Origin of the sequence: Mesorhizobium sp. L-8-3, assembly GCF_016756615.1 — a bacterium.
Taxonomy (GTDB): domain Bacteria; phylum Pseudomonadota; class Alphaproteobacteria; order Rhizobiales; family Rhizobiaceae.
In genome coordinates, this window is record NZ_AP023262.1 from 2,548,246 (window position 1) to 2,604,776 (window position 56,531).

The window sequence follows — 56,531 nt, forward strand, 5'->3', positions numbered from 1 at the left end:
CGGGACGCTCCTGCGGCTCGATTCCCTGCCGCGCGAGGACATGCAGGAAATGGCGCGCCGGCTCTGGCCGGGCACCGAGCCGCCGCCGGGTCTGATCGAGAAGGCGATCGATCGGGCCGACGGCGTTCCTTTCGTTCTCGAGCAGATCATCCTGTCGCTGGCGAGCGACGGCACCGCCGATGCGCGGCTCCTGCCGGAAAGCGTCGAATCCGTCATTCACGCCCGCCTCAACCGGCTGCCGGCGACGGCCAAGTCTGCAGCACAGGCGCTGAGCCTGCTCGGGGAGGAGGTCGAAACCGATCTCGCGCTGCGGACGCTGGGACTGGACGCCGGGACGTTTCGCAGCGCCCGATCCGAGCTAGAGCGGCTGGAGATCATCCACCCGTCGACCGGGGCATGGATCCGTTTCCGCCACGCGATCGTGGCCGAGGCATGCTCGGAGATGCTGCCGGGCAACCGACGCAGGGAAATCCATCGGGCAGCGCACGCGGCGCTCAGGTCGCTTCATGCCGATCCAGGCCCATATTACGAGCGTCTGGCCTTCCATGCCGAAGGGGCGCAGGACGACGGAACCGCGCTGGAATATCTGTGGCTGGCGGCATTGCAGGCGCGCCGCTCCTCGGCCGTCGGCTCGCTCTATCTCATCTTCGAGCGGGCCATGCGCTGCATCGAGCGCATCGGAGAACCGGCCGAGCCGCGCTTCGTCGACTTCACCCTCATGGTCTTCGCGCAGATGCTGCAGATCGGCGAGTTCGCCAGGATGAACGCCTATCTGCCGCGAACGATGGAACTGGCCGAGAAGCAGAACCGCCCCGACAAGGTCTGTGCCGCCCTGTGCCATATGGCGATGGTCTGCTGGTTCGAGGGCAGATATGCGGAGGCGCTCCGACACGGGGAAACGGCATCGGCGATGGCCCGGGCACAGGAGCACGTACCGCTGATCTTCGCGTCGCAGCTCATGGTCGCCAATGCGCTGCACGGGATGGGCGCGATCGAGCGCGCCATCGCACTGCTGGGCGAGTTGTGCGAGATGCTGACAGGCGAGCTCAGGACCGCCCGGCTCGGCGCGGCCGCCATACCAAGTTCCATGGCGCGCGGCTTCATGAGCTGGTTCGTCCTGGAGGTCGGCCGCTTCGCCCTCGGCCTCTCCTACGCCGAAGAAGCGCTCGATATCGCGGTTTCCGCCGGCGATGCCTATTCCGAGGTGCTGGCACGGCTTGCCCTCGGACGCTGCCTGATCATGCTCAAGCGCGACGAGGAAGCGCAGCAATGTCTCAGCGCGGCACTCGAAACGAGCGAGCGCAACGGCTACGACGCCATCAAGCCGAACCTTGTCGGCCATCTGGCAACCGCGCTTTCCCGCTGCGGCCGGGCGGAGGAGGCCGTGCGCATGGTGGAGGCGTGGCTTCGGCACGGCCACGAAAAGCGTACGGGGCGCCTCGAGCTATTCCATCTGGACGCGGGTTACGGGGAGGCACTGTTCCGCAGCGGGGCGACAGCATCGGGACTGGCCGCGATCGACCGCGCCGTCGAGGCCGTTCGCGCCATCGACAGTCCCTCTCGGATCGCCCAGGGTGTCGGCCTGCGCGCGCGTCTGCGCTCGCAGATCGAGCCGGACAGCCCGCTCGTCGCAAGCGACCTGGCCGAGGAGAGAGTGCTTTGCCGGCAGTTCGGTCTCGTCGCCTTGCGGTAGTCCGTGTCGGCAGGAGACCGCTACGGTTCCGGCCGTACCTTATCGAACCGCGCCGTCAGGCCGACGATCACGTTGAGCATCGTTTTCGGCTCGCCGGCCGGTCCCGCTACCCTCTGCAGGTTGTCGAGACGCCCTGCTGCCAGCAGACATCTCTGCAATAGATAAAGGGCGAGCCGGTCCCGCCCCCAGCACGTGCGATGGACCTTCTCATCGTCGCCGACGGCGCCAAACAGCAGAAAGTCCTCGAGCGGGCGGGGAGGTCCGGGAAGGTAGGGGTGGAGCGAAAACAGGAGCGGCTGCTCATGCTTGCGCGGATCCAGGTTCGCGGCTCCGATCAGCGAGGCAACCCATTCGTTCGGCTGCACCACGGCACCGCTGGGCAATGCATCGTCCTGCACGCAGCGGCGCATGAGGATCTCGAATATCGGGCGAAGCCGGGTCGTCTCATAGATGATCCGGTGGACGGCCTCGTCAGCGCTGTCCGCTGACTTCCGGCGCAAGAGCGCGAGCAGGTCGGCGAGATCGATCCCGAAGTCGAACAGGGCACCCATGATCGCCCCGAAAGCCATCGGAACGACGGCAATCGTCGTTCCCGTCAACTCCAGAAGAAGCATGCGGACGTCGGAATAGTAGTCCTTCTTCGTATAGTCATACTCCTCGACGAAATAGTCTGCCTTGTGGACGAAGGCGTGGACCAGATTTTGCGGTCGCGGCGGCGGAGACGATCTCGCTTTTTCAAGGATGAGGTCGATATGCGCGAGGAATTCGGTTCCGGCCTTGAGGGAGATCCCCTTGACTTCCTCCTGGAGGCGATGGTTTGCGACCAGGTCCAACAGAACCGCAACGGCCCAGACCTGCATGGTCTTGAGCCCCGGATTGTCCGGTCGCTGCGCGCCGAGCGCGGACAGCCACTCCGGACTGATCTCGCCGAAATGCCGCTTCGAGAAAGGCAGGGCGACGGCGAGTTCGGTAAGCCAATCAGGGCCCGGCACGCCGAACAAGTCGTCGATCACACCGTAGGCCGTTTCGGTTGCGAGGTCATGCACGAGATCGATGCGGCGCGAAGGTCCCGTGCGGCGAAGGGTCGAGAGGATCTGGCGATCCGCGATCCGGGCCAGCCGGCGACGTGCGCCCACAGCATCGTCGAGATCTTTCCAGCAAGTGTCGAGAATGCGCATCATGCGGCAGCGCGTCTCGGCAGTTTCCGAGCCCGGCTCGGTGCCGATCAGGATGTCGCCGTAACGACTGATACGCCGACCCGCATCGCGGTAGTGGGCCACCGAATGAATGATCTTCTCTTTTTTCTTCTTCTTGCCTTTCAGGCGCATTTTGAGGACCGTCTTCACATCCGCGTGGCGAGCGACGAAGACGACGGGCGAGGACGCGGGATCGCCAGGAGAGGGCGGACCCGGCGGTTCGACCCGAACCGCGGTTTTCTGCCCCGACAGGATCGCGCGTCCATAGGAGGCGAGCCGATCGCGGTCAAAAAGGTCGGGCGTTCTGGTATCCCCCATGCTGTAGCCCTTGAACGGTAAATCGCACGGATCGATGGGGAACTTGTTGCCGTTGGCGATGGCCTTGATTCCGGGCAGGCCGGGCGCGAAGAAGTAGTCGCCGCCGCGGGTCGTCACGAAGCGCGGCAGTCCGGTGATCGGGGCGACGGCATCCGCCTCCAGGAACATGTCGCCTGGCCGCCCGTGATTGGATCCGGCGATCGGACAGCGCGCCAACCCGGCCTGGCCGAGGAATTCGCCCTTGTTGATCCAGACGGCCTGGACCACTTCGAATTGCAGGTCGATGCGCGCATTGGCGGCGACGAACAGAAGACCGCGCTTGTTGCCGTCGCCAAGGGCGCCCTCCTTCAGGAAGGGGCCGCCATAGCTGATGGAACGCCGCAGGATGCGGTGGCGGCGGACGTTGTTCGACCCGCCGATGTCGCGTGGATTCGTTCTTCTTACATGCGCGGCCAGGGGGCACTTGCGGCCGTCCGGATCGTCGGCGGCGTAGAGGAAGTCGTTCATCTGGCCGTCCGGATCCCGCCCGAGTTCCAGGGGCGCGTCCGGCGACAGGACCAGGGGCGTGCCGTTCCTCCAGCGGCCCATGAACTGCGATACGAGCTTCTCCTGCGCCTCCTTGTCCTTCGGGCGCTGCCTGGCAAGGAAAATGCGAAGCCCGGCGACGTCCTGCTCGAGCTTGCGGAACACGAGATAGGTGGATCCGCGCCGCAACAGCGGATGAGCCGGCTGTTGATGAAGATTGCCGTCCTCGTCGGGCTCGTCGAGAAATATCTCGCCGGGCGCGACCGGGATCCAGGTGCGATTGCGCCCCGGCGTGCCACCGCCGCGCGCCGTATCGCCCAGGCGCATGTCCACAAAGGGCTGGCTTATGCCGTCGCGGAAGCCGAAATGTTCCCTGCGATAGGTCGGCCCGCTTGTGCCGTGGCAACCGTGCGCGTCATAGGGGTCCTCTCCGATCTCGATATGCAGCAGTTCCATGCCGATCAGCCTGAAGAACAGGTTCAGGATCAATCTCAGAAACCAGCCCCAGTCGCCCGATCGGGCATTGAAGGCGTGCGCATCGTCGCGCAGTGCCTGCCAAAGGGCGGGATCGGCCGGATTGCTCTCCTCCCCCACGAGATAGCCGCCCGTGACATATCCGTGCAGGCGTTTCAGTCCCAATGGACCTTCCCAGAATTCGGGCGCGCTCTGCCCGGTGTCGCCGAGACGTTCCGCACGAGCGGCCATGCCTTCCCTGAACGCGTCCGGGAAAGAGGCGAGCGTCGCCTGGTCAAGCTTGAGGGCTGCCAGCCCGGAGTGCGTGAAAGCGATGTTGATGGGGGCCGGGTCCCAGCGCCGATCGAACATTCCGGGCTTGGGCACATCGTCTTCGGCGCGCTCGCTTCGCGTTATGCCGACGAGTTTCCTGCCGTCGACGGTCAGATGGGCCGGCGCCAACTGGCGCAGCATTTCGTAAAGGCAGACCGACGGCAATCCGCCCGCCAGGGCATTCGCCCCCGCCGAAGCCGCATTGTGGCCAAACGCCAGGAAACCGCTTTCGAACGCTTCCCGATCCTGCAGGATACTCATGAAGGCGGCGACCATGGTCCTGAGCAGTTCAGGCAGAAGCCGTGACTTGACGGGCTGCCCGACGATCGCGCCCGCGACCGCCTGCAAGAGGGCGCGAACGGCTGCCGGATTGTCGCTCAGGGCGGGGAGCAACGCCGCTGCCAGTTGCTGGAGCCCTCCCGGCCGGTCGGCAAGGACCCCCAGCGTCTCGGCCAGTTCGGACGGGTTCCCGCCGACGGCGTTGTCCAGGATCTGTTCGATCAGGGTGTCCTGTTTGTCCCCTGCCGGCAAAGGATCCGCAACGGAGATCCCCGCGCAGCCAAGCAGCAGCTCAAACGTCCGGACAAGCCTGGTGGTGTCGGCTTCGGCAATCAGGTGAAGCCAGTCGAGGAAGAGCTGCGCCGGCATGTCGGGAGCGAGCGCGGCCTGCGCGCCTTCGCATTCTTCCTCATCCCGCGGGACGTTCCCCCTTTTGTCCCAATCGATCAACTCCTGCTCGACAACGCCGGCATTCATCAGGGCCGGATCGGCCAGGGACAAAGCGATCTCTTCGACGACGGCGGCGTTTGCGTCCAAATCGCCGGGTTTGATTTGCTTGAGGCGGCGGATGTCCTGACGGACTTCCGCCTGCGTCAGGATGCGGAAAAAGAAGAAGAAGGACCAGGTGCGGGTCTTGCCGTCCGCGAATCTCGACGCCCTGCCGATATGCGCCTGGACCGCATCGGCCAAGGATTCTGAAGCAGCAATGTGCGGATCATCCGCCATGATCGTTTCCCCGTCAGCAGTCTCCAGTCTCGTAAGTTCCTGCCGCCGTCGGGAAACCGCTGGCGTGCTGCTGATTCTCGCGCAGGAATTCGTCGAACAGCTCGTCCATCGAGGCCGTCCGCTTGCCGGTCGGCGTCCTCACCTTGGCGACGAAGGCGTCGAATCGCCGCTTGAACTCTTCAAGTTGCCTGATGCGCACAACCGACAGGTTCGGATAGCGGGTGTAGAACAGGTCGCACCGGATCTGGTAGCGCCGAACCCAGGCCCAGAATGCCTCGAAATTGTCCGTCGAGGGAAAGTCCTCGCAATTGCGAAAGACATTGTCGAATTCATTGTCGACGAATTCCGCTATTTCCCTGAAATAGACTTTCAGGTCGCCATCGAAAGCGACCAGGGTAAGCAGCCAGGAACGCAGTTCCAGCCTTTCAGGAGTCCGACTTAGCTCGGTTTCGAGATAGTCGTCGATCGGCTGCGGTATCTTGAACGACGAACTCGACGGAGCAGGCTCACCCGGACAGTCATTTTCATAGGCGATACCGGGAAGGTCGGAATAGACGAGATACTGTTCCGGCCTGATGATGATCAACCGGCCGAAGTGAATCGAGTGAACCCTGTCGAGTTCAATCGGAATCCCCTGTTCGACACGCTTCTGGATCGTCGAGATGACGAAGCGCAGGCGCTCTTCATAGGTGCGGCGCTCTCCAGGGATCCGCCCCCGGCGGATCGGGGCAAGTACGGCGATCTCGGTGACGCCGCCGAGAGTCTTGGAAGTCGCAAAGTCGAGAGGCTTGAGAGGCATGGCCCAGCCTTTGACTGCTTTTCTACAGCGTGTTGCGTGAAAACGGATTTGCCCAACATGCTGTAGGTCTTTGATTTGACGCATGTCTTTGTCCCGAAACCGGTACCCACATTCGGGAGACATGCTTTAGAAAGGTATACAGTAAGATTATACTTCGGTTTAAGCAATAAATAATAAGGATTGTATTTATCGAGTGGTGCGTGTGATTTCTGCGCGGCGAGAAGTGCGGTGTGCTTGGCGGCGGTCATCGCGACGGCTGAGACTTACAGCCTATCGCATGAAAAAGGAGAGGCGCGATAAGCTGCAGGCTCCTGGTTTGGCGCAGGTGCTTTTTCCCGAAGCCGCCGCTCGCTTCAGACAGATATGCTTTGTGCTCCGCCGGGCGGACCGTGGTGCCGGGGACCCGCCTATGCCAGCCAGTCGGGCAGGGAATCCAGGCCGATCAGCGCCTCATAGCCCGGGCGCGGGCGCACGACATGGAAACGGTCGCCGTCGACCAGCACTTCCGGCACCAGCAGCCTGGTATTGTAGGTGCCGGCCTGGACCGCGCCATAGGCGCCTGCGGTGCCGACAGCGATGAGGTCGCCCGGCGCCAGCCGCGGCAGGTCGCGGTCGTGGCCCAGATAGTCGCCGGTCTCGCAGACCGGGCCGACGATATCGACGGTCATGCGCGGCGTGTCGGCGGCCGGCAGCACCACGGGCCGGATTTCGTGGAAGGCGTCGTAGAGCGTCGGCCGGATCAGATCGTTCATCGCGGCGTCGACGATCAGAAAATTCTTCGCGTCGCCTTCCTTCACATAGATGACTTCCGAGACCAGGATGCCGGCATTGCCGACGATCAGGCGGCCGGGCTCGAAGATCACCTTCAGCCCGAGGCTGGTCACGTGCTTCCTGACGATCTCGGCATAGGCGTCGGGCAGCGGCGGCGGGCTGTTGTCGGTGCGGTAGGGGATGCCGAGGCCGCCGCCGAGATCGACATGTTCGATCGCGTGGCCGTCGGCGCGCAGCGTGTCGACGAGCTCGGCAAGCAGGGCGAAGGCGTCGTCGAAAGGCTGCAGCTCGGTGATCTGGCTGCCGATATGGGTATCTATGCCGGTGACCTTGATGCCGGGCAGTTCGGCCGCGCGGGCGTAGACGGCGCGGGCGCGCTGCCAGGCGATGCCGAACTTGTTCTCGGCCTTGCCGGTGGAGATCTTCTTGTGGGTCCTGGCGTCGACATCGGGGTTGATGCGCAGCGACACCGGCGCGGTCCTGCCCGCCGCCACGGCGCGGGCAGAGAGCAGTTCGAGCTCCGGTTCGGATTCCACATTGAAGCAGTGGATGCCGGCGGCAAGCGCGAAATCCATCTCGCGCGCGGTCTTGCCGACGCCCGAGAACATGATCTTCGAGGCAGGGATGCCGGCGGCGAGCGCCCGCCGCAACTCTCCTTCCGAGACCACGTCGGCCCCGGCGCCGAGCCTTGCCAGCGTCCTCAGCACCGCCTGGTTCGAATTGGCCTTCATGGCATAGCAGACGAGCGCGTCGAGACCGGCGAAGGCGCGCGAGAAGACCTGGTAGTGGCGGGTCAGCGTGGCCGTCGAATAGCAGTAGAAAGGCGGGCCGACGGCAGCGGCGATCGCCGGGATCGCCACATCCTCGGCGTGCAGCACGCCGTCACGATAGTCGAAATGGTTCACGGTCTTGGGCCTTGGGGAAGCGGGGATTTGCAGGTCGATGCGAGGCCACCCCCCTCTGGCCTGCCGGCCATCTCCCCCTCAAGGGGGGAGATTGGCAGCTCCGACGTTGGCCATGCCCTGCAAACGATGCCAGGATACGAACGTCGGCGATGCGAGGGAATCTCCCCCCTTGAGGGGGAGATGGCCGGCAGGCCAGAGGGGGGTCTCACGGTCGACACCTAGGCTAGGATACACTCAAAGCAGCGGATCGAGCACGAAAGGTTTGTTCAGGTTCGGTTTCTCCGGCGCGGGCGGCAGCGGCTCGCCGGCCCTTTCGGCATCCCTTCGCGCCTGCATTCCAGCCTCGTAGGGCGTGTCGAGCGGGGCCTTGCGGCCACAGCCGGCGACGCCGAGAGCCGCGATCAGCACAAGGCCGACAAAAATCCTGCTTCCGGTCATCAAGCGTCCGTCCCGATCCATCCGTTGCCTTTCTCTAGTGCATCGGCCCGAAAATCAAGTGACGGAGCGCAGTGCCTTCACAGGGAGGCGGAGCTGCTCCAGGGAGATTTTCCTGGCGATGCATTTCCCCCGGGTCAGGCGTTCTTCAGGCGCTTGCGCCAGTAGCGGACCTGTTTCCTGACCTCCTGGGGGGCGGTGCCGCCGAAGGATTTGCGGCTCTTCACCGAATTCTGCACCGACAGCACGGAATAGACGTCGTCGGTGATGCCGGCATGCAGCGCCTTGAGTTCCTCCAGCGGCAACTTCTCCAGGCCGATCCTGCGCGCCTCGGCCAGCGCCACGGCGCGGCCGGTGACGTGATGGGCCTCGCGGAACGGCAGGCCGGCCTCGCGCACCAGCCAGTCGGCGAGGTCGGTCGCGGTGGAGTAGCCGGCGCCGGCGGCGCGTTTCATGGCGGCCTCGTTGAGCGTCATGTCGCTCACCATGCCGGTCATCGCGGCGAGCGACAGTTCCAGCGTCTCGGCGGCGTCGAAGACGGCTTCCTTGTCCTCCTGCATGTCCTTGGAATAGGAGAGCGGCAGCCCCTTCATGACGGTGAGCAGGCCCATGAGATGGCCGTTGACGCGGCCGGTCTTGGCGCGGATCAGCTCGGCCGCGTCAGGGTTCTTCTTCTGCGGCATGATCGACGAGCCGGTCGAAAAACTGTCGGACAGCCGCACGAAGCCGAATTGCGGGGTCGACCAGATGACGATCTCCTCCGCCAGCCGCGACAGATGGGTCGACGCGATCGCCGCGATCGACAGGAACTCCAGCGCGAAGTCGCGGTCCGAGACGCTGTCCAGCGAGTTTCGCGTCGGCTCGCGGAAACCCAGCGCCCTGGCGGTGTGGTGACGGTCGATCGGGAAGCCGGTGCCGGCGAGTGCCGCTGCCCCCAGCGGGCTCTCGTCCATGCGCCCGATCGCGTCGCGCACGCGCGAAAGGTCGCGGCCGAACATCTCGACATAGGCCATGGCATGATGGCCGAAGGTGACGGGCTGCGCGGCCTGGAGATGGGTGAAGCCCGGCATCACCGTGGCCGCATGGGCCTCCGCCTTGTCGAGGAAGGCTGATATCAGCCGCTTCAGCGCCCCGGCCGTGCGCTGAAGCTCCTCCTTCACCCAGAGGCGGAAATCGACGGCCACCTGGTCGTTGCGCGAGCGGGCGGTGTGCAGCCGTCCGGCAGCCGGTCCGATCAGCTCGGCCAGCCGCGCCTCGACATTCATGTGGATGTCCTCGAGCCGTGTCGAAAACGTGAAGTCGCCGTCCTCGATCTCTTTCAGAATCGTGTTCAGCCCGTGAGCGATTTTCTGTTGATCTTCGGCCGAAATGATGCCGGTTTCGGCCAGCATCTCGGAATGCGCGAGCGAGCCGCGGATGTCCTGGGCGTAGAGCTTCCTGTCGAAGGAGATCGAGGCGTTGATCGCCTCCATGACGGCCGCCGGACCCGAGGCAAAACGTCCGCCCCACATCTGGTTGCTGGCCTTCTTGTCGTTCATCGTGATAACCCGCGCGCACGGAGAAAAAGAAAAATGTCAGACGGCAAAAAGCTCTTCCCGGCCACGCGCCTGATTTTGCTCGCCGTTGCCGCCGGCGCCATTGCCGGTGCCGTGGCGGTATACGTGAGCGAAACCCCATCTGGCAACAATGCGCAGCCGGCGGCGGCGAGCCTCGCCGCGACGGACGAGGACAAGGCCTGCGCGCTGAAGGCGGACAAGGCCAAGGCGCTCGCCAGCGCGGCGGTCGGCCAGGTCGCGGCCATGCTGCCGGCCGATCCGCCACAATCGCTGAAGGGCCTTTCCTTCAACGGGCCGGACGGCAAGCCGATGACGCTCGCCGATCGCGCCGGCAAGACGCTGCTGGTCAATCTGTGGGCGACCTGGTGCGCGCCCTGCCGCGCGGAGATGCCGGCGCTCGACGCGCTGCAGAAGGAGATGGGCAGCGACAGGTTCGAGGTCGTCGCCATCAACATCGATACCGGCGACGACACCAAGCCGAAGAAGTTCCTCGGCGAGACCGGCGTCACCGCGCTCGGCTACTATCGCGATGCGACCATGGGCGTGTTCGAGGACCTGAAGAAGCGTGCCCTGGCGCTCGGCCTGCCGGTGACGCTTCTCATCGACCCAGAAGGCTGCCTGCTGGCAAATATGAACGGCCCGGCTGAGTGGGCGAGCGATGATGCGAAGAGGTTGATTGGGACAGCAATTGGAGGATAGCGAGTAGCGAGTAGGAAGACAGCGAATAGCGAGTAGCGAATAGCGAATAGGGAAAAAGTAAAAACGTCTTGTAGCCGCTTCCGAAGAATCGAATTCTATTCGCTATTCGCTATTCGCTATTCGCTATTCGCTATTCGCATTTTCTATCTCGTCGGAACCGGATGCTCGCCGCGATAGTCGTAGAAGCCGCGGCCGGTCTTGCGGCCGAGCCAGCCTGCCTCGACATATTTCACCAGCAGCGGGCAGGGGCGGTATTTCGAATCCGAGAGACCGTCGTGGAGCACCTGCATGATCGACAGGCAGGTGTCGAGGCCGATGAAATCGGCGAGTTGCAGCGGTCCCATCGGATGGTTGGCGCCGAGCCGCATGGCGGTGTCGATCGCCTCGACCGAACCGACGCCCTCATAGAGCGTGTAGATCGCCTCGTTGATCATCGGCAGCAGGATGCGGTTGACGATGAAGGCCGGAAAATCCTCGGCGACGGTGATCGTCTTGTCGAGGCTTTGGACGAAAGTCTTGGCCGCCTCGAAGGTCGCGTCCTCGGTTGCGATGCCGCGCACCAGCTCGACCAGCTTCATGATCGGCACCGGGTTCATGAAATGAATGCCGATGAAGCGCTCCGGCCGGTCGGTCTGGGCGGCCAGCCGCGTGATGGAGATCGAAGAGGTGTTGGTGGCCAGCAGCGCCTCCGGATTGAGCACCGGACAAAGCTGGGCATAGATCTTGCGCTTGACGGTCTCGTCCTCGGTCGCGGCTTCGATCACCAGGTCGGCCGTAGCCAGGCCGTCTATCGCGGCCGGGGAAATGCGTGCCAGCGCCTGCTGGCGGTGGGCCTCGTCGAGCTTGCCGGAACCGACCTGGCGGGCCATGTTGCCGCTGATCGTGGCGATGCCCTTCTCGATCCGATCGGACGAGATGTCGTATAGCAGCACGTCGTAGCCGGCCAGCGCCGAGACATGGGCGATGCCGCCGCCCATCTGGCCAGCGCCGATGATGCCAATCGTCTTGATCTTGCTGCTCATTTTCGCCGATCCCCTGAAAAGGGCACGCCCTGCCCGAAATTTGTGCAGTGCGAAAAATAGATGGCCGGGGTAGTTTCGTCTACCCCGGCCACTACATTTAATACCAATCCCCGATGCATGCTATCGCATCCACCTTGCCTCGATCGCCGGCGCGGCCCTCCGGCCGCGTGGCTTGCGCGCCAACGGGCGCGACGCACGGTCTCGCGCTCCAACGGTCGATGTTATCGACCGTTCCCCGAAAGGCGTCAAAGCGCCTTTTGGAGCTCGGGCAGGATGGTGAAGAGGTCGCCGACGATGCCGTAGTCGGCAACCTGGAAGATCGGCGCTTCCTCGTCCTTGTTGATGGCGACGATGACCTTGCTGTCCTTCATGCCGGCCAGATGCTGGATCGCGCCGGAAATGCCGACCGCGATGTAGAGTTCCGGCGCCACCACCTTGCCGGTCTGGCCGACCTGCCAATCGTTCGGCGCATAGCCGGCGTCGACCGCGGCGCGGGAAGCGCCGACCGCGGCGCCCAGCTTGTCGGCGACCGGCAGGATGACCTCCTGGAACTTCTCCGACGAGCCCAGCGCGCGGCCGCCCGAGATGATGATCCGGGCCGAGGTCAGCTCCGGACGATCGCTCTCCGACAGCCTGTTCTCGACGAAGCTCGACAGGCCGGGATCGGTCGCCGCATTGGCCGTCTCGACCGCGGCCGAGCCGCCGTCGGGCGCGGCCTGGAACGAGGCCGTGCGCACGGTGATCACCCGCTTGGGCTCCGTCGTCTGCACCGTCTGGATGGCGTTGCCGGCATAGATCGGACGCTTGAAGGTGTCGGATGAAACAACCTCGATGATCTCCGACACCTGGGCGACGTCGAGCAGCGCGGCGATGCGCGGGGCGACGTTCTTGCCCGACGAGGTCGCCGGCGCCATGATCGTGTCGTAGGCGCCGGCCAGCGAAACCACCAGCGCGGCCAGCGGCTCGGCCAGCCGCTGCTCGAGCTCGGCCGCCTCGGCCAGAAGCACCTTCGACACGCCCGTCAGCCTGGCGGCGGCATCGGCGGCTGCCTTGGCGCCCTTGCCGGCCACCAGCACATGCACGTCCGCGCCGATCCTGGTCGCGGCCGTCAGCGCCTTGGCGGTCTGGTCCGACAGGGTGGCGTTGTCGTGTTCGGCAATCAGAAGAATAGCCATTTCCGTTTCCTTCTCTGGCGCGCCTTAGCGCCTGCTGCCTTGGGTGCGTCCTTCGAGGCTCGCCCGCCAAGGGAATTGTCCAATCGTCCAGCTCCTGCCGGGCTCGCTCCTCAGGATGAGGACCCTCGGTGCCTTGCCGGCATTCCCGGCTGGCCCTCGGCGCTCACGGTCCTCATCCTGAGGTGCGAGCCCGCAGCCCGTTGCAGGAAAGGTGCGTCCTTCGCAGGGCGAGCCTCGAAGGACGCACCGAGCCCTCAGAGCACGCCGGCTTCGTTCTTGAGCTTGTCGACCAGCTCGGCCACCGTCTTGACCTTGACGCCCGCCTTGCGGCCACCCGGCTCCTCGGTCTTCAACACCTTCAGCCTGGGCTTCACGTCGGCGCCGAAATCGGCCGGGCTCTTCTCGTCGAGCGGCTTCTTCTTGGCCTTCATGATGTTGGGCAAAGAGGCATAACGCGGCTGGTTCAGCCTGAGGTCCGTCGTCACGATCGCCGGCAGCTTCAGGTCGACCGTCTGCAGGCCGCCGTCGACCTCGCGCGTCACCGTTGCATGATCGCCCGCTATCTCGACCTTGGAGGCGAAGGTGCCCTGCGCCCAGCCCAGAAGGGCCGCCAGCATCTGGCCGGTCTGGTTGGCGTCGTCGTCGATCGCCTGCTTGCCGAGGATCACCAGTTCAGGCGTCTCGGCCTCGACCACGCCCTTCAGCACCTTGGCCACGCCCAGCGGCTCGACCGCCTCGTCGACCTTGACCAGGATCGCCCGGTCGGCGCCCATCGCCAGCGCCGTCCTGAGCGTCTCCTGCGCCTGCGCCGGGCCGATCGACACCACCACGATCTCCTCGACCTTGCCGGCCTCCTTCAGCCGGATCGCCTCCTCGACCGCGATCTCGTCGAACGGGTTCATCGACATCTTCACATTGGCCAGCTCGACGCCCGAGCCGTCCGACTTCACCCGGATCTTCACGTTGTAGTCGACCACCCGCTTCACGGGCACCAGAACTTTCATCGGAACAATCACCTCTCTGAATGAATTCTGCCGCGCCCTTTACCAGAGCGCTTCCCGATCCGTTTGCCGGATGCCGACATAACGGGCCGAAAAACGAAAATCGCTCCGCGCCCGCCTTGGCGTCAGGCTCAGGAGCGCGCGGGACCAACTCGCTCTAGTCACGCAGCGCGTGGGGGTCAATATGGATATGACGGCGCAAATCGGTTGAATAGGCCGAAGGTGAGTTTTATCCGGACTGGGTTCATTCGCCGCCTCGATGACACAAAGCCAATGCCGATGGGCGGTCAAAGCCCGTTTGCCGGGCAAAATTCCGCGACCGAACGGGTGAAGGGACAAAGCGGCGAGTTCAGACCCCGCGACCAGAACCCATGAACATGCCGGAATCCATGAATGTGAAAGCGATCCGGGCCCGCACGACGGTCTGACATATTCCTGCGGAGGCTGGGCATGCCTCAGCGATCCTGCATGGCCAAGCGGAGGCCCAGTGCACAGTAGATGCTTCCGACCACCTTGCCCTGCCATTTGAGCACTGCCGGATTGCGACGGAGGAAATTGCCGAGCCCTCCCGCTCCGATGGCGAAGGCAACCGTGCTGACCAGGCCCAACAGGACGAAGATCGCGCCCAGGAGCGCGAGCTGGATAACGGCCGATCCGTTCTCTGGCCGCAAGAATTGCGGAAGGAAAGCCAGGAAAAAGAGCGCGGTCTTGGGATTGAGAACTTCCGTCAGCACGGCCTGCCTGAATGCAGTGGCTGCGCTGATTGGAACCAGGCCGGACAGACCGTCCACCGGGGTCTTTTCGAGGATCGCGCGTAGCCCGAGATAAACGAGATACGCCGCCCCGGCATATTTGATGATGCTGAACAGCAGCGCCGAAGCGGCGATGATCGCCGAGATGCCGACGATCGCGGTGACGGTGTGGATGACGTCGCCGGCCGCGATGCCGGCCCCGGTAGCGATGCCGACCCTGGTTCCCGAGCTTGTCGCCCGCGCCACCGTGAGCAGGGTGGCCGGACCCGGGATGAACACGAAACCGAGCACGATCACGACGTAGGCAATCAAAGTGGTCAGGTCGATCATCGCTCAACCCCTCCCGGGTTGCGAAAGAAAAAGCCACCACCCGGGCAGAAAAGCAATGGCGACCGGTCTGATCCGAGCGGCTATTGCCGTCCCCAGCGCGGCGCCGGTTGCGCCGGAACCGGGCGCGGGGTCGCCGGTTCCTCGATCTCGACCGAGCGCGGCGGTACGATCTCGCGGTCGAACAGCGGCACGCTGCGCCGGCGCATGATCGGCACCAGCACCGCGCCGGCGATGATGCCGCCGACATGGGCGGCCCAGGAGATCTGGTCCTCGCCGCCGGCGGCCAGCATCACGAATTGGAAGATGATCCACAGGGCCAGCACGATGAAGGCGGGGATGCGCAGCGGAATGCGGGCGAAGGCGAGGATCCAGACTTTCACGCGCGGGTGAAGGATCAGATAGGCGGCGACGACGCCGGCAATCGCGCCCGAGGCGCCGATCAGCGGCGCGGTCGATTCCGGCGCGATCATGCCGTGCACGACAGCGCCGGCGGCCGAGCAGAGCAGATAGAAGACGAGGAAGCGGACATGGCCCAGCGCATCCTCGACATTGTCGCCGAACACCCACAGGAACAGCATGTTGCCGCCGAGGTGGAAAAGATCGGCGTGCAGGAAGGAATAGGTGACGTAGGTGGCGTAGTCGGGAACGATCACCAGATCGAGCGGCCGTTCGACCAAGTCGTAGATGGTGGAGGGGATGTAGCCGAGCCCGACGACGGCGGCGTTGGAGAAGTTCTCGCCGCCGAGCGAGGTGAAGAGATAGACGATCACATTGGCCGCGATCAGGCCGATCGTCACATATTGCAGCTTGATGTGCTTGAGGCTGTTGGCGTCGTGGAGCGGGATGAACATGAAGATCCTTCCACTTTTTGGCCTTCCGATCGGCCAGGCGCTGTCAGCGGTTTTTGCCGGGCACCCATAACACATCGGCATTTCCGTTGTCATTGACCGCGCGGGCGGCCACGAACAGGAAATCCGAGACCCGGTTGATGTATCTTATGCCTTCCGGGTTGACATGTTCGGCCGGGTTCTGGGCGAGCGCCACCATCAGCCGCTCGGCGCGGCGGGCAACGGTGCGAGCGAGATGAAGTGTGGCCGAGGCCGGCGAACCGCCCGGCAGCACGAAGGAACGCAGCGGTTTAAGGTTGGCGTTGACGGCGTCGATATCGGCCTCGATGCGCGTCACCTGGGACGCCACGATGCGCAGCGGCTCGTAGCCGAGCGGCTTGCCGTCATCGGGCGTGGCGAGATCGGCGCCAAGATCGAAGAGGTCGTTCTGGATGCGCGCCAGCATGGCATCGATGGCAGGATGGGAGGCGGCGGTGTGGAGCCGCGCAAGCCCGATCGCCGCATTGGCCTCGTCGACGGTGCCGTAGGCCTCGACGCGCAGGTCCGACTTCAGCCGCCGCGCGCCGGTTCCGAGCCCGGTGGTGCCGTCGTCGCCGGTGCGGGTGTAGATCTTGTTCAGCTTGACCATGATGCCTCAGTCGCGTGTGAAATAGACGGCGAGCAGGATGAGCACCAGCGCGATGAACTGGAGGAACACGCGCGCCTGCATCAGCTTGTTGGAGGTGTTGGCCGAACCGCCCCGCATCATGTTCACAAGTCCACGCAGAAGCACGATGACCACCGCCACCATGACGACGATGGCGAGAATGTTGAAGACGGTGGCCATGGGTGTTTCCTGTCTACTGGCTTGCGAATGATGTTCACGCCTGCCCCGCCAGGATCCTGTAGAAGAGGCGGGCGGGCAAGATGCGCTTGAGGACTGCGCCGGCCTTCGCCGGCACGGTGACCAGATAATGCGGTTTCGGCCGGGGCGACAGGAGGGCGTGGCGCAGCGCCGCATGAACGGCGTCAGGCTTGAGCTTCAGCCGCGATTTCGAGCCGCCGCCGCGCAGGCGCTTCAACTGTCCCTGATAGGCCTCGCGATGCACGGAGGCCTCGTGGTCGACATATTTCTCGAACCAGGCAAGCCCGTTGGGGGCGATGCGCGATTCGATCGGCCCCGGCTCGATCAGCGAGACATGGATGCCCGATCCTTCGAGTTCGGAGCGCAGGCACAGGGTCAGGCCTTCCAGGGCATGCTTGGAGGCGGCATAGGCGCCGCGGAACCTGACCGGGGTCAGCCCGAGGATGGAGGAGCAGTTGACGATGCGCCCGTGACCCTGCCGGCGCATGACGGGCACGATGCGGCGGGTCAGGTCGTGCCAGCCGAACAGGTTGACCTCGAACTGGTCGCGCAGCGCCGCCACGGGGAGATCCTCGACGGCGCCCGGCTGGGCATGGGCGCCGTTGTTGTAGAGGGCGTCGAGCGTGCCGCCCGTGCGTGCCAGCACCATATCGACCAGGACCTGGATCGAGGCGGGCTCGCTATAGTCGAGATAGAAGGCCTCGATGCCGTCGGCCTCGAGGGCCGCGATGTCCTCGGCCCTGCGCGCCGTGGCGAAGACTCGCCAGCCTTCGGCCTTCAGCGCCCGGGCGCAGTATGCGCCGATGCCGGAGGATGCGCCGGTGACGATGATTGTGCGCAACTCGGCCATCCGGCGCCGCTGCCCTTTCCCATGCTTGTCAATTGCCGCAAAGCCTTCACATATTCGCAGGCAGGATACAATCGGAGTGAGAATGCGAAGGATCGTCGCCCTGCGCCGCGTGCTGGCGGACGCGTTCGGGCATTTCAACGACGACGACGGCTGGGCGATGGCCAGCCATCTGGCGATCTCCTCCCTGATGGCGCTGTTCCCGTTCCTGATCTTCGCCACGACGCTGGCCAGCTTCCTCGGCGCCGAAGCATTCGCCGAGACGGCCGTGCATCTGATCTTCGACACCTGGCCCGATCAGATCGCCGCGCCGATCGCGAGGGAGGTGGTCACCGTGCTGACCGTGCCGCGCACCGACCTCCTGACCTTCGGCATCGTGCTGGCGGCGTATTTCGCCTCGAACGGCATCGAGGCGCTGCGCACCGCGCTCAATCGCGCCTATCGCGTCTTCGAAACGCGCTCCTTCGTGATGCGGCGCCTGCAGAGCCTCGCCTTCGTCGTGATCGCCACCGTCTGCTTCGTCGCGATCAGCGTGCTCCTGGTGTTCGCGCCGATCCTGGCGCGCATCGCCGAGGCCAATGTCGAGTGGATAAAGCCCTATATCGGCACCATCACGCTGTGGCGCTTCGTCGTCGCCTCGGCCGTCATCGTGCTCGGCCTGGTCGCCGTCCATCTCTGGCTGCCGTCAGGCCGGCGCTCCTTCGTGAGTATCCTGCCCGGCATCGCCTTCACGCTGGTCGGCTGGCTGATCGGCTCGACGATCTTCGCCAACTATCTCGACCGCTTCTCCTCCTATGTGACGACCTATGCGGGGCTGGCCTCGATCATGATCGCGGTGGTGTTCCTTTATATCGTCTCGGCGATCTTCATCCTGGGCGGCGAGCTCAACGCCGCCATCAGCCGCTATCGCGAAGCGCGGTCGCGGGTGGCGGGGTGAGGAACGGCCTGGCCTTGCCGCCGGCAAGCCTGCTCAGGCGCGGCGCGGCCGGGCGGTGGCGAGGGCGACGCCGATCGTCGCCACCGCCATGCCCGCGATCTGCACCAGGCTGAGCGCTTCGCCGAACAGCAGCCAGGCGATGACGGCGGTGACGGCCGGGACGAGATAGAACAGCGACGCGACCTTCGATATCTCGCCCTCGCGGATCATCGCCATCAGGAGGAAGATGGCGCCGATCGAAAGGACCAGGACCAGCCAGGCCATGGCGAAGATGAGCTCGCCATTGATGGTGACGGTGCGCGTCTCGAGGGCGAAGGAGGCGAGCGTCATCAGCAGCGCACCGCCGAGATACTGCCACAAGGTGCCGCCGACGAGATCGGATGCCGCGCCGAAGCGCTTCTGCCAGATCGTGCCGGCGCTCATGCCGATGACGGCGACGATCGAGGCGGCGAGCGTCGCGGCGGTGACGCCGCCGCCGAGCGCGCCGAGCTTCGGCCACAAGACGATGACGACGCCGGCGAAGCCGGTGGCGAGGCCGGCCCAATGACGCGGCAGGATCTTCTCGCCAAGGAACAGGCCCGCCATCACCGCGGTGATCAGCGGCTGCAGCCCGACGATCAGCGCCGAAATCCCGGCCGGCATGCCGCCATGGATCGCCCAGAACACGCCGCCGAGATAGACGCCATGCATCAGCGCGCCGGCGATCATGGCATGGAGCGCGCCGCGCCGGCCCGTCGGCCGCGCGCGCATCGCGATCAGCAGCAGGGCGAGCAGCATGGCGGCGATGACGAAACGGGCGGCCAGGAAGGTGAAGGGTTCCGCCCAGGGCATGGCATAGCGCGCGCCGATGAAGCCCGTGGCCCAGAGCACGACGAAGAGTGGAGGAATGGCGCGGGACGGGATGATCATGACACGTGGAAGCTCGAGCGGGCGGGCCCCGCTCTAGGCGGACTTTCGTTGGCAAGCCGACGAATCGCCTGCTTGGATTCTTGCTTCGCCGCATGTTCTGGCAGCAGAACCGCGGAACACCTTTGCGGAACCTGCTTAGCGCCGGCCCGCACAGGAGGCAAAGCGAAAGCATTGAATATTAGCCTCAATGCCGTTGATCCGTTGGGCCAGCGCCGCCGTGCCGTCGCCCATGGCCGTCACCCGATCCCGATCATCCGCCTGACTTCGGCGGCGGTTGCGCCGGATTCGCGCAGCACGCGAATGCCGCTGTCGCGCAGGCTCTTGGAGAGCTTGCGGCCGTCGGGACCATGCACCAGCCCGTGGTGGAAATAGACGGGCGCCTCGAGGCCGAACAGTTCCTGCAGCACGCGCTGAATGCCGGTGGCGAAATAGAGGTCGCGGCCGCGCACCACATGGGTGACGCCCTGCAGCGCATCGTCGGCCACGACCGACAGGTGATAGCTCGTCGGAACGTCCTTGCGCGCGATGACGACATCGCCCCAGTCCTCGGGGCTGGCGTCGATGCGCTCGGTCGCGGCCAGGCCCTCGTCCCGGGCTTCGCGCCAGAACAGCGGATGAGCGACCTCGCCGAGCGCGGCCTCCATGTCGAGCCGCCAGGCGAAGGCGTCGCCGCGATCGATGCGGCGGCGCCTTTCGCGTCTCGACAGCTGCTTGTCCACGCCGGGATAGAGCGGCGCCCCGTCGGGGTCGTGCGGCCAGTGCCGTCCAAGTGTCTCCTGGTCGGCGATATGGGCGCGGATCTCGCCGCGGCTCATGAAGGCCGGATAGACGAGCCCCGCCCGAATCAATCGCTCGAGCAGCGCGCCATATTCGGCGAAATGCTCCGACTGCCTCCGCACCGGCTCCTCCCATTCGAGACCGAGCCAGGCGAGGTCTCTATAGATCGCCGCCTCGAATTCGGGCGTGCAGCGCGTGGTGTCGATGTCCTCGATCCGCAGCAGGAACCGCCCGCCCGCCGCCGTTGCCAGCTTCGCGTTGAGCAGCGCCGAAAAAGCGTGGCCGAGATGCAATTCGCCGTTCGGGCTCGGGGCGAAGCGGAAAACGGATGTCATCGGTCTCCTGCCAGGTTCCGTCAGCAATGGTGTTGAACCGCGCGACAGGCGATTGCTACTTTGCCCCTGAGGCCGGAACAAGGTGAGGCCGGAACAAGGTGCGGCCCGAAAGAGGTGCTGGGGGCGGGATGCGCAAGATCATGGCAATGTCTGACATCGACGAGGGGCTCGACGCGCTCTGCCTCATCGACCCCCGGCTGACCGGGGTGCGCGGCGCCGCCGGCGCGGTGCCGTTGCGGCTTTCCGAGCCCGGCTTCTTCAGCCTCGTTTCCATCATCGTCTCGCAGCAAGTGTCGCGGGCGAGCGCCGATGCGATCTTCGGGCGGCTGACGGCGCTGGTCGATCCGCTGACGCCCGGAGCACTGCTCGCCGCCGGGGAAGAAGCCTACCGGACCGCGGGCCTGTCGCGGCCGAAGCAGCGCACGCTGACGGCGCTGGCCGAGGCGATGCTGCGCGACGGGCTCGACCTTCACGGCCTGTGTGCGCTCGACGCGCCCGAGGCGATCCGGCGCCTGACCGCAGTGCCGGGCATCGGGCCGTGGACGGCGGAGGTCTATCTTTTGTTCGCAGCCGGACATCCCGATATCTTTCCCGCGCGCGACGTGGCGCTGCAGAGCGCGGTCGGCCATGCGCTGGGGCTCGGGGAGCGGCCCGACGAGAAACGGCTGATCGCGATCGCCGAATCATGGCAGCCATGGCGGGGGGTAGCGTCCAGGCTTTTCTGGGCTTATTATCGGCAAATCAACGGCAAGGAGGGTGCTCCGCCTTCGCAACGCTTGAAAAGATCCGTGGAATTGTGAGCTTTCGCCGGCCTTCGCGGCATCCCGGCAGCTTCACATTGTTGACACCTCCCGCCTACAATATCGGCGCCGATCGCTTCGTGGATCAAGGAGGGAATCGGACGTGACGGTTGCGGTCTCACCCGACGGGCTTCCAGCTCTGGTGCTGAATGCGGACTACCGCCCGCTCAGCTACTACCCCCTGTCGTTGTGGTCATGGCAGGACGCGATCAAGGCGGTGTTCCTCGACCGCGTCAACATCGTCGCCGAATACGAACATGCCGTCTGCTCGCCCTCCTTCCAGATGAAGGTACCGAGCGTGGTGAGCCTGAAGACCTATGTGAAGCCGTCGCGCAATCCGGCCTTCACGCGCTTCAACGTGTTCCTGCGCGACCGCTTCCGGTGTCAATATTGCGGAACCCCAGACGACCTGACCTTCGACCACGTCATTCCGCGCCGCTGCGGCGGCGCCACGACCTGGGAGAACGTGGTCGCCGCGTGTTCGCCCTGCAACCTGAGGAAGGGCGGCATGCTGCCGGCACAGGCCAAGATGTGGCCGATGCAGAAGCCCTACCAGCCGACGGTGCACGACCTGCACAACAACGGCAAGCGCTTCCCGCCGAACTACCTGCACGAAAGCTGGATGGACTATCTCTACTGGGATGTCGAACTGGAGCCGTAGAGCCGGTGAATGGTGAAATAGTGAATGGTAGAAAGGTGATTTGACTGGCCGAGACGCGCCGCGTCCGCTCGTCACCATTCACCCTTCCCGAAGGCGCCGCGGAAGGCGATCGCGGCGAGGATCAGGCTCGCAATCACGTTCCACCCGGCGAAGGACAGGCCGAGCACACGCAGGGCAGCCGTGTCGCAGGCCGGCGGCACGAAGGTGTTCAGCGCGTCGAGCACGCCCTTGCCGCCGGTGTCGACGGGAGCGGCCACGGCGCCGCAGTCGGTGGGACCGGCCCACCAGCCCCATTCGACGCCGGCATGCTTGACCCCGAGGAACAGGCCCCAGGCCATCAGCAAACCGCCCACGACCAGCAGGCCGCGTGTCACCCAGGCCGGCCAGTGGAGCGTCGAGGACAGGGCGGCGAGCGCCATCAGCGGCACGCCTGCATAATAGGGGATGCGCTGCTCGAGGCACAGCTTGCAGGGGATGTAGCCGCCGATGTGCTCGAAGCCGAGGGCCGTTCCGACGACTGCCGCCATGGCGACGGTCAGGAACAGCGCGGTCAGCGTCTGCAGGCGTCCGGCTGGGGAGGCGATCGAGGTCATGAGGTCCGGTTCCTGATGGGGCTATGCGGCGCTCGGCCGCTCACAGCACGTATCTGACGACGATGTAGAGCAAAATCAGGGCAGCCGCAGCGAGCATGGCGAGCATGCCCAGCCGCTTCTCGATGAAATGCCGGATCGGCTCGCCATAGGTGCGCAGCAGCCAGGCAAGGAAGAAGAAGCGGGCGCCGCGCGCCACGATCGCCGACAGGATGAACAGCCAGATGTCGACATGCATGACACCCGACAGGATGGTGACCACCTTGATCGGCGGCAGGTGGGCGACACCCGACGTCACCAGCATCAAGAGGATGAAACCGATGCCGCTCGAGGTGCGCAGTGCCTCGAACTCGTCATACTTGCCGTAGAATTCGAGCACCGGCTTGGCGATGCTCTCATAGGCATAGTAGCCCAGATACCAGCCGGCGATGCCGCCGAGCACGGACGCGATGGTGGCGACCAGCGCGTAGCGATAGGCGCGATCCGGCCGCGCCAGCGCCATCGGCAGGTAGAGCACGTCGGCCGGCACCAGGAAGACGGAACTCTCGACGAAGGCGATGAAGGCCAGCCACCATTCGGCGGACTTGCGGGCGGCGAGCGACAGGGTCCAGTCGTAGAGTTTGCGAAGCATCAAAACCCCTCGGTTTGGCCCGGCCTGTCTAGAAAGATTTTTTGCTCTGCACAATGGCAGCCGGTGGGACCGGCACGGGCCCGTCTGCAAAGGAGGCGTGGCAAATGCGCGCCCCTTCGCTCCGGTGGCCCATACATCACGAAATCATGATCCCGGATGTCGGCGACCGCGCATCGGCAGTTGACGGCGGAGGGGCTCTGCGTATAGTCCGCTGCCGTTCGGCCCGGTTGCAGGGCAGGGCCCCTGTGGCGGAATTGGTAGACGCGGCAGACTCAAAATCTGTTGCCCTCACGGGCGTGCTGGTTCGATCCCGGCCAGGGGCACCATTTCTTGATCTCACGCGAGTTCGCTTTGCTCACCACTCCGATGGGGCGGCCTGACCGGCCGACGGGCGGTCGCCCTTGCGGACCCTTCTGGTTCGAGATGGCGCCGGAAAGAGCACCCCTTACGCCCTTTGGCTACTTGCGCATGTCTCCCGAAACCGGTTCCCCTTTCGGACGAGCGATCAAAGCCGTCAGTTTGCAGCGCGCCATTCGAAGGGAACGCGGCCAAGCACGTTTTCGGCTCGGCCGCCGCCGGCCACCTCTGGCAAGGCCGGTGACCGGTCAACCCGGATTCAGCACCGGGCGCCGGTTGCGCTCCACCAGGCCGAGGACGGTCACGGTCAGCATCGCAAGGAGCGCCGGCAGGATGGTCGTCAGGATGATGTCGCGCGCCGACCAGCCGAAAGACAGCATCGCCCCTCCCAGCGCCGGTCCGAGGATCGAACCGAGGCGTCCGCAGGCTGCGGCATAGCCGACCCCTGTCGCGCGCAGCGCCGGCGGATAGAAGGAGACGGCGAGCGCGCTTTGCCCGACGCAGCCGGTGATCAGGCCGGCGCCGACACCGGCGATGAGCGGCAGCACCATGCCGGCGGGGATCGGGGCCTTGCCGATCAACGCCACGCAGACGATGGCGAGCAGCATCGCGGCGAGGAGCACGCGTTTCATCCCGAGCCTGGAGACGATGGTCATCATCACCAGGTTTCCCGCGACGCCGCCCGCTCCGAATGCGGCAGCACCGATCGGCGTGTTCGCCGGCTCGAAGCCGAAGCTGACGAGCAGGGTCGGAATCCAGAAGCTCAGCGCGAATGCGGCGAGAAAGGTGAAGAAGGCGAAAAGCCACAACAGCGCGGTGAACGGCAGGAGGCCGTCCCGGAAGAGCGCCGCGACCGGGCTCGCCCGACCGCCTTTCTTCGTCGCGACCACATTTTCCAATCCCGAGCCAGCGACGACGTGGCTGAATGCGGGAACCAGAACGAGCGGCAGGATGCCCCCCATTATGAAGACCGAGGTCCAGCCGAAGGACTGCATCAAGGGGCCGCCGACGAGGCCGCCGACGACGCCGCCGGCAGAGAGGCCGGTCGCCACCAGCATGGCGACCGTTTCCTTGTGCTGCGGTGCCGCGACCTGCGCGGCCGCGGCCACTGCGATCGGTAGCACGCCGCCCAGACCGATGGCCGACACAAGGCGCAAGATGCTCAGGGAAACGATGTCGTAGGCGACCGCGGTCAGCAATGTGCCCAGCCCGAAGATCACCACGCTGCCGACGCCGATCGTCCTCGAACCAAACCGCTGGGCGAGCGGCCCGCAGGCGAGGTATCCGATCACCGCGCCAATGCTGGTCGCGATGAAGGCGGGCGTGAAGGCGGCTGCCGCTATGCCCCATTCGCGCGCCAGCACCGGCGCGACGAAGGCGATCGACGTCGTGTCGAGACCGTCGAGCAGCACGATCACGAAACAGATTGCGATCACCCAGTTCCGTGACATGCCCTCCGTGCCTTTCCATGACGGCCCAGCTGGAAGTTCGTTTTTCGGTGTCTTGTTCATCAGGTCGTCCTCCCCACGACGTTCGTTCACTGTCAGGCGGCCGCGGCCGCCTGGATAAAACTGTTGAAATGCTGGACAACGCGCCTGCTGCCGTGATCCGGCCAGGCGGGCAGGCCAGGACCTTCGGGTGTGCCGCTCCTGGCGAAGGCTGCCAGCGCGCCCTGGAAAACACGGCTGAGATCGGCGAGCTCGCGCATATCAGCTCCAGCGAGCATGGGTGCCTCGCGCCACGTGCCGAGATTGCCGAAGAGGAAAGGAAGCTCGATGCAGTGGCAGGCCTTGATATCAGGTGTCGGCGACTGCCAGTCGAAGCGGTAGACATATGGCGAGCGGCCTTCCTCCACCTGCGCGTGCGCGACGGCAAGGCTCGGTCCAGCGAACACGGCGTCCGTCATGAGGTCGCCGAGAAGCGAGAGCCCCGTGGCCGGCATCCGCCGGGCCCGTGCCTCGCGCATCGCTCGCTCGGCCTGGTCGCCGTAGTGCCGGCGGAAGGCCGCGACGGTGACCTCGTCGGCGACTTTCGCCAGACCCTCGTCGCCGTAGTGGAAGGCGGTCATCTCCTCCCGTGTGGTGCCGATCATCACTTCGGCATCCGCAGCGGCGCCACCGACCAGCGCTTCCAGCGGGTTGACCGGTACGAGCTCGCCATCGATGACGGGTAGAAAAGGAGGCGTCACGTCGCCGGGCGTCCCGGCCTTCGCCTTGAGCAGTTCGAGTTGCGCCGCGATCAGCCGCTCAATCGGCTGGGCCTCAATGCCGTCGCGATCGTCCGGCGCGAGCCGGAGCGCCGTCATGTAATCCTGGCCGAGGGGCTCGGACGCTTCCACCGAGGGCAGTTCCAGGCCGAGGGGCGCGCTCATCATGATCGACCGCTTGAACAGGGTGCGGTGCGCCGGGGTTGCCAGCAGCAGGGCGATCGAAAAGGCTCCCGCCGACTGGCCGGCAACCGTGATGTTCGCGGCGTCACCGCCCAAGGCGGGGGCGATTTCACGGATGAAGCGAAGTGCCGCGATCTGGTCGTGAAGGCCGAGGTTGGCCGGCGCCACGCCCTTTATGGGAAGAAATCCCAATGCACCGAGGCGATAGCTGACGTTCACGACGATCGTCGCGGTGTTCTTCGCGAGCAGCGCGCCGTCGTAACAGGGCAATGAGCCGCCCCCGGTCATGAAGGCGCCTCCATGAAGGAAGACGAAGACCGGCATTTCGGCGGATCCGTTCTCGGGCACCCAGATGTCGAGGTGGAGGCAATCCTCGTCCTGCAGCGCCGGATAGTCGCCCATGATCTTGGCGAGCCGGGACGGCAATTGCGGCGGCACCGGACCCTCGCGAGTGCAGTCCAGAGGTTCTTTCCACGGCCGGACGGGTTCGGGCAGGCGAAGGCGCAGTCGTCTGACCGGTGGCGAGGCGTAGGGAACCCGGCTGAAGCTGACGACGCCGTCCGATCGTGCACCGGTCAGGGCTCCGTAGGGGGTGTCAATGATACAGCCGGTCGTCGGCGTCCGTTCCGTCATGCTTTTCCTCCACTGTCCTGCCAACCGGAACGAGGTTAGCATTGGAGGAGGCCCGATCTTGTTCTAAATTCGGGACGATCTCGCGCCAAATCCGGAACGATGATGAAAGGTCTCGACGAGCTCTACACTTTCAAGATGGTGGTCGATTGCGGTGGTATATCGCCGGCCAGTCGCCGCCTGAACCTGCCCAAGTCGACGCTGGCGCGGCGGCTGAACGATCTGGAGAAGCGTCTCGGCGTACCGCTGTTCCATCGCGGGCCGCGACAGTTCGTGCTGACCAGCTTCGGGCGCGAATGCTACGGCCAGTGCAGCCGGGTGGTGCGCGAGACCGACAGGGTGTTCGAGATGGCCGACCGCGTTGCGCGCATGCCGGCCGGTTTCCTGCACGTGGTGTGTCCGCCCTTGCTCGGCACGCTGATTGTCGAGCAACTCGCGGCCGAGTTCGTCGACGCCGCCCCGAAGGTCAGGCTGCATCTGGAGGAAACGGCATGGCTCCTCGATCCGCGTCTGGTCTCGGCCGACCTCGTCATCCACGCAGCCTTCGAGCCGCTGCCTGATCTCGACGTCATCGCGCGACGCGTCGCCTCCACCCCCTATGTGCTCGTCGCCCATCCGTCGGTCCTCGCCGGTCGTAATGCTCCGGCCGAGCCGGACGACCTTGCGGAGTTCGACTGCATCGGCTTCGGACCGAAATCGACGGCCTGGGGATGGCGGCTGCGCAAAGGGAAAGAAACGTCCAGGGTCGAGTTCGAGCCGCGCTTCTCCACCACCCAGCTGACCGCACTCATGACGGCGGTGGGACGAGGCATCGGCATCGCGTCGGTGCCGATCACGCTGTGCGAGCAGGACATACGGAGCGGCGAACTCGTGCACGTGCTGAGCGAATGGAACCCGTCGCCCGCCGACATCTACGCCGTCTATCCGAGCCGAAGGGCCCTGACCGTGGCCGCCGAGCAGTTCCTGAGATTGATCGAGGACCGTCTTCCAAGACTGCTCGGGCATAACGAAGCGCGTCGGAACGGCACCATCGGGAAGCCTCGCCCTTCCGATTAGGTTGCGTCTCTGCGAATCCTTCGGATCCGATTCCTCTTCGGAAGGGAAGGACCTCAGCGAAGCTGAGCAACTAGGAATCTGGGCTGAACGTCTGGCATTTGGTCTCAGTGCGGATCGAACGACTCAAAGTCCGTGGAAGACCTGCTTTGGGCCGATCGGGTCAGGAGTCTCACCAGAGGGAAGGACCATCTACTTTCCTGACATCGCGGAGACCCCAGCAGCCGTTGTCCTTCATTTGCCGAACGTGCTCGCAGCACGACTCACCCGGTCTTGCAAGCCCGCTGGCGGCTGCACGCGCGCTCCTCGGCCTTGCGTTGGCAGCCATCGCCGTCGCGCGTGGCCGGGGGCGGGCGTTCGGACGGCAGCTTGTCGAGGATCTCGAAGCGCCTCGAGGCGCGCGGTCCTGGCACGGTGCGCTGATGAGGTAGCCGTCACGAGGCGTCAGACAGGTGCTTTGTGTCTCGCTCCAGCATCAGGCTCATGACCTCGATAATCTCTTTCAAAAGACGGCGGATTTCATCATGAGTCAGCTGCTCGACATGGTCGGCAGCATCCATGACGTCGACCAAGAGATCGACGCCGCGTTGATGAAGTTGCATGACACCGCTCCCTCGCTGACATTCCAGTCCGAGGCCTTAGCTAGTTACCGTCTCGTCAATGCTCAAGTGGAGCAGAAGCCGCTCACGTTGGTCAGGCTTCTTTTGATTCGACCGCCGCCAGACCGCGTTTTTTCCGCGGCACGGATGCAGCTGATTTTTCCGACAGATTGCGAAGAAAAATGCGGCCGGCAACGCTGTCTGAAACCCGGCCGACCGCAAGTGAGGCCGTTACCATGACCATCTCCTGCCGATATCAGGACCAGTCCCTCAGGACCTGGTCCATCGAAACGGCCTCGACCTGCTCGCTGAAGCGGGAACAATAAAGTTCCATGAGCGCGTCATGTGTGTGGTCCGTGGAACTGCATATGGCGTCGGTGACCAGTATGGTGCGGAAGCCGCGGTCGATTGCGCCAAGCACCGTGGCGAGCACACAGACATCGGTTTCGCAGCCGGTCACGACCAGGGTGTCCGTCCCAGTGTCGCGCAGGATCCGGTCCAGTTCGCCCTCGGTCCAGGGCGAATAGACACGTTTGTCGAGAAGCCTGGCAGGCGGAACGAAACGCGTGAGCGCCGGCGCCAGTTCGACCAGCCGTGAGTCGATGTTGCAAAGCGTTACTTCGGCCCACCGCCGATAGTAGGCAGCCCAGGTGCCGCGAGCGTCTTCGGCACGCTCGGCCGGAATGAAGCGCGTGAAAAGCGTTCGTTCCGGACGCTTGACGGCGAGTTCCTCGATCCATGAACGCAATTCGCGCCGAGGCGACCATGAACAAGACCGCGTGCCGCCATTTCCAAGCCCGCCAGACAGCTACAGCTTCTGCTGGCTTCTTCTTCCGGGAACCATCACGTGCACTTCAACTGTCGTGCCCCTGTTCAGTTCCTCGATTGGCATTCCGGGAGGGGAGGCAATGAAGGGCACGCCCATCGCGAGGCGGCCGGAACCGATGTCCCATACCCGCGTTTGGACACCTGCACGCCTGCACAGCGGAGGAAAAACCATGCCGGCCAAAACCGAGAAAAAACTCGCAGACCTGTTCCATGACGGTCTCAGGGATATCTACTACGCGGAACGCAAACTTCTCAAAGCGTTGCCGAAGATGGCGAGGGGCGCTGAGTCCCCCGACCTCAAAGCGGCGTTTGAAAAGCATCGGGATGAGACCGAAGGTCACGTCGACCGCCTCCAGCAGGTGTTCGAGATTTTCGGGAAGCGGGCGCAGGGCAAGAACTGCCCGGCAATCGACGGTATAGTCGAAGAGGGTGAGGAGATCCTCGACGAGTTCAAGGGTTCGCGAGCCCTGGATGCCGGATTGATCGCTGCAGCCCAAGCCGCCGAGCATTACGAGATCACGCGCTATGGGACGCTCAAGCGGTGGGCTCGGGAACTCGGCATGGACGATGCTGCCAGACTGCTCGACCAGACCTTGGGCGAGGAAGCGAAGACCGACGAGGCCCTGAGCCGATTGGCAGAGACGGCAGCAAATCAGAAAGCGGCATAGCCGGCGCCGTCCGGCGCCGCCTGTGTTCGCGTGGCCCGAAGTGGGAGAAATGGGGCAATGGGCACGTGATCATGTGATGTTGGTCCCGCTCCAGTTTCAGGCTCATGGCTTCTGAATCGTCCTTCTCCAAGCGATGGATGTCATCATGAGTCGGCTGCTCGACATGGCTGCAGGCGTCCACTACGTCGACCAGTAGGTCGACGCCACGATAATGAATATAGGCCCCCGGCTTGCGCCGGCGGGCCATCGCCGCTGCGTCAGGTGCAGGCCAACATCAACGCGCCCCGCTCCCAAGGCCGGTGCTTTGCACACAAGCCTATGGTGCGCTGCAGCGTTTTGTGGAAGGGTGCGACACAGGATGTTCTTGAAATGACCTCTTCGATCGTCGCCGATGTCCATAAAGGCTGGTATCCGTCACCTTACTCACTATCGCTATGACCGTCCGGTCACCCTCGGACCGCAGGTGATCCGCCTGCGGCCGGCGCCGCATAGCCGCACGCAGGTGATCTCTCATTCGCTCAAGGTGTTTCCGACCAATCACTTCGTGAACCACCAGCAGGACCCCTACGGCAACTGGATGGCGCGGTTCGTTTTTCCCGAACCGGTTCGCGAGTTGAGAATCGAGGTCGATCTCGTCGCCGACATGACGGTCTACAACCCGTTCGATTTCTTCGTCGAGGACAGCGCCGAGTACTGGCCGCTCGACTATCCCGAAGACGTCCGGCAGGATCTGTCGATCTACATGCAGCCCGAACCCGCAGGGCCGCACCTTCAGGCGTTCCTGGACGGCGTGCCGCGCGACAAGACACGCACGGTCGATTTCATCGTCAATCTCAACGCCCGCGTCGCCCGGGAGGTCGGCTACGTCATCCGTATGGAGCCGGGGGTGCAGACGCCGGAGGAGACCTTCGCGGGCGGAACGGGCTCGTGCCGGGATTCGAGCTGGCTTCTGGTTCAGGCGCTACGCCATCTCGGCATCGCCGCCCGCTTCGTCTCCGGCTATCTGATCCAGCTGAAGCCCGACATTGTCGCACTCGACGGACCAGCCGGCACCGACCATGACTTCACCGACCTGCACGCATGGTGCGAGGCCTATATTCCCGGCGCGGGCTGGATCGGGCTCGATCCAACCTCGGGCCTCCTGACTGGCGAAAGCCACATCCCGCTAGCGGCCACGCCTCACTACCGCAACGCCGCACCGATCTCGGGCCTGGCGAGCTACGCCGAGGTCGACTTCACCTTCGACATGACGGTGTCGCGCGTGGCCGAGCATCCGCGCATCACCAGGCCGTTTTCGGACGAGGCATGGTCCGCGCTCGATACTCTGGGCCGCAAGGTCGACGAAAAGCTCGCCGAGGGCGACGTGCGGCTCACCATGGGGGGCGAGCCGACCTTCGTCTCGATTGACGACTTCGAGAGCGGCGAATGGAACACCGATGCGGTCGGGCCGACCAAGCGCGCGCTGGCCGACCGTCTGATCCGCCGCCTGCGAGACCGTTTCGCGCCGGGCGGCTTCCTCCACTACGGGCAGGGCAAGTGGTATCCCGGCGAGAGCCTGCCGCGCTGGACCTTCTCGCTCTACTGGAGGCGCGATGGCAAGCCGATCTGGCAAGATGCGGGGCTGATCGCCGAGGAGGGCGACAAGACCGGGGCTGGTCCCTCGGAAGCGGAAGCGCTGCTCAAGGGGATTGCCGAGGAACTCGCGGTCGCGCCCGACCATGTCGTGCCAGCCTTTGAAGATCCGGCCGAATGGGTGATGAAGGAGGCCAACCTGCCGGAGAACGTCTCGCCCGAGAATTCCAAGCTGAAGGATCCGGAAGAGCGTGCCCGCATTGCCCGCGTGTTCGAGCGCGGGTTGACCGAACCTTCCGGCTACGTGCTGCCGATTCAGCGTTGGCAGGCGAAGGCGGCCGGTCGTCGCTGGCGCTCGGAAGCGTGGAAGCTGCGGCGCGGAAGGCTGTTCCTGGTGCCGGGCGACAGTCCGGTCGGCTTTCGCCTGCCGCTTGGTTCGCTGCCCTATGTCGCCCCTTCGCACTACCCTTATGTCCACCCCGCCGACCCGACCGAACCACGCGGCGAACTGCCCGATCTCGCTCCGCCAAGTCCGCCGCAGGCCGTGGCGAGCTTCACCGAGGCTAGCGCCGGCCAATCGCTGATCCAACAGGAACTGGGCGTGCCGGGCGAGGCGGTCCGCACCGCGCTCTCGGTCGAGCCGCGCGACGGCAGGCTGTGCGTGTTCATGCCGCCGGTCGAGCGCGTCGAGGACTATCTGGAACTGATCTCGGCGGCCGAGGCGGCGGCGAAGCGGCTTGGTCTTGCCGTCCATGTCGAAGGTTATTCGCCACCGCACGACCCACGTCTCAACGTCATCCGAGTCGCACCCGATCCGGGTGTGATCGAGGTGAACATCCACCCCAGCGCAAGTTGGGAAGAATGCGTTGCCACCACCGAAGCGATCTATGAGGAGGCGCGTCAGAGCCGGCTCGGCGCCGACAAGTTCATGATCGATGGCCGCCACACCGGCACGGGAGGCGGCAACCATGTGGTCGTCGGCGGCGCGACGCCGCTCGACAGCCCGTTCCTGCGCCGACCGGACCTGTTGCGCAGCCTCGTGCTTTACTGGCAGCGCCATCCGAGCCTGTCATACCTGTTCTCCGGCTTGTTCATCGGTCCCACCAGCCAGGCGCCGCGTATCGACGAGGCGCGGCACGACGCACTCTACGAGCTCGAGATAGCGCTTTCTCAAGTGCCGGATCCCGGTACCGGCGAGCTGCCGTTGCCGTGGCTGATCGACCGGCTTTTCCGCAACCTGCTGGTGGATGTCACCGGCAACACGCATCGCGCGGAAATCTGCATCGACAAGCTGTATTCGCCAGACGGTCCGACCGGCAGGCTCGGACTGGTGGAGTTCCGCGGCTTCGAGATGCCGCCCCATCCGCGCATGAGCCTGGCACAGCAGGTGCTGATCCGGTCGATCGTCGCGCGGCTGTGGCATGCGCCGGTGTCGGGGAAGCTCGCGCGCTGGGGCACGGCGCTGCACGATCGCTTCATGCTGCCTCACTTCATCTGGGCCGATTTCCTCGACGTGCTTGCCGACCTGTCGGCGCATGGGTTCGAGTTGCGGCCGGAATGGTTCGAAGCGCAGGCCGAGTTCCGGTTCCCCTTCTGCGGCGAGATCGAGCGTGAGGGCGTGCGTCTGGAGATCAGACAGGCGCTGGAACCGTGGCATGTGCTCGGCGAAACCGGCGCGATCGGCGGCACGGTGCGCTACACGGATTCGTCAGTCGAGCGGCTTCAGGCGAAGCTGACGGCGCAAAGCGATCCCGACCGCTATTCCGTCACCTGCAACAGGCGCAGGCTGCCCATGCAAAAGGTGGGCAACGGGACAAGCGTCGCCGGCGTGCGCTTCAAGGCATGGCAGCCCGCACTTGCCCTGCACCCGGTCGTTCCCGTGCATGCACCGCTGACCTTCGACATCTTCGATCATTGGACCGGCCGGGCGCTCGGCGGCTGCATCTACCATGTCGCACATCCCGGCGGGCGTAACTACGACAGCTTTCCGGTCAACGGCAACGAAGCCGAGGCGCGCAGGCTCGCCCGCTTCGAGCCCCACGGCCACAGCCCAGGTGCGTACGAGCCGGTTCCGGAGCGTCCCCATCCGGAGTTTCCGATGACGCTCGACCTGCGCCGCCCGGCGGAGCTGTAGGCCATGGCCGCCGAGCCGCGCCGGACATCGTCGCAGATGCCCGCTCTCCTCGGCGGCTATCGCCCGCTGGCCGGCGTTCCAGATGAGATGATGGACGCCGACGGTCGCGTCAAACCCGTCTGGCGGCGCTTCGTCGATCATTTTGCATCGTTCGATGCCGAGGAGATCGCGCAGCGCTTCGCGCGCGGTGACGAATATCTGCGGGATGCGGGCGTGTTCTTCCGCCAATACGGCCATGCGGAATCGCTGGAGCGCGACTGGCCGCTGAGCCATGTGCCGGTGCTGATCCACGAAAACGAATGGCGGGAACTGGCAGCGGGGCTGGTCCAGCGCGCGGACCTGCTGGAATCGGTGGTCACCGACCTCTATGGCCCGCAGAGGCTGATCTTGGACGGCCATTTGCCTGCCGCGCTTGTTGCCGCCAGCCCCGAATGGTTGCGGCCTCTCGTCGGTGTCAGGCCGGATTACTTCCTCCATTTCGTCGCCTTCGAGATCGGGCGCGGCCCGGATGGACGCTGGTGGGTGCTGGGCGACCGTACGCAGGCACCGTCGGGAGCGGGCTTCGCGCTCGAGAACAGGGTTGCCACCGCGCGGACCTTCTCGGACTTCTATGCCGATGAAAAAGTGCATCGTCTGGCGGGCTTCTTCCGTGCCTTCCGCGATGCACTGGACGGGCTCGCCGATGGGAAGACGGGCCATGCGGCGATCCTGACGCCGGGGCCTCTCAACGAAACATACTACGAGCATGCCTATATCGCTCGCTATCTCGGCATGATGCTTCTCGAGGGCGAGGACCTCGTCGTGGAGAATGGCCGCGTCATGGTGCGAACGATAGCGGGGTCAAGGCCGGTGAGCGTGCTCTGGCGGCGGCTCGACTCCTCCTGGGTCGATCCGCTGGAACTCGACGACGCCTCGACGCTGGGCACCGCCGGCCTCGTCGAGGCGGTGCGCCGCGGCAACCTTGCGATCGTCAACGGACTGGGCAGCGGGATCCTGGAAACACGCGCGCTGCTGGCCTTCCTGCCACGCATCTGCGAGGTGCTTCGCGGCGAGCAACTCGCCATTCCCAACATCGCGACCTGGTGGTGCGGAGACCCCGGGGCACGCGACCATGTGCTGGCCAATGCCCGCAACATGACGATCGGTCCGGCGCTTTCGACACGGCCTTCCCTCGAAGCCGGAGACGACGATGCCGGGGCCGGCTGGTTCCGTAGTCGAAACGATGCCTCCCTGGAGTGGCGCCTCGTCACAAATGGTGCCCTGCTCGTAGGTCAGGAAGCGATAAGGCTTTCGACCACCCCGACCTATGCAGGCAGGCAACTGAAACCCCGCCCTGCGACGCTGCGCGTGTTCCTGGCCCGGACGAGGGACGGCTGGCAGGTCATGCCGGGCGGCTATGCGAGGATCGGCCACAGCGACGATCCGTCGGCGCTTGCCATGCAGCGCGGCGGCTCGGTCGCGGATGTGTGGGTGGTCAGCGATCGACCGGTTGAAACCGACACGCTGCTGCCCGCCCGCAACGCTACCTACGTGCGCCCGGACCTCGGCGTATTGCCCAGCCGCGCGGCAGACAACCTCTATTGGCTCGGCCGCTATGTCGAACGCGCCGAAGGAACCATGCGGCTGCTGCGCGCCTGGCATATGCGTCTGGCCGAGGCGGCGCGGGCCGACACGCCGCTGCTGACCGATCTGCGTTTCTATCTGGACTGCTTGGGCATCGATCCGGAACAGCGCATTCCCGAGGCTGTGCAAACGACGCTGCGCTCGGCGATAGCAAGCGCGGGTCGTGTGCGCGACCGTTTCTCGATCGATGGTTGGGCGGCGCTCAACGACCTTGCCAAAACGGCGCGACGCATGTCGACCACCGTCGGCGAAGGCGCGGACGAGGCCCATGCCATGGGCGTGCTGCTGCGCAAGATCTCCGGCTTTTCCGGTCTCGTCCACGAAAACATGTATCGCTTCAATGGCTGGCGGTTCCTGACGATCGGACGCTCGCTCGAGCGCGCCGTCTCGATAGCGTCGCTGCTGGCGCATTTTGCCGATGAAGAAGCGCCTGCAGGCGCGCTCGACCTGGCGGTGGAAGTGGGCGACAGTTCGATGTCGCACCGCCGCCGCTACGCGATCACGACAACCCGTGAGACCGTGGTGGACCTTTTGGCGCTGGATACGATGAACCCGCGTTCGATCATCTATCACTTTGCCGAATTGGGCGAGCAGATCGGTCTTCTACCCATGAGCGACAGGAACGGCGCGCGCTCGCCGCTGGCGCGGGCCGTTCTGCAGCTGCATTCGGGGCTGGCAGTGAAGACGCCGGAGGAGCTTTCGACGGAATATTTCATCGATTGCGGCAAAGAGCTGGCGCATTTGTCGGACCTCCTGTCCGACGCCTATCTGCGATAGGCTCCGGCCATGCTCTACGAAGTGCGGATGACAACCACCTACGAATATGGCCGCCCGGCTGCGAATGGCCGCCATCTGCTGCGCCTGATGCCGGCCGAGATACCCGGATCGCAACGGATGATCGCCGGTTCGCTCGACATCAGCCCGCGCCCGCAAGAGCGCCACGACCAGGTGGATTTTTTCGGCAACCGCATGACCGGACTGGTCTTCGCGCAGGCGCATGACGAGATCGCCTTCACCGTGCGGGCTCGCATGGAGCGATGGGCCGTTGCCGATCAGCTCGACATCTCGCCGTCACTTGCGATCTTGCGCAGCGAAATCGAGGCGTTTCGCTCGCTGGCACCGCAGTCACCGCATCATTTCCTCGGCCCCTCGCCACGCATTGCTCCGGATTCAGCCGTCAGCGACTATGCGCTGGCCGTCACCCGCGGCTGCAACTCGGTGCTGGATGCGGTCGCCGCGATCAATCAGGCTCTCCATTCGGACATGCGCTACGATCCGGAGGCGACCACTGTCGAAACGACCATGGCCGACGCCTTCGCTGCCCGCCACGGCGTGTGCCAGGACTTTTCCCACATCATGATCGCGTGCCTGCGCGAGATCGGCGTGCCTGCCGGCTATGTCAGCGGTTTCCTTCGAACCGAGCCGCCGCAGGGGCAGCCGCGGCTGGAAGGTGCCGACGCCATGCATGCCTGGGTCGCCGCGTGGTGCGGAACGCAGACCGGCTGGGTGGAGTTCGATCCCACCAACGCGATCCGCGTTTCCTCCGATCACATCGTCGTGGCCCGGGGCCGCGACTATTCGGACGTTGCACCGGTCAAGGGCGTGCTGTGGACAGCGGGCTCGCAGACGACCAAGCAAGTCGTGGACGTCATTCCGCTCGGCTGAAACGCAACGGCGACCTGATCTGATACACGAGACAAAGGCAACACCCATTTTCGAACGTGTTTACCGGAACTCAGCCCAACAGGCGTCCAAGAACTGTCCCATTCCGGGAAAAATCATCTGGCACGCAGCTTGCAACGATGGGGTTGCCGGAGGATACCGGTCCTGACTTCTTGCCAAAGCCAGGGAAGTACGGCTCGCCGGGGAGGGGCCAGGGGCGAATACCCCGGCGAGTTCGCGACTTGGTCGAACGCTTGAGGGCGTTCCACGGTCTGAAACAGTCGCATCGTGCGTTCCGAAGCCGTTTCCGCTCTTCGGTTCGATGCGATGGAGGCGGTGTCTGCTTGCCGGGGGGTGGCAGGCGCCGTTCCCCGGGCGGGGGCGACCGTGTTCCAGCCAAGGCACCTGCCGTGTCGGCCCGACGATCTGAAGCAAAATGTCGGGCCGACGCGCAGATCTCCGCAACGAGGAGACGCTCGCGGACTCCGGATCTGCGCTGTCCCATTTCAGGACGTCCATTTCGGGACGCCTCGATCCGTCCAGCGCGGCGCCTCGCGGCTCGAGCATGTCTCCCCAAAGCGCGCAGCGGTTTCGGGAACAAGACATGCGCGAAATCAAGACCTGCAGCGTGCCGCGTCAATCCTTTGTCACGCGACCCGCTGCGGAAGCGCCGCCGTCGGACTATTCCTGCTCCGGCAGCAGCTTCCACTGCCCGCCGGTCAACTGCACGAGCACGCGCGACCGCTCGTCCACGCCGTAGCGGCTGTCCGGGGTGAAGTTGTAGACGGCATGGGTGCCGACCAGTTCCTTCGTCGACGTCATGGCGTCGTGAAGCGCTGTGCGAAACTCCGGCGTTCCGGGTTTGGCTGTCGGCAAGGCCCGCTTGGCCGCGTCGGCGAAGAGCAGCCAGGCGTCGTAGCTGTAGGCGGCAAACGCATTCGGCTTGTCCTCGCCATTGGCCTTTTCATAGTCGGCCCCGAACTGCGCTGCGACGGCCTTGATCGGGTTCGAATCCGCCAGCTGGTCGGCAACGACCACCGGGCCGCTCGGCGCGATGACACCGTCCACCGCGGATCCGCCGACCCGAACGAAATCGGGATTGATGATGGCGTGGGTGCCGTATTGCGGCCCGCTGTAGCCACGTTCGGCCAGCGCGAGGTGGGGCAGGGCGCCGGGGGTGCCCGAACCGCCGGTGATCACGGCGTCGGGGGCTGTGGCGACGATCTTCAATGCCTGCGCCGTGGCCGAGGTGTCGGCGCGCGCATATCGCTCGTTGGTGACGACTTCCATTTCGGTCCCGGCCGTCGTCTCCTGCAGTGCGCCGTAGACGAGGTCGCCCCACGCGTCGCTGAAGCCGATATAGGCGACTTTCTTGACGCCGTTCGCCTGCATGTGCCTGGTGACGGCGCCCACCATCAAGGGCGCCGGCTGGGGTATGGTGACGGTCCACGCGCCGGCTTCGCCCTGAGGATTGGCGTTGGCGATGGAGATAAGAGGCACCTTGAGCTCCGCGGCCACGGCGGCCATCGCCAATGCGGCGGGCGAGCCCGCGCTGCCGATCAGTATGTCGACCTTCTCCTCTTCCACCAGCTTGCGGGCGTTGCGCGCCGCGGCGCTCGGATCCGACGCGTCGTCGAGTTGAATGAGCTTGACGGGATTCCCGTCGATCTCAGAAATCGCGGCGGCGCCCGCCGCGATGCCCTTGGCGTAGGGGATGCCAAGGGACGAGACCGGACCGGACATCGACGTCACGAAACCGACCTTGATCTCTTCGGCATTGGCCAGCGCAGCCGAGCCGAACACGAAAACGGCCGCCGTGGATACGAGTAGTGCGCGTCTATTCATGAAACTCTCCCATTTCATCGCGGACCCTCCCCGCGATTAAAATGAAAATGTGCCACAAACTTGCGCCTTTGCAAGTAAATTTTTATGGTCTCATCGCGCCGATCGCTCCGCGGTTGCCCGCCGCGATGTTGCTGGCCTGATCGTAGATTCCGATCATCACATGCAGCATGGTGGTCGCTTCGTCGATCGCCTCGGTCATGCCCGCGATACGATCCGTCAGGCGCATCAGCGTATCCCGACGCAATTTGAGGTAGGCCTCGACCAGTTCCTCGCCGCGCTTGGATGTCGTGTAGGTCACCGTCTTCTTGGCGGCCTTGGGGTCGCTTTTGACCAGGTATCCCTGCGACAGCAGCTTTTTCACGCCGTATTGAAGGTTCGCGATGTCGTCGCGATGCAGCAGCCGGCTGATCTCGGCCAGCCCCTTGGGCGTGCCGTTCAGATGGACGATGTGCAGTATCGATGCCTCGGCGCCGCTCAGCGATGCATCCGGCAGGCAGGCGAGGCAGTCCCTGCGCCAGCGCGCGAAGGCCGAGCCGAGATGCCAGACCGCATATTCGAAGGCGTTGATCGCCTGTTCGTGGCGCAGCGCCGCGTCGTCGCCCTGCGCGATGGCCGGGGTGGTGGCGTTCATGCCGTTTCCAGATTCTTTTTCCATCATTTTGCCCTTGAAAGGTGGCGTTTTATATGTGAATTTTGCTTAAAAATGGGGAGCGAAATTCGCATGTCCATAGAGACTATGCTGATTCTTGCGGTGGACGGTATTGCCAACGGTGCAATTTACGTTCTCGTCGCCCTCGGCATCGTGCTGATTTTTTCGGTAACGCGCGTCATTTTCGTTCCCTTCGGCGACATCGCGGCCTTTACGGCCCTGTCCCTGGCGGCGATCCAGGCGCATCAGGTGCCCGGCACGGTGTGGCTGGTCGCCGTCCTGGCGGCGGCGGCCGTGCTGATCGAGGCGGTCCGGCTCGTCCGGGCAGGGCAGCCCGGCAAGATCCTGCCTTTCGCCGCGGTCTATTTCGTCCTGCCCGTCCTGCCTGCCGCCTTCGTCTTTTTCTTCGCCGGCGTCGACTGGCCGCCGGTCATCGAGATCGCCCTGGCGTTTTTCCTGGTCTTGCCGCTCGGGCCGCTGCTTTACCGCCTGGCGTTCCGGCCGATCGCGAACGCGCCGGTGCTGGTGCTGCTGATCGTGGCGGTGGCGCTGCATTTCGCGCTGGCCGGCCTGGGATTGCTGTTCTTCGGGCCGGAAGGATTTCGCACGGAGCCCTTCACGAGGGAGTTCCTCAATCTCGGCGGCGTCATCGTTTCGGTGCAGGCGATCCTCGTCGTCCTGGCGTCCGTTCTCTTCAGCATCCTGCTCTTCGTCTTCTTCGACCGGACACTGACGGGCAAGGCGCTGCGGGCGACGGCTGTCAACCAGATCGGCGCCAGGATCGTCGGCATCCGGCCCTCCAGAACAAGCGGTATCGCCTTCCTGCTGGCGTCCGGCCTCGGCGCGGTCGCCGGCATACTGATCGGCCCGATCACCTCGATCTACTACGATTCCGGCTTCCTGTTCGGCCTCAAGGCCTTCGTCGGCGCCATTGTCGGCGGCCTGGTCAGCTATCCGCTCACGGCCGCGGGCGCCATCCTGGTAGGGCTCCTCGAGAGTTACGCGTCGTTCTGGAACAGCGCCTTCAAGGAAGTGGTGATCTTCGGCGTGCTCATTCCCGTCCTTGTCTGGCGCTCGCTGGGCAGTCCCGACGAGGATGATCTCGAAGAGGACGAGTAGGAGCCATGGTCAACATCCGTCTTGTCGCCAGCCTGGCTGCTGCTCTCGCGCTGATCCTCATGCCGTTCTTCGCGGGGACGTTCACCGTCACGCTGATGAACTATATCGGCGTCTATGCCGTGGCCGTGCTCGGCCTGGTGATCCTGACGGGCATCGGCGGCGTGACGTCCTTCGGCCAGGCGTCCTTCGTGGGCATCAGCGCCTATGCCAGCGCCTGGCTGACCGCCACGCAGGGTTTTTCGCCGTGGCTGGGGCTGCTGGTCGCCTGCGTGATCACGGGCGGCTCCGCCTTCGTCATCGGCGGCGTGACCCTGCGGCTCAAGGGCCATTTCCTGCCGCTGAGCACGATCGCCTGGGGCATCGCCATCTTCTATCTCTTCGGCAACCTGGAGGCGCTCGGTCGCTTCGGCGGGCTTTCGGGCGTGCCGCCGATAGCCCTCGGCCCTGTTTCCTTCGCTTCCAACGGCGCGATGTACTACCTCATCTGGATCACGCTGGGGCTTTGCATGCTCCTGTGCTCCAATCTTCTGCGGGCGCGCGAGGGCCGGGCCATCCGCAGCCTGCGCGGCGGCAAGCAGATGAGCGAAAGCCTCGGGATCAACACGTTCCGCATCCGCCTGGTCACCTTCGTGGTCGCGGCGCTGCTGGCGGCGATCTCGGGCTGGCTATATGCGCATATGAGCCGCTTCGTCAGCCCCGCGCCATTCGACGTGCGCGCCAGCATCGAATATCTGTTCATGGCGATCGCCGGCGGCCAGGGCTACATCGTCGGCGCGGTCGTCGGCGCCGCTGCGATCACGCTCGCCAAGAACTATCTGCAGGACATCCTGCCCGCCTTCACCCAGCATTCCGAGCAGATGGAGGTCGTGGTCTTCAGCGTGCTCTTCATCGTGCTGCTGCACCATGCGCGCGGCGGCATCGTCTCGCTGGTGCGGCGGTGGCTCCCCCGCCGCAAGCCGGCGCCGCCGGCCGCCGCCTCCGATATGGAGCGGCGCGAGATGCCGAAGGCGGGCACGCCGCTGCTCGAGGTCGAGGGGCTCACCAAGCGCTTCGGCGGCCTGGTCGCGGTCAACAACATGGGCTTCTCGATCCGTGCGGGCGAAATCCTCGCGCTGATCGGTCCGAACGGTGCCGGCAAGAGCACGATGTTCAACCTTATCGCCGGGGCCCTGCACGCCGACGAGGGAAAGATCACGCTTTTCGGCGAGGACATCAGCAAGGCGCCGTCGCGCAGGATCGCCGCCCTCGGACTCGCCCGCACGTTCCAGCACGTCAAGCTGCGGCCCAACATGTCATTGATCGACAATGTCGTCCTGGGCACCTATCAGCGCACCAAGGCAGGGTTCGTCTCAGGCGCCCTTGCGCTCGACAGGAACGAGGAGCGCATCGCCTATCACGAAGCCTATCGGCAGTTGAAGCGCGTCGGCCTGGGCGACAATCCGCATGAACTGGCGGGGAACCTCTCGCTCGGCGCGCAACGCATCCTCGAGGTGGCGCGCGCGCTCGCCGCCGACCCGGCGCTGCTGATCCTCGATGAGCCGGCCGCCGGCCTGCGCCGCATGGAGAAGCAGGCGCTGGCCGAACTCCTGCGCGCCCTGCGGGCGGAAGGCGTGACCATACTTTTGGTCGAACACGATATGGAATTCGTCATGAACCTCGTCGACCGGATCGTCGTCATGGTGTTCGGCTCGAAGCTGACGGAGGGAGCACCGGCCGCAGTGCGCGCCGACAGCCAGGTTCAGGAAGCGTATCTGGGTGGCGTCGCATGACAATCCTGCTCGACATCAACGACCTGCATATTTCCTACGGGCGCGTCGAAGCCGTGCGCGGCGTTTCCCTGGCCATGCAGCAGGGGCAGACCGTGACGGTCATCGGGCCCAACGGCGCGGGCAAGACCACACTGCTTGCCGCCATCGCCGGCCTGCTGCCCTCGCGCGGTGCAATGACCTATCGCGGCCGCGACCTGCAACGGCTCGAGGTCGAGGCGAGGCTCGAACAGGGCCTCTGCCTGGTGCCCGAAAAGCGTGAACTGTTCGGCGACATGACGGTGGCGGACAATCTCGTGCTCGGCGGCTACTGGCGCCGGAACGAGAAGGAGGCGATCAAGCGGGATCTCGATGCCGTCTATGCACGCTTCCCGCGGCTGGCGGAGCGCCGCGCCCAGCAGGCCAACACGCTGTCGGGCGGCGAGCGGCAGATGCTGGCGCTCGGTCGCGCTTTGATGGCCAAGCCCAGACTGCTCCTGCTCGACGAGCCGAGCCTCGGTCTCGCGCCGCTGATCGTGCGCGAGATCTTCGAGATCATCGCCTCGCTGCGCTCGACCGGCGTCTCGGTGCTGCTGGTCGAGCAGAATGCTCGCGCCGCGCTCGAAACGGCGGACTACGGCTATGTGCTGGAGACCGGCTCCATCGTCCATTCCGGCCCCGCGTCGGAACTCCTGCACGACCCGCGCGTTGCCGCGACCTATCTGGGTGGGCACTCGTGACCGACGATTTGACGACAACCTCTCCCGCCGCGGGCTATGACGACGTCGTTCTGGCGGCGCCCGTCAGCATTCCCTATCAACGCTATTCGATCAAAAGCGCGCATTGGTTTCTCGGGAAGGTGATGGCCGAGCTGCTTCGGCAGAGCGGCCTGCCGAAGTCGCGCCTCGACGGTCTGTGCGTGGCGAGCTTCACCATGGCGCCGGACACGGCCGTCGGCCTGACGCAGCAACTCGGCGTCACGCTGCGCTGGCTGGACCATATTCCGATGGGCGGCGCCAGTGCCCTCGTCTCCTTGCGCCGGGCGGCGCGCGCCGTCCAGTGCGGCGATGCCCGCATCGTGGCGTGCATCGCGGGCGACACCAATCAGGTCGATACGTTCCGCCAGAGCACGGCCAGCTTCAGCCGGGCCGCGCAGGATGCCGTCTATCCCTATGGCGGCGGCGGTCCGAATGTCAGCTTTGCTTTCCTGACCGCCTATTACATGCGCATGTTCGGCGCCAGGCCGGAAGACTTCGGCAAGCTGTGCGTGGCGCAGCGCGACAATGCGCTGCGGTTCCCATATGCGCTGTTCAGGAAACCGCTGACGCTCGACGAATATCTCTCCTCGCGCATCATCGCCGACCCCATCCGTCTCTTCGATTGCGTGATGCCATGCGCCGGCGCCGAGGGATTTCTCGTCATGCGGCGCGCCGAGGCCGAACGCGCGGGCCTGCCCTATGCCCGCCTGCTCGGCGCCGTGGAACGGCACAATCCCTTCCCCGACGATCCCATCCAGTATCGCGGCGGCTGGGCGCTCGATCGGGACGCGCTTTACCGGCAGGCTTCCATCGGCCCCGAGGACGTGGATGTCGTGGAGACCTATGACGACTACCCCGTGATCAACATGATCCAGTTCGAGGATCTCGGCTTCTGCAAGAAGGGAGAAGCTCCGGAATTCGTCCGGCGAAACACGTTCCATGGCGGCGGCTCGTTCCCGTTCAACACGTCGGGGGGCCAATTGTCGGTCGGGCAGGCCGGCGCGGCGGGCGGCTTCCTCGGCCTGGTCGAGGGGATTCGCCAGGTGACCGGCGCCCGGCTGGGCGCCCTGGTGGACGACGTCCAGCATGCTCTGATCAGCGGCTTCGGCATGATGAATTATGACAGAGGCCTGTGCAGCGGCGCGGCCATCCTGGGTGCGAAATGACCGTCAAAGCCAAGCGAAAGAATCCGATCCTGCGCACCCGCCAGGCGACGTTGCCGCCCATCGCGCGCAGCCGCGTCGCGCTCGGCATGACGGCGGGAGCGGCTGTCGGCACGCTCGAGCTGCAGGTGTGCGACGCATGCGGCGCCGTGCAATATCCCGCCACCGAGATCTGTCGCCAGTGCCTCGGCGACCAACTCACATGGCGCCGCCAGAACGGCGCGGGAGAGCTGATCAGCGAGACGCTGTCGCATGCCTCGCAGGAACTCTATTACCGCGAGCGCTCGCCCTGGCGGCTGGGGATGGTGAAGCTCGAAGCCGGCCCGACCGTCATGACGCATGTCGAGGCGAGCTGCCCTGCGGCGCCGACCCTCGTCCGCGTATCCGCCGCGCTCGATCGTGCCGGTCAGGCCACCCTGATCGCCAGCCCTCGCGAGGTCGCGCCCGACCTCGGCAGCGATCCGCGCCTGCGCGAGATGACCTGCGATCCCAAGGGCCGCAAGATCCTGGTGACCGACGGCAAGAGCCAGACGGGCCAGGCCGTGGTCCGCGCCTTGTCGGTCGCCGGGGCGGAACTGATCTGGGTCGGCAATGCCGAGCCCTGGAAGAACCCGCCGGGCTTTGCCGGCCTGAAGGATCTGCCGCAGGTCACGTTTGTGCCGCTCGACGTCACGGACAGCAGATCCGTGATGGAGCTTGCCGGCAAGATCGGCGGCAAGGTCGATATCGTCATCAACACGGCGGACCATCACCGGACCTTCGGCATTGCCGGGCGCGCCGGCGTGGAGAACGCGCAGTCCGAGATGGATGTCAATTATCTCGGCCTGTTGCGGCTCGCCCAGGCATTCGGGCCGGCCTTGCGCGGGCGCGCCGCCGACGGACGCGACAATGCCGTGGCATGGGTCAACCTTCTGTCGATCTTCGCGCTCTCCAGCTTCCCGCCGCAGGGCACCTATTCGGCGTCGCATGCGGCAGCGCTTTCACTGGCGCAGTGCCTGCGCGCCGATATGCGGCCGGCGGGCATCCGGGTGATCAACGTATTTTCCGGCCCCGTCGACGACGAATGGGCGCAGTTGATGCTGCCGCCGAAGGTCGCGCCGTCGGCGCTTGCCAATGCGGTGGTCGGCGCGTTGAAAGGCGCGGTCGAAGACGTCTATGCGGACCCGATCGCCAGGGATTGGCATGCGCGCTGGCGCGACGATCCGAAAACCCTCGAACGAGAACTGATGGTTGCGACGCCATCGAGCGCGGGCTGACACCGATGTTGCTTTCAGATCTTGCAGCGGCGATCGCACGGCGACAGATTCAGGTCGTCGACCTGACGCTGACGCTGACGCCGGATTTTCCAAGCATTTCGCTGCCCCCGGAAATGGGGATGAGCCGGCCGTTCCGGATCGAAGAGATTTCGCACTACGACGAACGCGGGCCGAGCTGGTACTGGAACAACATCTCCTTCGGCGAACATACGGGCACGCATTTCGACGCGCCGATCCATTGGATCACGGGGCGATATGTGCCCGATGGCGCGACGGACACGATTCCGCCCGAGAATTTCATCGCGCCGGCCTGCGTCATCGATTGCTCCGGACAGGCCGCGGCGGATCCTGACTATCTGCTGACCGTCGAGGCGATCACCGAATGGGAGCAGCGGCATGGCCGCATCCCTGCCGGCAGCTGGGTGCTGATGCGGACGGACTGGTCGAAGCGCACCGATCCCGTGGCTTACCAGAACTACGACGAGGAAGGGCAGCACACGCCCGGGCCCGACGTGGCCGCGGTCAGGTTCCTCGTGGACGAACGCGACGTGATCGGCTTCGGCACCGAAACCATCGGCACGGACGCCGGCCAGGCTGCGCATCTGACCCCGCCCTACCCATGCCACAGCTATATGCACGGCGCCGGCAAATACGGTCTGCAATGCCTCGCAAATCTCGACCTGCTGCCGCCGACGGGCGCCCTGATCGTGGCTGCTCCGCTCAAGATCGAACGGGGCAGCGGCAGCCCGCTGCGCGTCCTCGCCCTGGTCGAAAGGGAGGTTTGAGATGAGCCGCGCATCCCAGGCCTTCATGCCCAGCGAGCGAACGCTTCAGACGATGCTGGACCGGCAGGCGGCGCGGTACGGTAGCCGGCCCCTGGTCGTCACCGATGAAGGAAGCTGGACCTTTTCGCAGACACTGGAGGCGGCCGCCAGGGCCGGCGCGGCACTGGCCGCGGCCGGCGTTACCCGGGGCGATCGCGTCGCGATCCTGAGCGGCAACCGGCTAGGCTTCCTCGAGCTCGTCCTGGGCTGCGCCTGGCTCGGCGCCGTCTACGTGCCGATCAATACCGCGTCCAAGGGCCCTCAGATCCAGTACATCCTCGGCAATTGCGGCGCGAAGCTTCTGGTCATCGAGCCCGACCTTCTGCCGGCCCTCAATGCCGCGGATCTCTCGGCCCTGCCCCTCGAGACGGTCCTGCTCATCGGCGAGGGCACGGGCGATGCCGCAATACAGGGACGGCCATGCCGCGCCTACATCAGCGGCGACCAGGCGATCGATGCCATGCCGGTACGGCCCGGCGACACGATGGCGATCCTCTATACGTCGGGAACGACCGGCCCCTCCAAGGGTGTCTGCTGCCCCCATGCGCAATATTTCTGGTGGAGCGCGCATTCGGCCGAGGCGCTCGGCGTCACGGAAGCCGACGTGCTGTTCACGACGCTTCCGCTGTTTCACATCAATGCGCTGAACACGTTCGGCCAGGCGCTGCTCACCGGCGCGACCTATGTCCTTGAGACCCGGTTTTCGGCGTCCGCCTTCTGGGCCACGGCAATCAGGCACAAGGCGACCGTGGCATATCTGCTTGGCGCAATGGTGCCGATCCTGATGGCACGGGACCCCAGCCCCGCGGAGCGCGAACACGCGATCCGCATCGCGCTCGGGCCGGGCGTGCCGGCGACCATGCAGGAGCCGTTCAGGGACCGCACCGGCATCTCCCTGCTCGAAGCCTACGGCTCGACCGAAACCAATTTCGTCCTCGGCCGAGGCCTGGACGACCAGAAGCCGGGAACCATGGGCCGGCTGCGCGACGGCTTTTCGGCGCGCGTCGTCGACGAGGACGACAATGAGGTCGAAGACGGCAAGGTCGGCGAGCTCGTCCTCAGGGCCGACGAGCCGTTTGCTTTCGCAACCGGCTATTTCGGCATGGACGACAAGACCGTCGAGGCCTGGCGCAATCTCTGGTTCCACACGGGCGACCGCGTGGTGCGGGACGCCGAAGGCTATTTCAAGTTCGTCGACCGCCTGAAGGAAGCCATCCGGAGGCGCGGCGAGAACATCTCTTCCTACGAGGTCGAGCAGGTGCTGCTCAGCCATCCGCAGGTCGAGGCGGCGGCGGTCTATCCCGTTCAATCCGAGCTGGCCGAAGACGAGGTCATGACCGCGATCGTCCGCCGGCCCGGCGCGACGTTCGACACGATCGACCTGATGAAGTTCTGCGAGACGCGCCTCCCTTACTTCGCCGTACCCCGCTACGTGACTTTCCTGCCGGACCTGCCGCGCACCGAAAACGGCAAGGTCCAGAAGTTCAAGCTTCGCGAAGACGGCGTCACCGCGCTGACCTGGGATCGCGAGGCGCACGGTTACCGCATCGAACGGCGCAGATGAGGTCAGTCATGGATCGGCAAACGGCATTCATTACCGGCGCGGCGCAGGGCCTGGGCGCCGATATCGCAAGGGCGCTCGTCGCATCCGGCCGCAACGTCGTCCTTTGCGACGTCAGCCCCTCGGTCACCGAGACGGCGCAGCAGATCGACCCAAGCGGCGCCCGTGCGGCGGCCATCCAGTTCGACGTTCAGGACGAGCAGGCGTTCCAGCAGGCATTCGATTCAGCGGTCGCGAAATTCGGCTCCGTCGAAGTGATGGTCAACAACGCCGCGCGAACCGCCATGCGCTCCATCTGGGATATTTCCGCGGAGGAATGGGACAGCGTGCTGGCCGTCAATCTGCGGGGGACCTTTTTCGGCTGCCGGATCGCCGGCCGGCATATGCGCCAACGCGGCTATGGCCGCATCATCAACATGTCGTCGATCGCCGGCCAGCAGGCCAGCCCCGCGACCGGCGCGCACTACGCGGCTTCCAAGGCCGGCATTCTCATCCTGACCAAGGCCTTTGCGACGGAATTGGCGCCGCATGCCATCACCGTCAACGCGATCACGCCTTCCGCCATCTCCAGCCCGGCGGTCGCCAGCGCTCCGCCGGAAAAGATCGCCGCCGTCGTCAAGACGATCCCGGCCGGGCGATTGGGGCAGCCCGGGGAAGTCAGCTCCGCGGTCGTCTATCTGGCGTCGGAGGCGGCCGGCTACATCACCGGCGCCACGCTCGACGTCAATGGCGGCCGGCTGATGCGGTGACACGCAGCAGGTTCTTGATTTAGCGCATGTCTTTTCCCGAGACCGCCGCATAGTTTCGGAAGACATGCCTGGCTCATCTGAAAGAGGAATGGGAACAGGCCATGAGTGAAGCAAAACCGATCCGGACGCTCTTCTGCATCGCGGTGCATCAGAATTTCTTCGATCTCCCCTTCGACCAGATCGGCATGGTGTGGAAGGGTTTCGAGGCCATGATGAAGGGCATCGCGGCGCTGCCGGGAGTCACCGTGCTCGGGACGCTCGACGACGACGAGACGATGGTTGGAACGTCGCCGACAGGCTTCCCCTGGACCTGCTACATCATGGCCGATTGCCCCGACCGCGAAACGGTCAAGGCAGCCTGCAACCTGTTTCGCACGATCGAAGTGGGCGAGCACCGCCTGTGGCGCTACATGCGCGTCGAAGCACGCATGGGCCGCGCGCTCCAGATCCCGGAGCTTTGATCAGGAGGCGGGAAGCGGCCGGCCGTCGCTTCCCGCCACCATCGGATGGTACTTGCGGTCGAACCAGATCAAGGTCTCTGCCGGCCCGTCGGCAAGCAGGACCGATTCCACCCGGGCGTAGAAGACCGAGTGGCTGCCGATGGCGCGTCTTTCGACGATGCGGCAATCGAAGGCGGCAACGGCGTCGGCGAGAACCGGAGCGCCGGTAGCGAGCCTGATCCACTCGCCTGCGGCGAAGCGATCCTCTCCCTCCCGCCCTGCAAAGGCATCGGAAAGGCGGGTATGGCGCCCCGCAAGCACGTTCACGCACAGGTTTCCATTGCCGTTGAAGACGTCATGGGACCGGTTGTCGCGATTGACGCAGACAAGCAGAGTCGGGGGCGTGTCCGTGATCGAACAGACCGCCGAGGCCGTCATGCCGTGACGCCCTTCCGGCCCTTCCGACGTGATGATGTTGACGGCTGCGCCGAGACGGCTCATGCCCTGTCGAAATCGAAGCGCGCTCTCGTTGTTCATGATCGTTCTCCTCCCGGGAGCATTGCCGCTTTCCCCGATCCGCGGGAATGCTCCATTTCCTTGATCCTGTGCGATTCCGGAACCGCTGCACGCCCTTTGCCGCAGGCGCGTCAGGGATAGCCGGCCGGCGTCGGCTGCGCCAACATTCCGGCCCCCGCGGATGTCCAGGTCCCGGTCCCGAGGAATGCGTGCTGCGCGACGGAGGCTGCATCGATCATGCAACGCGCCAGCACATGGCCGCGCTGGATGGCGCTGCTGCCGCCCATGAAGAACGCCATCTGGGCCACTGCCGCACCCTCCTGCGCGGCCTGCGTTGCCGCCAACCGGAGCATGACGCGCTCCTGATGGCCGATCTCGTCTCCGGCGAGAACGCGCTGCCAGCTGTTGTCGATCGTTTCGTAGAAGAACGCCCGCGCGCTGCGCAGCCGGGCTTCCGCCTTGCCGAGCTCGGCCTGGATATAGGGGCGCGCGCCAATGGTCGGAGCGCCGGTGATCGAGGGCTTCTCGAGCGCCTCGCGATGCAGCCAGTCGAGCGCCTCGCGCGCCGTGCCGAGGCCGACGACGGCCAGCACCTGCGCTGCCAGCGCCATGGACGGGAAACGGAAGATCGCATGGTCGAGCTGCGGTTTCGACCCGCGCACGAATGTCCAGCTTTCGGGAACGACGACGCCGTCGGCCACGATGTCGTGACTGCCGGTGGCGACGAGGCCGACCGTTTCCCATGTGTGGCGGATCGAGATGCTCTGGCGCGGCATCAGCGCCATGCGGGGCAGGCCTGAAGGCTTGCCTTCGTCCTCGATGCTGATGCCGGCGCCGATCAGCGATGCGCCCATGCAGCCGGAGCAGTAGGGCCAGCGGCCCGAGACCTTGAAGCCGCCGGTCACCCTTTCGGCGCGCTGCGGCGGAAAGATCGCGCCGGCGAAGACCGTATCGGGATCCTTGCGATAGATCTCGTTAAAGACATCCGGCGGCAGCGCCGCCAGATAGATGGTCGACACGCCGAAGCTCGCGACCCATCCCGTGGACGCGTCGGCGGTCGACAGCAGTTCGATCGTCTCGAGAAATTCGCCCGGCGAGAGCTCGTCGCCGCCGAGTTTCCTGGGAACGAAGGCGCGATAGATGCCGGCAGACTGGAGCTTCCGCACGATGTCCGGGGGGACATAGGTCAGTTTCTCGAATTCGTCCCGGCGCTCCCGGATCTCGTCGAGCAACGGAATGATCGTCGGATTCTTCAGATGCGGCGCCGTCGATCCGTGAAGCATGCTGTTTCCTCCTGGGCAGCAATCAGAACCGGTAGTCCTCAAATTGCGGTAATTTTCACGTAAAGTTGCAGTGACGTCAAGTCGCGATTAGAGGAATTTTACTGTATTGGGAGGCTTCTAGTGTCATCTGCGAGTGGGGTGAAGATCGCCGTCGAAACGGCTGCGCCCGACCAAATCACCGGGGCCGATCGGCTGCCGGTCCGACACGTTGACCGTCTTCCGGCTTCATGCCAGAGGTGCCGGCCTACAGCATGCCGCGTGAAAAAGGATTCATGCGGCATGCTGTAGATTCTTGATTTTGCGCATGTCTTTATCCCGCGGGCGGATGTCTGGATGCAGGACGAAAAGAAGAACACCCGGTCTTTTCCGCCGATGCGCGACTGGCCCTACTATTGGATCAGCCGGGTCAATGCCCAGTATGCACTTGTCCTGGAACAGCAGCTCAAGCCGCAAGGCATCAACCTGTCGCGCTGGCGCGTCCTGTCGTCACTCTACGAATATGGCAGCCTTGGCGTATCCGAAATCGCGGATTTTGCCATTCTCCGCCTGAACACCACCACCAAGGTCGTCCAGAAGATGGCGGCTGAAGGACTGGTCAAGACGCAGGTCAGCGCGAGCGATGCGCGTATCACCCAGGTGAGCCTCACGGAAGAAGGCCGCCGCCAGGCGGTGTTCGCGAGAGCCGTTGCCCAGAAGATACTCGAGGCGTCATTCAGCGACGTATCGAAAGCCGATCGCGAGCGGCTCAACAAGACACTGGATCGCGTCGCTATGAGGCTGACGGCGATGTCGGACGGTGGCCCCGAACCGGACGATGCCGGATAAGACGGGACATCGGGACGGCCCTGCCGTCCGAAGCCTTTTTCCGTTCCGGGAGCGCGCAACGCTGTCGAAATCCCTCCGGGCGCTTTCGGCGGCTATTTCCGTCGCCGAAGCGGAACTGCCGGCAGCCGGCCCGCGAGGGCTCGGCGGATTCGCTCGTTCCCACATACCATGCTTCGGCTGCAACGCTCCGCCGCACCGGCGGGGGCATTTGATGCGGATCAAGGCGACCGCCGGCGGGATGGCCGAAAGCAAGGCGCGGATTTCGAACCCGCTACGAACAGGAGAAGACGAATGATACTGCCGAACGATGCGACCGTTGCCGTAGCCGACGGAGAGAGGCTGCGCCTGTTCCGCAACAAGGCGGCCGAGCCGCATGTCAGGCTGGTTGCCGTCGAGACGCCGGAGCTGGCGGCCGTCAATGCCGGATCCGGGCTGCGTCACAGGAGCAGCGCCGCCAATCCCGACGACACGCGCCAGAGCGAGGACGGCTTTGCCGCAGCCGCAACCGACCATCTCAACCAGCAGGTGCTGGCAGGAGCCGTCGGGCCGCTCTTCGTGATCGCCGATCCGAGGACGCTCGGCGAAATGCGCCGGCACTATCATGCCGAGCTCAGGTCGCGGCTGGTCGGCGAGCTCGCCAAGGACCTCGCCGGTCATGGCGTCGAAGCGATCGAAGCCACGCTGACCAAGGCTTGAACCGGCGCCCGTTCGGGTCCGATGGGGGAGGGCGACCTGAGCGGGACGCCGCGGCCGTATGGCCACCCGTGGCCTTGGAGATGGTTACAGCGTCTGGCAGTGCCCGGTGCGGCTATCGGTAACGGCCGTGCCGCTGCAACACCTCGATCTGATAGCCGTCGGGGTCGGCGACGAAGAAGAAGCGGGCAAGCAGAACGCCGTCCCGGTCAAGTTCGACCACCTTGCGCGGGGCCAGGCCGGCCTCGGTGAAACGGGCGTGTTCGGCGTCGAGATCGTCGGTACAGAAGGCGATGTGCCCGTCGCCGTCGCCTAGCGAATAGGGCTCGGTGCGCCCCTTGTTGATGGTGAGTTCAATCTCGAAGTCGGCCTCGGCGTTGCTGAGATAGACGAGGGTGAAACTGTCGAACTCAAAACGTGCCGCGACCGACAGCCCGAAGGCGCGTTCGTAGAAATCGAGTGACCGCTTTTCGTCGAGCACCCGGATCATGCTGTGTATTGCCTTGGCCATGTTTTCCTCTTCGGGCGTTTCGGGCAGAGCCCGGATCATGCCCGGGCCGGGGTCGGCTGGGTGGTATCCCGCTACCGGCCGCTCATCGGACGTGCTTGTAGACGGTGGTACGGGAGAGGCCAAGCAGCCGGGCGGTCTTCGAGACGTTCGCGCCCGAGGCGCGAAACGTGCTTCTGATCTCGCGACACCGGTGTCGGCTCATGGGATGGTCGCGGCAATCGTCGCAACTGTCGTGGGGCACCTCCTCGCAGTCCGCAAATGACGCCTCGTCGACAAATTCGAGGTGTCGCCGCACCAGCGCGCGCTGCAGGACCGAATGAAGCTCGCGGATGTTGCCCGGCCAGTTGCGCTGCGACAGCCGCGCGATCGCGGCATCGGTGATCGCCTTGCCCGGCGCGATCTTCTGCATGAGATGCTGGACGATCATGGCGAAGTCCGATCTGGAGCGCAGCGGCGGCAGGCGAACTGTGTAAGCGTTGAGCCGGTAGAGCAGATCGGCACGGAATTCTCGCGCCGCAACCATCTCCTCGAGGTTCCGGTTGGTTGCAGAGACAATCTGCACATCGACCTTGTGCGTCTTCTGTCCGCCGACCGCGCGCACCTCCATGCTGTCCAGGAAACGCAGGAGAGCCGTTTGCGCGGCCGGTGGAATGTCGGCGACCTCGTCGAGAAACAGCGTGCCACGATCGGCAGCGCGGGCGAGCCCTGGCGCACCCTCGGCGCGCGCATTGGTGTAGGCGCCGCGCTCATGGCCGAATATCTCGGCGATGAAAAGCGCTTCGGGCACCGCGCCGCAATTGAGCGCCACGAATTCGCCCTTGCGGCCGCTGAGCCCGTGGACATGGCGAGCCATCAATTCCTTGCCGGTGCCGGTCTCGCCCGTGATGTGAACCGGCATGCGCAGGGCCGTGGCTTCGGCGAGATCGGCCATCTGCCGCTTGAGGAGGGGATCGTCGCAAACGAAGTCCGGTGCGTCGGGCGATCCAATCAGTGCCGGCTGCGCGCCCGCCGGATGCCGTGTTTCGGCGATGCTGCGTCGGCCGATCTGGCGACAGACCATGAACACCCCGCTGCCGGCGCGATCGCGTATGCGGATGACGCCGCCATTGAGAAGCCCGTCCATCGTCGAGCCGAAGCCGGCGTCGAAGAGCGCGTCGAAATGGACCCCGAGCGCAGTCGGCAGCCCGGCCAGCAGATTGGCCCCCTGGCGGTTGAGCGACAGGACCTCGCCGTCCCGGGAGACGGCAACGAGACCGGCTGACAGCGTGTCGAGAAATTCCATACGCGGATGGAAGGCGAAGATGAAATTCCGGGAGCGCTCCTGGAAGATCAGGCCGTTCTCGATCTGCGCGGCTGCCATCCTGACCAGCGCATGGGTGTGCTGCTGACGGGCCTCCTCGGAGCAGGAAGCGTCGAGCAGTCCCAGTGTCCGGCCGGCGGCATCGAGGATCGGTGCGGCCATGCAGCTCAGGTGACCGTGGCAGGAGAAATAGTGTTCCCGACCGTAGATGGCGGTTGGCTCGCGCCGCAAGGCGGCGAGGCCGAGTGCGTTGGTGCCGCGTTCGCTCTCGTTCCAGACGCTGCCGGGAATGATGGAGCGGCCTGCCGCACTTTCCGCGAAACGCTGGTCGCTGATCGTGTCGAGCACCACGCCGTCGGCATCACCGAGTGCGATCATGAAGTTCGAACCCGCGATCTGCGTGTGCAAGAGCTGCATTTCGGCGAGCGCCAGACGGCGGAGCGCGGCATTGGCTTGCCGCCGGCGGTTGACGTCGGCGAACGCGATCACGCTGCCCTGCGGCGTGGCGCGTGGATCAAGGCCGAGGTCGCGGCAGCGCTGCCAGCTTTCGGCGACGGCCGGCGACAGTGCGCCGGCTGGAACGCGGTCGCCGCGTTCCAGCGCTGCTCGGGCTCGATCAATTCCGGACGGGTGCTGCATGGTTCCTCCCAAGCGCGTTTGCGGGCCGAAAAACCCGGCCAGGACAATGGATCCGCGATAGCCACAAACTGAACAGTTCTTTCGCGCGACCGTTCAGCCGCCGAACAGGCGCCTGTCGGTCCGTATCAATCAAATGTTTGATTCTATTAATTTTCTTTGGTTGGCACGTGGCTTGCGAAACAATGGGATGAAGGCCGGATCGAGGCCCCCGGCCGCAAGGGAGAGAGCAATGAAAGCGCAGGTTCTGACCAGCTACGACGACAGCCTGAAGGCCGACCAATGGGTGTCGCTCCAGGATGTGCCCGACCCGAAGATCACCAAGTCGACCGACGTCATTGTGCGCATCGGCGGCGCCGGCGTGTGTCGCACGGACCTGCATATCATCGAGGGCGTCTGGCGCCCGCATATGGACCCGAACGGCAACGGATTGCTGCCGCTGATCATGGGGCATGAAAATGCCGGCTGGGTCGAAGCCGTGGGCAAGGAGGTCGAAGGCATCAAGGTCGGCGATCCGGTCATAGTCCATCCCAAGATCTCGGGCGGCACGTGCTTGGCCTGCCGCCGCGGCTTCGACATGCATGGCCCAGGCACGTTCCCCGGGCTCGACTGCAACGGTGGATATGCCGAGTATCTGTGCACCTCCGAACGCAACATCGTACCGCTGCCCAGGACGCTGGCGCCCAAGGAAGTCGCGCCCTATGCCGATGCCGGCCTGACAGCCTATCGCGCAGTCAAGAAGGCGACGCGCCACCTCTTGCCGGGCGAGAGCTGCGTCGTCATCGGCGCCGGCGGCCTCGGCCACATCGCCGTCCAGTGTCTCAAGGCGATGTGCGCGGCCGACGTCATCGTCGTCGACAAGTCCGAAGCTTCGCTGGCGCTCGCAGCCAAGATCGGGGCGGACAGTCGGGTCATGGCCGACGGCAACGAGGTCGAGGCGGTACTGTCGCTGACCGACGGCCAGGGCGCGGAAGCGGTGATAGACTTCGTCGGCGAGCGTGGCACCACCGCCAAGGGCCTCGCCATGACGCGGCCGATGGGCAGCTACTATGTCGTCGGCTATGGCGAGGACATCCGCGTGCCGACCGTGGACATGGTGATCACCGAGAAGAACATCATCGGCAACCTGGTCGGCACATGGGCCGAACTGGTCGAACTGATGGCGCTCGCCGATCGCGGCCTGGTCGACCTGACGACGGTCGAATACCGGCTCGCCGACGCCAACCGGGCGCTGCACGATCTCAACAACGGAAGGATCCACGGCCGCGCCGTGCTTGTTCCCTAGGCGCGCGCCCCAGCGAGGCCGACAGCCTCGCTGGGTGTCGAGCCGTCTCGCTGGCGGCGGCTCCGGCGGCGGGTCGACGTTGCAACAGCGTCTGGCGACGGGTGCCGCGGGGGCGTTTGGAGACGAGAACCCGGGAGGATGACGCAGATGGGAGGGACGGATATGTGCCGCGTCTTGGCGACACAGGACCCGCGGCGGTTCCAGCCGGTGAGTCGCTCGCTTCGGATCGCCGGTCATTCCACCAGCATCCGGCTGGAATCCGCATTCTGGAGCGTGCTCGACGAGATCGCCCGCGGCGAAGGCCTGTCGACCTCCAAGTTCATCTCGGCATTGCATGACGAGGCGATCGAATTGCATAACGGCGTGTCGAACCTCGCTTCCATGTTGCGGACGGTCTGCCTGCTCCATCAGTCGGAGCGGGCCGGGCGGCAGGCTCCGGCTTGAGCCCGCCGCAATATCGCTGCATCGGCTAGTTCGACCTGGCCTCGCCAATCCGGTTTTCGGCGATCCAGCGCGCGGCCAATACCAGCGCACCCATGCTGAAATCCTTGCCATGCTTGGCCACCATCTGCTCGGACAGCTTTGCGAGTTGCTGGAAGAACTCGTCCTTGCTCTGTTCTTCGGCGGTGAGTTGCGTCTGCATTGTCTCCTCCTGACTGCGGGCTACTTGAATATTTGCGGCGGGAAGGTGACGATCGCGGCAGTGCCGCC

Annotated in this window: 53 protein-coding genes and 1 tRNA gene (2 of these 54 only partly in view); 24 read left to right on the top strand and 30 right to left on the bottom strand. The window is 65.1% G+C overall.

Annotation, left to right across the window (positions count from 1 at the left end):
• On the top strand, positions 1-1,693 hold the 3' portion of the coding sequence (locus JN302_RS12050) for an ATP-binding protein (RefSeq protein ID WP_202312386.1). The gene continues 1,256 nt to the left of window position 1, outside the view; the window shows 1,693 of its 2,949 coding nt (coding positions 1,257-2,949); its start codon lies beyond the left edge, outside the window; its stop codon occupies positions 1,691-1,693.
• Between the two features lie 20 nt (positions 1,694-1,713).
• Here JN302_RS12050 and JN302_RS12055 read toward each other — a convergent pair whose 3' ends face one another.
• From JN302_RS12055 to argH, 5 genes are all read right to left on the bottom strand, one after another.
• Complete coding sequence (locus JN302_RS12055; protein WP_202333006.1) at positions 1,714-5,523, bottom strand: Dyp-type peroxidase domain-containing protein; 3,810 nt, start codon at positions 5,521-5,523, stop codon at positions 1,714-1,716.
• A gap of 13 nt (positions 5,524-5,536) precedes the next feature.
• Positions 5,537-6,322, bottom strand: coding sequence for a hypothetical protein (locus JN302_RS12060; protein WP_202333007.1), 786 nt, complete (start codon positions 6,320-6,322; stop codon positions 5,537-5,539).
• Positions 6,323-6,729: 407 nt separating this feature from the next.
• The gene (gene lysA / locus JN302_RS12065; protein WP_202333008.1) at positions 6,730-7,998 is read right to left on the bottom strand and encodes a diaminopimelate decarboxylase; all 1,269 of its coding nucleotides are present in this window, start codon (positions 7,996-7,998) and stop codon (positions 6,730-6,732) included.
• A gap of 234 nt (positions 7,999-8,232) precedes the next feature.
• Entirely contained in the window at positions 8,233-8,436 is a 204-nt protein-coding gene (lptM, locus tag JN302_RS12070; RefSeq protein ID WP_202312391.1) for an LPS translocon maturation chaperone LptM, read from the bottom strand.
• Positions 8,437-8,570: 134 nt separating this feature from the next.
• Positions 8,571-9,971, bottom strand: a complete 1,401-nt coding sequence (argH, locus tag JN302_RS12075; protein WP_202333009.1) for an argininosuccinate lyase — start codon at positions 9,969-9,971, stop codon at positions 8,571-8,573.
• 33 nt (positions 9,972-10,004) lie between these two features.
• Between argH and tlpA the strand changes: the two genes are divergently transcribed.
• Positions 10,005-10,688, top strand: coding sequence for a thiol:disulfide interchange protein TlpA (gene tlpA / locus JN302_RS12080; protein ID WP_202333010.1), 684 nt, complete (start codon positions 10,005-10,007; stop codon positions 10,686-10,688).
• Positions 10,689-10,831: 143 nt separating this feature from the next.
• On the opposite strand, the gene JN302_RS12085 is transcribed toward tlpA, so the two are convergent.
• The 8 genes from JN302_RS12085 to JN302_RS12120 form a co-directional block, all read right to left on the bottom strand.
• Positions 10,832-11,710 carry a 3-hydroxybutyryl-CoA dehydrogenase gene (locus JN302_RS12085; RefSeq protein WP_202312394.1) on the bottom strand — a complete coding sequence of 293 codons (879 nt, stop codon included), beginning with the start codon at positions 11,708-11,710 and terminating at the stop codon, positions 10,832-10,834.
• A 245-nt stretch (positions 11,711-11,955) separates the two neighbouring features.
• Positions 11,956-12,885 (bottom strand): electron transfer flavoprotein subunit alpha/FixB family protein, encoded by a 930-nt coding sequence (locus tag JN302_RS12090; RefSeq protein ID WP_202333011.1) that lies wholly within the window; start codon positions 12,883-12,885, stop codon positions 11,956-11,958.
• 254 nt (positions 12,886-13,139) lie between these two features.
• On the bottom strand, positions 13,140-13,889 hold the full coding sequence (locus JN302_RS12095) for an electron transfer flavoprotein subunit beta/FixA family protein (RefSeq protein ID WP_202333012.1): 750 nt from the start codon (positions 13,887-13,889) through the stop codon (positions 13,140-13,142).
• 452 nt (positions 13,890-14,341) lie between these two features.
• On the bottom strand, positions 14,342-14,968 hold the full coding sequence (locus JN302_RS12100; RefSeq protein WP_202333013.1) for a LysE family translocator: 627 nt from the start codon (positions 14,966-14,968) through the stop codon (positions 14,342-14,344).
• Positions 14,969-15,048: 80 nt separating this feature from the next.
• The gene (locus JN302_RS12105) at positions 15,049-15,819 is read right to left on the bottom strand and encodes a rhomboid family intramembrane serine protease (RefSeq protein WP_202333014.1); all 771 of its coding nucleotides are present in this window, start codon (positions 15,817-15,819) and stop codon (positions 15,049-15,051) included.
• Between the two features lie 43 nt (positions 15,820-15,862).
• Entirely contained in the window at positions 15,863-16,444 is a 582-nt protein-coding gene (locus JN302_RS12110; RefSeq protein ID WP_202333015.1) for a cob(I)yrinic acid a,c-diamide adenosyltransferase, read from the bottom strand.
• A 6-nt stretch (positions 16,445-16,450) separates the two neighbouring features.
• A complete protein-coding gene (locus tag JN302_RS12115; protein ID WP_202312405.1) occupies positions 16,451-16,642 on the bottom strand; it encodes a twin transmembrane helix small protein in 192 nt (63 codons plus the stop codon).
• A gap of 34 nt (positions 16,643-16,676) precedes the next feature.
• The gene (locus tag JN302_RS12120; protein WP_202333016.1) at positions 16,677-17,510 is read right to left on the bottom strand and encodes an SDR family oxidoreductase; all 834 of its coding nucleotides are present in this window, start codon (positions 17,508-17,510) and stop codon (positions 16,677-16,679) included.
• 82 nt (positions 17,511-17,592) lie between these two features.
• Here JN302_RS12120 and JN302_RS12125 point away from each other — a divergent pair, with 82 nt between their 5' ends.
• A complete protein-coding gene (locus JN302_RS12125; RefSeq protein ID WP_202312407.1) occupies positions 17,593-18,444 on the top strand; it encodes a YihY/virulence factor BrkB family protein in 852 nt (283 codons plus the stop codon).
• Between the two features lie 33 nt (positions 18,445-18,477).
• On the opposite strand, the gene JN302_RS12130 is transcribed toward JN302_RS12125, so the two are convergent.
• Together JN302_RS12130 and gluQRS are read right to left on the bottom strand one after the other, a co-directional pair.
• Positions 18,478-19,353: a DMT family transporter gene (locus JN302_RS12130; RefSeq protein WP_202333017.1), complete on the bottom strand. Its 876-nt coding sequence runs from the start codon at positions 19,351-19,353 to the stop codon at positions 18,478-18,480.
• A 236-nt stretch (positions 19,354-19,589) separates the two neighbouring features.
• The gene (gene gluQRS, locus JN302_RS12135) at positions 19,590-20,465 is read right to left on the bottom strand and encodes a tRNA glutamyl-Q(34) synthetase GluQRS (RefSeq protein WP_202333018.1); all 876 of its coding nucleotides are present in this window, start codon (positions 20,463-20,465) and stop codon (positions 19,590-19,592) included.
• Positions 20,466-20,593: 128 nt separating this feature from the next.
• On the opposite strand from gluQRS, the gene JN302_RS12140 reads away from it, so the two are divergent.
• Complete coding sequence (locus JN302_RS12140; protein WP_202333019.1) at positions 20,594-21,265, top strand: DNA-3-methyladenine glycosylase family protein; 672 nt, start codon at positions 20,594-20,596, stop codon at positions 21,263-21,265.
• Between the two features lie 103 nt (positions 21,266-21,368).
• Positions 21,369-21,926, top strand: coding sequence for an HNH endonuclease (locus JN302_RS12145; RefSeq protein ID WP_202312411.1), 558 nt, complete (start codon positions 21,369-21,371; stop codon positions 21,924-21,926).
• Positions 21,927-21,997: 71 nt separating this feature from the next.
• Here the strand turns inward: JN302_RS12145 and JN302_RS12150 are convergent, their stop codons facing one another.
• A complete protein-coding gene (locus tag JN302_RS12150) occupies positions 21,998-22,519 on the bottom strand; it encodes a disulfide bond formation protein B (protein ID WP_202333020.1) in 522 nt (173 codons plus the stop codon).
• Positions 22,520-22,559: 40 nt separating this feature from the next.
• Positions 22,560-23,147: a YqaA family protein gene (locus tag JN302_RS12155; protein WP_202312414.1), complete on the bottom strand. Its 588-nt coding sequence runs from the start codon at positions 23,145-23,147 to the stop codon at positions 22,560-22,562.
• A 239-nt stretch (positions 23,148-23,386) separates the two neighbouring features.
• On the opposite strand from JN302_RS12155, the gene JN302_RS12160 reads away from it, so the two are divergent.
• Positions 23,387-23,473, top strand: a tRNA-Leu gene (locus JN302_RS12160).
• A 279-nt stretch (positions 23,474-23,752) separates the two neighbouring features.
• Here JN302_RS12160 and JN302_RS12165 read toward each other — a convergent pair.
• Both JN302_RS12165 and JN302_RS12170 read right to left on the bottom strand, forming a co-directional pair.
• The gene (locus tag JN302_RS12165) at positions 23,753-25,015 is read right to left on the bottom strand and encodes an MFS transporter (protein WP_202333021.1); all 1,263 of its coding nucleotides are present in this window, start codon (positions 25,013-25,015) and stop codon (positions 23,753-23,755) included.
• 32 nt (positions 25,016-25,047) lie between these two features.
• The gene (locus JN302_RS12170; RefSeq protein ID WP_202333022.1) at positions 25,048-26,526 is read right to left on the bottom strand and encodes a carboxylesterase/lipase family protein; all 1,479 of its coding nucleotides are present in this window, start codon (positions 26,524-26,526) and stop codon (positions 25,048-25,050) included.
• Between the two features lie 102 nt (positions 26,527-26,628).
• Between JN302_RS12170 and JN302_RS12175 the strand changes: the two genes are divergently transcribed.
• Entirely contained in the window at positions 26,629-27,579 is a 951-nt protein-coding gene (locus JN302_RS12175) for a LysR substrate-binding domain-containing protein (protein ID WP_202312419.1), read from the top strand.
• Between the two features lie 431 nt (positions 27,580-28,010).
• On the opposite strand, the gene JN302_RS12180 is transcribed toward JN302_RS12175, so the two are convergent.
• The 3 genes from JN302_RS12180 to JN302_RS12190 all read right to left on the bottom strand — a co-directional run bounded on the left by JN302_RS12180 (position 28,011) and on the right by JN302_RS12190 (position 28,923).
• Positions 28,011-28,178, bottom strand: a complete 168-nt coding sequence (locus JN302_RS12180) for a hypothetical protein (protein WP_202312420.1) — start codon at positions 28,176-28,178, stop codon at positions 28,011-28,013.
• A 91-nt stretch (positions 28,179-28,269) separates the two neighbouring features.
• The gene (locus JN302_RS12185; RefSeq protein ID WP_202312421.1) at positions 28,270-28,413 is read right to left on the bottom strand and encodes a hypothetical protein; all 144 of its coding nucleotides are present in this window, start codon (positions 28,411-28,413) and stop codon (positions 28,270-28,272) included.
• A gap of 18 nt (positions 28,414-28,431) precedes the next feature.
• Positions 28,432-28,923, bottom strand: coding sequence for an isochorismatase family cysteine hydrolase (locus tag JN302_RS12190; RefSeq protein ID WP_244846301.1), 492 nt, complete (start codon positions 28,921-28,923; stop codon positions 28,432-28,434).
• A gap of 250 nt (positions 28,924-29,173) precedes the next feature.
• Between JN302_RS12190 and JN302_RS12195 the strand changes: the two genes are divergently transcribed.
• The 4 genes from JN302_RS12195 (at position 29,174) to JN302_RS12210 (ending at position 36,665) form a co-directional block, all read left to right on the top strand.
• Entirely contained in the window at positions 29,174-29,671 is a 498-nt protein-coding gene (locus tag JN302_RS12195) for a YciE/YciF ferroxidase family protein (protein WP_202312423.1), read from the top strand.
• A 391-nt stretch (positions 29,672-30,062) separates the two neighbouring features.
• Positions 30,063-33,377, top strand: coding sequence for a transglutaminase family protein (locus JN302_RS12200; protein ID WP_202333024.1), 3,315 nt, complete (start codon positions 30,063-30,065; stop codon positions 33,375-33,377).
• Between the two features lie 3 nt (positions 33,378-33,380).
• Positions 33,381-35,777 carry a circularly permuted type 2 ATP-grasp protein gene (locus JN302_RS12205; protein WP_202333025.1) on the top strand — a complete coding sequence of 799 codons (2,397 nt, stop codon included), beginning with the start codon at positions 33,381-33,383 and terminating at the stop codon, positions 35,775-35,777.
• A 9-nt stretch (positions 35,778-35,786) separates the two neighbouring features.
• Positions 35,787-36,665, top strand: coding sequence for a transglutaminase family protein (locus JN302_RS12210; protein ID WP_202333026.1), 879 nt, complete (start codon positions 35,787-35,789; stop codon positions 36,663-36,665).
• A gap of 678 nt (positions 36,666-37,343) precedes the next feature.
• Here JN302_RS12210 and JN302_RS12215 read toward each other — a convergent pair.
• Together JN302_RS12215 and JN302_RS12220 are read right to left on the bottom strand one after the other, a co-directional pair.
• A complete protein-coding gene (locus JN302_RS12215; RefSeq protein ID WP_202333027.1) occupies positions 37,344-38,507 on the bottom strand; it encodes an ABC transporter substrate-binding protein in 1,164 nt (387 codons plus the stop codon).
• Positions 38,508-38,589: 82 nt separating this feature from the next.
• The gene (locus JN302_RS12220; RefSeq protein ID WP_202312431.1) at positions 38,590-39,138 is read right to left on the bottom strand and encodes a winged helix DNA-binding protein; all 549 of its coding nucleotides are present in this window, start codon (positions 39,136-39,138) and stop codon (positions 38,590-38,592) included.
• Between the two features lie 90 nt (positions 39,139-39,228).
• Between JN302_RS12220 and JN302_RS12225 the strand changes: the two genes are divergently transcribed.
• The 9 genes from JN302_RS12225 to JN302_RS12265 all read left to right on the top strand — a co-directional run bounded on the left by JN302_RS12225 (position 39,229) and on the right by JN302_RS12265 (position 48,792).
• Entirely contained in the window at positions 39,229-40,275 is a 1,047-nt protein-coding gene (locus JN302_RS12225; RefSeq protein WP_202333028.1) for a branched-chain amino acid ABC transporter permease, read from the top strand.
• 5 nt (positions 40,276-40,280) lie between these two features.
• On the top strand, positions 40,281-42,044 hold the full coding sequence (locus tag JN302_RS12230; RefSeq protein ID WP_202333029.1) for a branched-chain amino acid ABC transporter ATP-binding protein/permease: 1,764 nt from the start codon (positions 40,281-40,283) through the stop codon (positions 42,042-42,044).
• On the top strand, positions 42,041-42,760 hold the full coding sequence (locus JN302_RS12235; RefSeq protein WP_202312437.1) for an ABC transporter ATP-binding protein: 720 nt from the start codon (positions 42,041-42,043) through the stop codon (positions 42,758-42,760). Before JN302_RS12230 ends, JN302_RS12235 begins: the two co-directional genes overlap by 4 nt.
• Entirely contained in the window at positions 42,757-43,944 is a 1,188-nt protein-coding gene (locus JN302_RS12240; protein ID WP_244846302.1) for a thiolase family protein, read from the top strand. The genes JN302_RS12235 and JN302_RS12240 overlap by 4 nt, the downstream gene beginning before the upstream one ends.
• Positions 43,941-45,197 carry an SDR family NAD(P)-dependent oxidoreductase gene (locus JN302_RS12245; protein WP_202333030.1) on the top strand — a complete coding sequence of 419 codons (1,257 nt, stop codon included), beginning with the start codon at positions 43,941-43,943 and terminating at the stop codon, positions 45,195-45,197. The genes JN302_RS12240 and JN302_RS12245 overlap by 4 nt, the downstream gene beginning before the upstream one ends.
• A 5-nt stretch (positions 45,198-45,202) precedes the next feature.
• Complete coding sequence (locus JN302_RS12250; protein WP_202333031.1) at positions 45,203-45,982, top strand: cyclase family protein; 780 nt, start codon at positions 45,203-45,205, stop codon at positions 45,980-45,982.
• Position 45,983: 1 nt separating this feature from the next.
• Positions 45,984-47,585, top strand: coding sequence for an ATP-dependent acyl-CoA ligase (locus tag JN302_RS12255; protein WP_202312443.1), 1,602 nt, complete (start codon positions 45,984-45,986; stop codon positions 47,583-47,585).
• Between the two features lie 8 nt (positions 47,586-47,593).
• Complete coding sequence (locus JN302_RS12260; RefSeq protein WP_202312445.1) at positions 47,594-48,331, top strand: SDR family oxidoreductase; 738 nt, start codon at positions 47,594-47,596, stop codon at positions 48,329-48,331.
• Positions 48,332-48,432: 101 nt separating this feature from the next.
• The gene (locus JN302_RS12265; RefSeq protein ID WP_202312447.1) at positions 48,433-48,792 is read left to right on the top strand and encodes a hypothetical protein; all 360 of its coding nucleotides are present in this window, start codon (positions 48,433-48,435) and stop codon (positions 48,790-48,792) included.
• Here JN302_RS12265 and JN302_RS12270 read toward each other — a convergent pair whose 3' ends face one another.
• Complete coding sequence (locus JN302_RS12270) at positions 48,793-49,308, bottom strand: flavin reductase (RefSeq protein ID WP_202312448.1); 516 nt, start codon at positions 49,306-49,308, stop codon at positions 48,793-48,795.
• Positions 49,309-49,418: 110 nt separating this feature from the next.
• Entirely contained in the window at positions 49,419-50,570 is a 1,152-nt protein-coding gene (locus JN302_RS12275; protein ID WP_202333032.1) for a flavin-dependent monooxygenase, read from the bottom strand.
• Positions 50,571-50,903: 333 nt separating this feature from the next.
• Between JN302_RS12275 and JN302_RS12280 the strand changes: the two genes are divergently transcribed.
• Positions 50,904-51,395, top strand: coding sequence for a MarR family winged helix-turn-helix transcriptional regulator (locus JN302_RS12280; protein ID WP_202333033.1), 492 nt, complete (start codon positions 50,904-50,906; stop codon positions 51,393-51,395).
• 291 nt (positions 51,396-51,686) lie between these two features.
• Positions 51,687-52,091 carry a baeRF12 domain-containing protein gene (locus JN302_RS12285; protein WP_202333034.1) on the top strand — a complete coding sequence of 135 codons (405 nt, stop codon included), beginning with the start codon at positions 51,687-51,689 and terminating at the stop codon, positions 52,089-52,091.
• 112 nt (positions 52,092-52,203) lie between these two features.
• Here JN302_RS12285 and JN302_RS12290 read toward each other — a convergent pair whose 3' ends face one another.
• Both JN302_RS12290 and JN302_RS12295 read right to left on the bottom strand, forming a co-directional pair.
• On the bottom strand, positions 52,204-52,599 hold the full coding sequence (locus JN302_RS12290; protein ID WP_202333035.1) for a VOC family protein: 396 nt from the start codon (positions 52,597-52,599) through the stop codon (positions 52,204-52,206).
• A gap of 82 nt (positions 52,600-52,681) precedes the next feature.
• The gene (locus JN302_RS12295) at positions 52,682-54,538 is read right to left on the bottom strand and encodes a sigma-54-dependent Fis family transcriptional regulator (protein WP_202333036.1); all 1,857 of its coding nucleotides are present in this window, start codon (positions 54,536-54,538) and stop codon (positions 52,682-52,684) included.
• Between the two features lie 229 nt (positions 54,539-54,767).
• Between JN302_RS12295 and JN302_RS12300 the strand changes: the two genes are divergently transcribed.
• Positions 54,768-55,820, top strand: a complete 1,053-nt coding sequence (locus tag JN302_RS12300; protein WP_202333037.1) for an NAD(P)-dependent alcohol dehydrogenase — start codon at positions 54,768-54,770, stop codon at positions 55,818-55,820.
• A gap of 162 nt (positions 55,821-55,982) precedes the next feature.
• Positions 55,983-56,264: a ribbon-helix-helix domain-containing protein gene (locus JN302_RS12305; RefSeq protein ID WP_202333038.1), complete on the top strand. Its 282-nt coding sequence runs from the start codon at positions 55,983-55,985 to the stop codon at positions 56,262-56,264.
• 25 nt (positions 56,265-56,289) lie between these two features.
• Here JN302_RS12305 and JN302_RS12310 read toward each other — a convergent pair whose 3' ends face one another.
• Positions 56,290-56,463 carry a hypothetical protein gene (locus JN302_RS12310; RefSeq protein ID WP_202312470.1) on the bottom strand — a complete coding sequence of 58 codons (174 nt, stop codon included), beginning with the start codon at positions 56,461-56,463 and terminating at the stop codon, positions 56,290-56,292.
• Between the two features lie 20 nt (positions 56,464-56,483).
• Positions 56,484-56,531, bottom strand: the end of a protein-coding gene (locus JN302_RS12315) for a WD40 repeat domain-containing protein (RefSeq protein ID WP_202333039.1). Its footprint extends 1,077 nt past the window's final position; 48 of the gene's 1,125 nt are visible here — the last part of the coding sequence; its start codon lies off the right edge, out of view — the gene reads right to left on this strand; its stop codon occupies positions 56,484-56,486.

Coding starts and splice junctions, on each gene's coding strand:
- JN302_RS12215 (WP_202333027.1), bottom strand. CDS start 38,507: ATGAATAGACGCGCACTACTCGTATCCACGGCGGCCGTTTTCGTGTTC.
- JN302_RS12270 (WP_202312448.1), bottom strand. CDS start 49,308: ATGAACAACGAGAGCGCGCTTCGATTTCGACAGGGCATGAGCCGTCTC.
- JN302_RS12155 (WP_202312414.1), bottom strand. CDS start 23,147: ATGCTTCGCAAACTCTACGACTGGACCCTGTCGCTCGCCGCCCGCAAG.
- JN302_RS12085 (WP_202312394.1), bottom strand. CDS start 11,710: ATGAGCAGCAAGATCAAGACGATTGGCATCATCGGCGCTGGCCAGATG.
- JN302_RS12055 (WP_202333006.1), bottom strand. CDS start 5,523: ATGGCGGATGATCCGCACATTGCTGCTTCAGAATCCTTGGCCGATGCG.
- JN302_RS12250 (WP_202333031.1), top strand. CDS start 45,203: ATGTTGCTTTCAGATCTTGCAGCGGCGATCGCACGGCGACAGATTCAG.
- tlpA (WP_202333010.1), top strand. CDS start 10,005: ATGTCAGACGGCAAAAAGCTCTTCCCGGCCACGCGCCTGATTTTGCTC.
- JN302_RS12225 (WP_202333028.1), top strand. CDS start 39,229: ATGTCCATAGAGACTATGCTGATTCTTGCGGTGGACGGTATTGCCAAC.
- JN302_RS12235 (WP_202312437.1), top strand. CDS start 42,041: ATGACAATCCTGCTCGACATCAACGACCTGCATATTTCCTACGGGCGC.
- JN302_RS12245 (WP_202333030.1), top strand. CDS start 43,941: ATGACCGTCAAAGCCAAGCGAAAGAATCCGATCCTGCGCACCCGCCAG.
- JN302_RS12220 (WP_202312431.1), bottom strand. CDS start 39,138: ATGAACGCCACCACCCCGGCCATCGCGCAGGGCGACGACGCGGCGCTG.
- JN302_RS12210 (WP_202333026.1), top strand. CDS start 35,787: ATGCTCTACGAAGTGCGGATGACAACCACCTACGAATATGGCCGCCCG.
- JN302_RS12180 (WP_202312420.1), bottom strand. CDS start 28,178: ATGCAACTTCATCAACGCGGCGTCGATCTCTTGGTCGACGTCATGGAT.
- JN302_RS12285 (WP_202333034.1), top strand. CDS start 51,687: ATGATACTGCCGAACGATGCGACCGTTGCCGTAGCCGACGGAGAGAGG.
- JN302_RS12300 (WP_202333037.1), top strand. CDS start 54,768: ATGAAAGCGCAGGTTCTGACCAGCTACGACGACAGCCTGAAGGCCGAC.
- JN302_RS12165 (WP_202333021.1), bottom strand. CDS start 25,015: ATGAACAAGACACCGAAAAACGAACTTCCAGCTGGGCCGTCATGGAAA.
- JN302_RS12195 (WP_202312423.1), top strand. CDS start 29,174: ATGCCGGCCAAAACCGAGAAAAAACTCGCAGACCTGTTCCATGACGGT.
- JN302_RS12115 (WP_202312405.1), bottom strand. CDS start 16,642: ATGGCCACCGTCTTCAACATTCTCGCCATCGTCGTCATGGTGGCGGTG.
- JN302_RS12060 (WP_202333007.1), bottom strand. CDS start 6,322: ATGCCTCTCAAGCCTCTCGACTTTGCGACTTCCAAGACTCTCGGCGGC.
- JN302_RS12090 (WP_202333011.1), bottom strand. CDS start 12,885: ATGGCTATTCTTCTGATTGCCGAACACGACAACGCCACCCTGTCGGAC.
- JN302_RS12200 (WP_202333024.1), top strand. CDS start 30,063: ATGTCCATAAAGGCTGGTATCCGTCACCTTACTCACTATCGCTATGAC.
- JN302_RS12125 (WP_202312407.1), top strand. CDS start 17,593: ATGCGAAGGATCGTCGCCCTGCGCCGCGTGCTGGCGGACGCGTTCGGG.
- JN302_RS12140 (WP_202333019.1), top strand. CDS start 20,594: ATGCGCAAGATCATGGCAATGTCTGACATCGACGAGGGGCTCGACGCG.
- JN302_RS12260 (WP_202312445.1), top strand. CDS start 47,594: ATGGATCGGCAAACGGCATTCATTACCGGCGCGGCGCAGGGCCTGGGC.
- JN302_RS12095 (WP_202333012.1), bottom strand. CDS start 13,889: ATGAAAGTTCTGGTGCCCGTGAAGCGGGTGGTCGACTACAACGTGAAG.
- JN302_RS12310 (WP_202312470.1), bottom strand. CDS start 56,463: ATGCAGACGCAACTCACCGCCGAAGAACAGAGCAAGGACGAGTTCTTC.
- JN302_RS12110 (WP_202333015.1), bottom strand. CDS start 16,444: ATGGTCAAGCTGAACAAGATCTACACCCGCACCGGCGACGACGGCACC.
- gluQRS (WP_202333018.1), bottom strand. CDS start 20,465: ATGACATCCGTTTTCCGCTTCGCCCCGAGCCCGAACGGCGAATTGCAT.
- JN302_RS12175 (WP_202312419.1), top strand. CDS start 26,629: ATGAAAGGTCTCGACGAGCTCTACACTTTCAAGATGGTGGTCGATTGC.
- JN302_RS12150 (WP_202333020.1), bottom strand. CDS start 22,519: ATGACCTCGATCGCCTCCCCAGCCGGACGCCTGCAGACGCTGACCGCG.
- JN302_RS12290 (WP_202333035.1), bottom strand. CDS start 52,599: ATGGCCAAGGCAATACACAGCATGATCCGGGTGCTCGACGAAAAGCGG.
- JN302_RS12280 (WP_202333033.1), top strand. CDS start 50,904: ATGCAGGACGAAAAGAAGAACACCCGGTCTTTTCCGCCGATGCGCGAC.
- JN302_RS12105 (WP_202333014.1), bottom strand. CDS start 15,819: ATGTTCATCCCGCTCCACGACGCCAACAGCCTCAAGCACATCAAGCTG.
- JN302_RS12305 (WP_202333038.1), top strand. CDS start 55,983: ATGTGCCGCGTCTTGGCGACACAGGACCCGCGGCGGTTCCAGCCGGTG.
- JN302_RS12295 (WP_202333036.1), bottom strand. CDS start 54,538: ATGCAGCACCCGTCCGGAATTGATCGAGCCCGAGCAGCGCTGGAACGC.
- JN302_RS12185 (WP_202312421.1), bottom strand. CDS start 28,413: ATGGTAACGGCCTCACTTGCGGTCGGCCGGGTTTCAGACAGCGTTGCC.
- JN302_RS12230 (WP_202333029.1), top strand. CDS start 40,281: ATGGTCAACATCCGTCTTGTCGCCAGCCTGGCTGCTGCTCTCGCGCTG.
- lptM (WP_202312391.1), bottom strand. CDS start 8,436: ATGACCGGAAGCAGGATTTTTGTCGGCCTTGTGCTGATCGCGGCTCTC.
- JN302_RS12255 (WP_202312443.1), top strand. CDS start 45,984: ATGAGCCGCGCATCCCAGGCCTTCATGCCCAGCGAGCGAACGCTTCAG.
- JN302_RS12130 (WP_202333017.1), bottom strand. CDS start 19,353: ATGATCATCCCGTCCCGCGCCATTCCTCCACTCTTCGTCGTGCTCTGG.
- JN302_RS12205 (WP_202333025.1), top strand. CDS start 33,381: ATGGCCGCCGAGCCGCGCCGGACATCGTCGCAGATGCCCGCTCTCCTC.
- JN302_RS12265 (WP_202312447.1), top strand. CDS start 48,433: ATGAGTGAAGCAAAACCGATCCGGACGCTCTTCTGCATCGCGGTGCAT.
- JN302_RS12275 (WP_202333032.1), bottom strand. CDS start 50,570: ATGCTTCACGGATCGACGGCGCCGCATCTGAAGAATCCGACGATCATT.
- JN302_RS12120 (WP_202333016.1), bottom strand. CDS start 17,510: ATGGCCGAGTTGCGCACAATCATCGTCACCGGCGCATCCTCCGGCATC.
- JN302_RS12100 (WP_202333013.1), bottom strand. CDS start 14,968: ATGATCGACCTGACCACTTTGATTGCCTACGTCGTGATCGTGCTCGGT.
- JN302_RS12170 (WP_202333022.1), bottom strand. CDS start 26,526: ATGACGGAACGGACGCCGACGACCGGCTGTATCATTGACACCCCCTAC.
- argH (WP_202333009.1), bottom strand. CDS start 9,971: ATGAACGACAAGAAGGCCAGCAACCAGATGTGGGGCGGACGTTTTGCC.